Source organism: Micromonospora sp. NBC_00617, assembly GCF_045161355.1.
Lineage (GTDB): Bacteria > Actinomycetota > Actinomycetes > Mycobacteriales > Micromonosporaceae > Micromonospora.
The window spans coordinates 5,897,418-5,952,631 of sequence record NZ_CP107751.1 but is presented as its reverse complement, the minus strand read 5'-3'; the positions used below and the strand labels follow the sequence as shown (position 1 = coordinate 5,952,631).

The following is a 55,214-nucleotide window of genomic DNA, read 5'->3' as shown; positions in this document are numbered from 1 at the left end:
TCAGGCACTCAAGCGGCTCCGTGGCCGCCAGCCCCAGACGGCGCCCGCCGAGTGGGCCGAGGGCGTGCCGAGCACCGATCCGTCGCCGGAGGCGGTCGTGATCGCGCGGGCCGACGCCGCTGCGGTCGCGGGTGCGCTGGTGACGTTGTCGGTCCAGCATCGCGAGGTGCTCGACCTCGCGTTCGGGGCACGCCTGTCGCAGACCGATATCGCCGAGGTGCTCGGTGTGCCACTCGGCACCGTCAAGAGCCGGCTCTTCCACGCCCGTGCCGTGCTGGCCAGGGCGTTGCCGGCAGAGGTCGAGAGGACAGCGGGATGATCCACCCCACCGATTCCCTGTCGGCCTATGTCGCCGGCACCCTCGCCGAGGGTGCGGCCGAACCGGTCCGTGCCCACCTGGACGTCTGTGCGACCTGCCGCGACGACGCCCTGGTGTGGAGCCGGCTCGCCGAGGGCGTCCAGAGCGCGGCGGCGCAGGTCGCGCCGCCGACACCGGCACTGTTCGACCGAATCAGGCGCAGGATCAAACCACCCATTCCACGGTACGAGGGAAGCCTCGGCGCGGCGCCGTTGCGGCGGGCGGCCGGCATCCTCGCCCACCAGTGGCGCCTGGTGACGTGGCAGGTGTGGGCGGTCTCGGCCGTCGCACTGGTCGCCGGGGCCCTACTCGCCGCGTTCGTGCCGGCCGAACAGTCCCGCGGTGTTCTCGGGTCCGTGGTCCCACTCGCCGCCGCGTTCCTCGTCGCGGCGTCCTGCGGCACCGGACCAGCCGACGAGATTCTCCGCGCCACGCTGACCTCCCGCCGGGCGGTCCTCCTCGGCCGACTCACCGTCGTGATGGCCACCGTCACGGCCGGCGGGGTGCTGACCACTCTCGGCCTCGCCGCGCTCGACCGCACCGGTAGCGGCGGCGCCGCCTCCGGTGTGCCTGAGCTGCTGTTCGCGTGGCTCGGCCCGCTGGTCCCCCTGTGCGCGCTGAGTTTCGCCCTGTCGGTGCTGTGGCGGCCGGCGGTTGGGTTCGGCTTCGCCATGGGTCTGTGGGTGCTGCGGAATGTCACCGGAATCGGCCTCGCGGACCGCTGGGTCTCCGCGGTGACCGACCACATGTGGGCACCGGGGACGGCCGTGTTCGCCGGCGCCGTCGCGGTCGTCGCCGTCACCGTCTTCGTCGCGCCCCGCCGAATCCCCGGATCGGTCTGAACCTTTCCGGCCGGCGCGGTACCCAGTGACGTGAAAGTTCAGACGCTCCGACAACGGAGACCTCCGATGAGCCGCCAGGCTCGCAGCGAGTTGTGGCGGCATGACTTCCGCTGGGCCGGGTGGGCGGCGTGGGTTGCCCCGTTGGGCGCGCTGGTGGCGACGCTGGCCATGACGGCGCTGGCCGTCGGGAGCGGCGCCGGCCGGCAGCAGGTGCGGGATCTGCTCCTCACCGGGCTCGAGGCCATCGTGCCGCTTGCCGTGGCGATGGCGGCCGTGACGGCGATCGCCGGTGACCGCAGCCGTGAGCTGCAACTGTCGCTGCCGGCGAACTACGTGGCGACGCTGGGCCGGCGGGTCGGCTCGCTGCTCGGGGCGGGGTTCGCCGTGTGCGTCGTCTTCTCCGTCGGCGTCCTCGCCGCCGGTTGTTGGTCCGGGCCCCGTTTCGTCGCCTCACCGCTGGTCTGGGCGCCACCGACGATCGCGCTGGTCGGCCTCGGCGTGTTCATCGCCGTACTGACCCGCAGCGTCGTGCTCGCCACGAGTGGTCTGGCCGCGCTGTGGCTCGCCCAGCAGATCTACGCCAGCACGATCGGGGCGCTCGAATGGGCCCGGCCGTTCCTGTTGTTCCAGACGACCCGGGTGGGAGTCACCGACGGGTGGGCCCTGGACCGGACGCTGCTCGCCGTCGTCGGCGTGGTGCTGGTGGCCGCCGCCGCGACGCTGCTGCGCCGCCCCGACCGGCTCCTGACCGAGGAGGAAGCATGATCCGCTACGAGTTCCTGATGCAGATCCGCAAACGGTCGCTGTGGATCACCACCGCGATCCTGGCCGTCATCATGCCGCTCCTACAGGGCAACCGGGGCCCGAGCTCGCTTCCGGACGATCTGCCGGCCCGAGCGGTCATGGGCACCTGGGCGTTCCTGTTCTCGATCCTGCTGCCGATCGGGTTCGGGACGGTACTGGCCGACCGACTCGTCCGCGACCGGCGGTTGGGGATCGTGGGGCTGCTCGACAGCCTCCCCGTCGGCCCGGGCGCGCGGGTGCTGCGCCGCTATGTCGGCAGCGTCGCCGCCACCGCCGTACCGGGCCTCACGATCATGATGGCCGCCGCGGTCTTCGAACTCGCGACGGGCCGCCACGACCCGGCCCTGCTGCTCTGGGCGCCGATCGCGTTCGCGCTGGTGATGCTTCCCGGCCTGGCGTTCATCGCCGCGTTCGCACTGGTGGCACCACTGGTGGTGACCGCGCCGCTGTTCCGGGTGCTGTTCGTCGGCTATTGGTTCTGGGGCAACATGCTTCCGACGAACTTCCTTCCGTCGCTGACCGGCTCGTTGATCGCACCGATCGGCGACTACCCGGCAAGTTGGCTGACCGGCGACCGGATGCTCTGGGCCGGCGCCGACGGCTGGCTCGGCTTCCTGCGGCCCGACGTGACCGGTGCGACAGCCGCGCTCAGCATCGCCCTTCTCCTCCTCGTCGCGCTCGTTCCCCTCGCGGCGAGCGGGCCACTGCTGGCCCGCCGCCGGGTCGCCGGCTGACGCCCGTACCCCCTCTGCTTGAAAGGTTTTGACGTGGATCTGAAGATCAGTGACCTGCGGCGCAGGTTCGGCAAGGTCGAGGCGTTGCGCGGGGTGGACCTGGAGATTCCCGGCGGCATGTTCGGGCTGCTTGGCGCGAACGGCGCGGGCAAGACGACGCTCATGCGCATCATCGCCGGTGTCCTGCCACCGACCAGTGGACTGGCCATCGTCGGCGGCAACGATCTGAGCACCCGCGAAGGGCGAATGGCGGTACAGCGGCGGCTGGGTTACCTGCCGCAGGACGTCGGGCTCTACCCGGACCTGACACCGGTGGAGTTCCTGGACTACGTCGGGCTCCTCAAGGGGCTCGACGACAAACCGGCGCGGACCCGCCAGATCGGTGAGCTGCTGGAGATGGTCGGGCTCTCCGATGTGGGCCGACGCAAGCTGAAAGGGTTCTCGGGTGGGATGCGCCGTCGGGTCGGGATCGCGCAGGCGCTGCTCGGTGACCCGTCGATCGTGGTCGTCGACGAGCCGACCGCGGGGCTCGACCCCGAGGAGCGGATCCGTTTCCGCACGGTGCTCGCGTCGCTGGCCGGACATCGCACCGTCATCCTGAGCACGCACGTGGTCGAGGACGTGGCGCAGACCTGCCGGGAAACGGCGGTCATGGCCGGCGGACGGGTGATGTTCACCGGGCCGGTGACCGATCTGGTCCGGCACGCCGAGGGTGCGACGTGGGAGGTCACGACATCGGGGCCGGCACCGACCGGAGGCGTGGTGGTCTCGGCGGTGGGCCGTGCCGACGGCACCCATTACCGGTTGGTGAGCCCGAGCCGCCCCGACCCGGAGGCGACACCGGTCGCGCCGACGTTGGAGGAGGGCTACGTCGCTTTCATGCAGACGGTCTCGGCCGGCGCCGAGAGAGTCGGCTCGTCCTAGCGGCCCGGGACGTGCGCGGCACCGATCAGTCGGTGTGGCCCTCGCCGCCGCTCTGACCGGTGAGGTAGACGTGCTGGTGCCCGAGGCCGGCGTCGACGTTGATCTGGTCCAGTTGGTCCGCCGCCACCGACCACGCGGCCGCGGCGGCGGTCCGGGAGCGCTTCACGATCTCGATCAGGCGAGGGCGCTGCGCCTCCGGGCCGGCCTGCGCGGCGGCGAACAGGTCGACGGTGACCGCGAAGTCGTTGATCGCGCCACGGAATGCGCCGCGGGCCACATTGGTCGCGGTCGTCCCGGACGGCCTCTCGGCGTGCTTGGCGACGAGTTGTGTGATCGTCGTCTGCCAGCCCTGGACCGTGGCGGCGTCGGCGGGCTGGCCCTTCTCCAGTGCCCCGTCGAACGCGGTCAGCAGGGTGTCGAGCGCCTTCTGCGAATCGCCGACGACGGCGGTCAGCTCCTGAATCTGCTGCTTGTCGCGCACGGCCTCCTGTGCCCGCAACTCGTCGACCGCACGGGTGGTGCTGTCGGGCCGGCCGATGAGGAAGCCGCTGAGGCCACCGGCGAGCACGGCCGCGACGACGAGCACGATGACGACGGTCAGCGGTATCCGGCGGGTCTGCTCCGCCTGGGCCTGACGCACGTACGAGGGCTTCCCGGTCTTGCGCGACACCGGCACTCCATGCGAATCCGTCGATAAGGGAGCTGACCTTATTACGGGCGGGCCCACCCCTTCAAGGGCACGCTGCTCTGCCAGGTCCGCCTGCTCCGCCGACCCGGTCCGCTCCAACCCCCGAAGAACCGACGCGGCACTGCACTAGGCTGTGACGCCGTGAGTAAGCGTCGAAAGAGCCAGCGCCCCGCCGTCGACACCGCCCCCCGCCGAGACAAGGTGCGGGACGTCTTCGTGCCGCGTCCGTTCGATGGGCTGGTCGACGAGCCCGAATGGATCGCGCTGCGCGAGTTGGTGCCCGCCGCGTCCGCGCCGCTGCGGCTGGCGCCGGCCCTCGTCGAGGAATTCGGGGACCGGTCGGTCACGCTGGCCACGGTGCTGCCGATGGCCGCGCCGGCAGTGAGCAAGCCGGACGGCCAGGTGCTCATCGGTCTGCAACGTCACCAGCAGTCCGGTGACGTCTCCCGGGACCTCGCCGAGGCGCTGCTCTGCGCGCTGCGGGCCGAGCCGGGCGGCCAGGTGTCCGTACCACCGCTGCCCGGTCCCGGGCCGCGTCTGCAGGACATCCTGGCGGACGGCCCGCTGGAGATCACCATGCACGACGGGTTCGAGTTCTGGCTCGACCCCGGCGCGGCCGACGACCCGAGCGTCCAGGCGTCGCTGGAGCGGGCGAACGCCGCCATCTACCCGACCGTGCGGATGACCGCCGCGAAGGCCGCGTACTGGTGCCAGGTCCCGGAGAAGGCACACGTGCGCTGGGTGCTGCCGGACGACGAGGACGCCGCCCTGGACGCGCTGGCCCGCCTCGGCGCGGCCGGCACGCTGACGCTCGGCGAGCAGACCAAGTTCGCCGGGATGTTCCGCGCGCACGGCCGGCTGGCGCCGGTGTGGGACCTGCCGGAGCAGGCGCCGGCGACCGACTGGGAGGACCCGGTCGCGCAGTTCAGCAAGCGGTACGCGGAGGCGCTCGCCGCCACCGAACCGCTGGACGCCGCCGGCCGCCGTGCCCGCCAGGGGCTGCTCGGCCGCCAGCTCACCCTGCGTTGACTGTTAGGAGGGGCCCCTTGTTATGCATCAGGCGTTAATAAGGGGCCCTTCCTTCAGCGGGTCGCGGACGATCGGGCAGGACATGCAGCGCGGGCCGCCTCGACCGGACCCCAGCTCCGAGCTGGCGATCGGGATGACCTCGATGCCGGCCCGCTCCAACTGCGCGTTGGTCTCGGTGTTGCGCTCATAGCCGACGCAGAGCCGGGGTGCCAGGGCAAGGGTGTTGTTGCCGTCGTCCCACTGCTCGCGTTCCGCGGTGACCGGGTCCAGGCCGGTGTCGATGACCCGGAGCTGGTCCAGGTCCATCGCGTCGGCGGCGGCCCGCAGGAAGGGCGCCGGGCCGTCCACGCGCGGGTCCTCGCCGTCCGCGCCGGCGATCACGGTGTACGCCGAGAGCGTGCTGGCGATGTTCGGATACATCAGCACCGCGTCGGCGTCGACCATCGTGCACACGGTGTCCAGGTGCATGGTGGCGCGCTCCTGCGCGATCGGCACCACCAGGATGGTGTGGGCCAGCCGGGCGGCGAAGACCTGCCGACCGAGGCGTTCGGCGCCGGCCGGTGTGGTCCGCTCGCCCACCCCGACCGCCAGGACGCCGGGTGCGAGCAGCAGGACGTCCCCGCCCTCCAGGTGCTCCAGATTGGGGCGGTAGACGAACTCGGTGCCGGCGAAGCGCGGATGGTGGCGGTAGATGGCGTCGGTCAGGGTGGTCTCCCGGCGGCGGGCCGGCATGGCCAGGCTGGTGACGCCGACCCGGTCGCCGATCCACAGCGACGAGTCCCGGGTGAACAGCAGGTTCGGCAGCGGGTCGATGACGAAGTCGTGCCGGTCCATCAGGGTGTATACCAGACCGCCCGGCCGCTCCGAGCTGATCCGCAGTTCCTCGTGGGCGAGCCCGGCGGTGAGCACGTCGGCCAACGCGACCGGATCCAGATAGGCGAGGTGGTCGGCGACCCGGGCGCGGAGCGTGTCGCCGAGGCGACGGGAGCGCAGCACCTCCTCGGTCAACTCGGCGCGGGCGTCGTCGACGGCCAGCGTCTCGGCCAGCAGGGTGGCCAGGTAGAGCACCTCGACCCCGCGCTCGCGCAGCGCGGCGGCGAACGCGTCGTGCTCCTCCTGGGCGCGGCCGACCCAGGGGATCGCGTCGAACAGGAGCGAGTCGTTGTTGCGAGGGGTGAGCCGGGCCAGTTCTGGGCCGGGCCGGTGCAGCAGCACGGTGCCGAGCCGGCCGACTTCACTGTCGACGTAGTGGGTCACCCCCGCAGCGTAGGGCAGGGTTTGGCGGCATCCGAGAAAAGAACTGTGGATGAATATGGCATTCATCCACAGTCACTCCGGCGCTCCGGCTTGCCGAACACCGGGAGTGGCGACGTAGGGTAGTGAGGACATAACTTCGAGGGACCTTTTGCCGGAGGTCGACGACGATGACTGTCTTTCCCGCACGACGAGCCGTACCGACCGCCAGGGCACTGCCGCCCATCGCGGTGCCCCACCCCCGCGTCGAGTCGCCCGGGGCTCTGGAGCCGGTCCGTCCGACACCGCTCGAATGGGCCCGCCGCCGCCGTGCCGAGCGGGGAGCCCGTCGACTGGAGGCGGCCGGAGCACGAGCTCTCGGCCAGCTCGACCATCTCGGGCCGGCCTGGCACGTCATCGAGTGGCCCCGCACCGACGTGGCGGACGTCCTGCTCGACCGCACCCAGGACGACCGCGCCGGGTTCCTCGCCATCGGGCCGAGCGGCCTGTTCGCGGTGACCATCGCCGACCACGGCCGGGCCCGGGTGCTCGTCGCCGGGGACGTCGTGCAGATCAACGGCAAGCGGCCTCCGTACGTCACCGAGGCCCGGCGGGACGCCAGGCGGGCCAGCAAGGCCCTCTCCGACGCGGTGGGGCTGACCATCCCGGTGACACCGGTGCTGACCTTCGTGGGCTCCGGCGTGATCAGCGTCTACGGCCTTCCGAAGGACTGCCTGATGGCCACCCACCGGGAGCTGGATCGGCTCCTCGTGGCCGGTGGCAGCCGGATCAGCCCGGCCACGGCCGAGAAACTGTCCCGGGTGGCACAGCACCCGAGCACCTGGCTGAACGGCACGTATCGTCCATCGGCCGACTACCGGTGGTACGACGAGGGCCGAACGGCCGCTGACAAGCCGGCCCACCGCCGGTAACGTCACCGGCGACGCCACGCGGCCCCGGTCCCCCACCTACCCCACCGGCTCCCCGCGCCGTCGCCGGCCGCACCGGTTCGAGCTGTGCGGATCGGTGACCTGGTGCGCTCGGTGATTCCGTCGGCGACCGGCTAGCGTGGACAGTCCGTCGGTGGACATAGGAGGCGCGGTGGCCCACGTCGAACTCTCGCTCTCGGAAGTGTTCGTGCCGTCGGCGCGGACCTCGACAGAGCTGGAGTCCGACAACGTCGGTCAGTGGTCGTCGACGGTCGGCCGGGCCGATGAGCCCTGCCTGCTGATCGACGCCGACACCCGGGTCGTGGCCATCTCCACCGCCGGCTGTGAGCTGCTCTGTCTGGGCGACCCGGCCGGCCTGATCGGGCGACCGCTGCTCGACGGCGGGCTGCGCCTGCTGGATTTCACCGCCAACCGGGGCGAGCTGACCGAGGCCGAGATCGACAAGATCCCGCCCCTGCTGGCGCTCTCCTCCGGCCGCCTTGCCCGTGGGCTGCTGCGGGTGCAGGCCACCTCGGCGGACAGCTCCGACGCGACGGTCGACGCGATCTCCACCCCGGTGCTCACCGACGGCGCCGTGGCCGGCTCGCTCACCTTCTTCTCCGAGGTCTGACCTGCAGCGCAATGTGTCCTTCGCCACCTGACCTGCGGCGCAATGTGTCGTTCGCCGCACGCGGCGATGGCGGGATGGGCCCACACCCACGCCGTAAGGTGCCCTCATGCTCGATATCGCTCTGCTGCCGGGGGAGTACGCCGTGTGCCGGTTGCGTGCCGGCACCGCCATGCCGGACGCACTGTCGAGTGAGCTGGGCCGCGCCGACGTGGTCACGGTGAGCTGGACCGCCGACGGGATCTCGGTGATCTGCCCGACCGACCGGGTGCCCGCGAAGGCCGTGGTGGAGACCACCTGGCGTTGCCTGCGCGTCGTCGGTCCGACGGGCGTGGACGGCACAGGCACACTGGCGGCGCTCGTCGACCCGCTCGCCGCGGCCCGGGTCAGCGTCGTCACGTTCTCCACCTTCGACACCGACTACGTGCTGGTGCCAACCGTCCGGTTGATCGAGGCCACGGCCGCCCTGGAGCGCGCCGGGCACCGCGTCCTCGGCTGAGCTTCACCCGGCCGACCGCTCGCCCTACGATGGGCTCGGCCACCCCGGCCGCGACGACGTTTCCCGATGTCCGAGGATCGGCCCGTGCCGTTCGCCCCGCCCCGCCACCCGGCTCCCCCGACCCGGGCGACAACCGCCACCACACCCGTGGCGGTTCGCGCGCTGCCCGTGGCCGGGGCCCTGCTGGCGCTCCTCACCATCGGGGCGCTGGCCGGCTGCGGCGCCCCTCCCGACCTGCGCGACCCGGCCGGGATGCCCACCGGCGCCAGCACCCCGACGGCACCCTCCCCGACCGGCGTCCCGACGGGCACGCCGTCCACCGTGCCGAGCGCCCCACCGGCCCTGACCCCGTCGGCCACCCGGGACCCGGGTCTGGTCGCGACGGCCTGCCGGAACGGTCCGACCGGGCAGCGAGTGGTGCAACTGCTGCAAGGCCGGGCGTCGGTGCTCCCGGACAACGTGCGGGTCCGGGTCCGCACCGGGCCGCTGTGCGCCGCCGACTGGCAGTACACCGTGCTGGAGGTGACCGGGCACGAGGAGCTTCAAGTCGTCACCCGGGGTCGGCCCGCCGCCCCGGAACTGGTCACCGCCGGCACCGACGTGTGCACCATCGAGGTCCGCGCCACCGGGCCGGTCGGGATCCGTACGCTCGCCTGCGATGCTGCTCCGGCGGTTCGGCCGGGTGCGTAGTCTGGTCGACATGCCCGGAACACCGCCCACGCGCTTCGTCTACCTCGGCCCGGAGGGCACCTTCGCCGAGCAGGCCCTGCGCACCGTCCCCGCCGCCGAGCGGGGCACCCGGACGCCGGCCCGCAGCGTCGGTGAGGCACTGGACAGCGTCCGGGCCTCAGATGCCGACGCGGCGCTGGTGCCGCTGGAAAACTCGATCGGCGGGGCGGTCGGCGTCACCCTGGACGAGATGGTCGAGGGCGACCCACTGGTGATCACCCGAGAGGTGATCCTGCCGGTCGAGTTCGTGCTCGCCGCGCGTGCGGGCACCGCGCTGTCGGCGGTCCGCACGGTCGCGGCGCACCCGCAGGCGTCCACCCAGTGCCGGGGCTGGCTGCGTGCCCACGTTCCCGACGCCGTGGTCGTCGACGTGCTCTCCAACGGCGCGGCCGCCGCCGGCGCCGGTTCCGGCGAGTACGACGCGGCGATCTGCGCGCCGATCGGGGCGGTTCGACACCGACTCGCCCTGCTCGCCGACAAGATCGCCGACCACCCTGACGCGGTGACCCGTTTCGTCCTGGTGTCCCGCCCCGGGCCACCCCCACCGCCGACCGGTGACGACCTCACCTCGCTGGCCGTCTACATCGCCCACGACCGGGTCGGCGCGCTGCTGTCGGTGTTGATGGAGCTGGCCGTCCGCGGCGTCAACATGACCCGGATCGAGTCCCGCCCGACCGGCGAAGCCCTGGGCCGGTACGTCTTCTTCCTCGACTGCGCGGGCCACGTGGCCGACGTACGCCTGGGCGAGGCGTTGCAGGGGCTGCGCCGGGTGTGCGCCGACGTCCGCTTCCTGGGGTCGTACCCCCGGCATCGCTGGGTCGCCGCGGCGGGCGAACGGCCCGTGCCCGCGCCGGCCGGCCTCTCCGACGCCGACTACGCCGACGCGGCGGCCTGGCTGGCCCGGCTGCGCACCGGCGAGTTGAGCTGACCGGCCGAGCAGACAGCGCGTACGGACGCTCCGGTGCGACCGGGAGCGCCCCTACCCACGTCGGTGGTCAGCTCAGCAGACCGCCGAGCAGACCGCCCTCCTGCTGCTGCTGGCCGCTGCCCATGACCGGCGGCTCCTCGGACGGCTGCACCACCACGAAGCCCTGACCGGCGAAGCTCATGGTGAACGACTCACCGGTGCGTCGACCCAGCAGCGTGCCGAGGCCGAGCTGCTCGGCCCGGTGGTAGCCGGTCTGCAGGTTGGCCGACCAGCAGACCACGGCCTGCGGGTCGACGTACGTCGGGGCGTCCACATTCAGCACCACCGGGGCGCCCTTGGTGGTGATGGCGATCCGCCCGTAGCCGCTGAACACGCAGTTGAACAGGCCGGACGAGGAGGCCATCCCGGCGCCGCCGACCATCCTGATGTCGTACTGGAGGGTGGAGTCGAAGGCGAGCACGCTGGAGCCGTTGATGGAGAGGGCGTCGCCCGGCTCCAGGTCGATGATGTGCACGTCCTTGGCCAGCTCGGCGAGGAAGACGTCACCCTGGCCGGAGACCTTCATCAGCGGAACGCCCTCGCCGGTGAGCTTCTGCTTGAGGAACTTGCCGAGCCCGCCCGAGCCCAGGGCCTGGAACTGCACGTTTCCCTGGTAGGCGACCATCGACCCGACCCGGGCCATCGCCTCGCCGTTGAGCTCGATCTTCAACATCTTGGAGTTCTGTAGCCGCATGCCGGCCTGCGCGGATTCCTTCTCCAGATTTTCCGCCGAGAACAGCTCGCTGCGCATGAAAGGTGCCTCCTGAAACGGTCGCGGTCGCTGCACCGACGGTAGGCGGCCAGGGCAACCAGGGGCCATCGGCCGAGCGGCGTGCCGCGCTCGGGCGTGGCGGTGAGCAGCGGGCGGCCGCAGGTGAGCAAGCGGGCGGCCGCGGTGAGCAGCCGGAAGTCGCCGTGTCCGGCCGGGGGTCGCGGTGAACGCCGGGGTCAGCCCCAGCCCAGCGCGTGCAGTCGCGCGTCGTCGATGCCGAAGTGGTGGGCGATCTCGTGCACCACGGTCACCGCGACCTCGTCGACGACGTCCTCGTCGCTGTCGCAGATCCGCAGGATCGGACGGCGGTAGATGAAGATCCGGTCCGGCAGCACGCCGGAGTAGTCCCAGCCCCGATCGGTGAGCGCGTGCCCCTCATAGAGGCCGAGCAGGTCGGGGTCGGTGTGCGGTGGGTCGTCCTCGACCAGGATCACCACGTTGCTCATCAGGTCGAGCAGTTCCTCGGGAACTTCGTCGAGGGCGTCAGCCACCAGCTCCTCGAAGCGCTCGCGAGTCATGTCCACCGGCACGACGTCCATTCTGCCCGACGCCGCACCGATCGGCCGGCTCACGCTCGCCACCCAGGCGGGGGCCGCTCGGCCACCCAGGCCGGGGCCGCTCGGCCACCCAGGCCGGGGCCGCTCGGCCACCCAGGCCGGGGCCGCTCGGCCACCCAGGCGGGGGCCGCTCGGCCACCCAGGCCGGGGCCGCGCGTTCACGAAAGAGAGCGGCCGCCCGGGACCGGGCGGAGGCTCCTTCCGTGAACGTGCGGCGTGCGTCGCTGGGTCAGGAAGCCAGGCGAGCGGTGAGGGTGATCTCGGCGCCCGGCGAGAGCAGCCGGGAGATCGGGCAGTTGGCCTTGGCGGCCTCGGCGAGCTTCTGGAACTCCGCCTCGTCGACCCCGGGCACCTGGCCGACGGTCTCCAGGTCGATCCGGGTCACGCTCATCCCGGCTTCGGTCTTGTCCAGGTGGACCTTGGCGGTGGTCTCGACCGAGGTGGGCGTCGAGCCGGCGTCGGCGAGGGCCTTCGAGAACGCCATCGAGAAGCAGCCGGCGTGCGCGGCGGCGATCAGCTCCTCGGGGTTGGTGCCCTCACCCTCCTCGAAGCGCGACTTGAAGGAGTAGTTGCCGGACAGGCCGCCCTTACCGGTGCGGACGGTGCCGGAACCCTCGGTGAGATTGCCCTGCCATTGTGCGGAAGCGGTACGGATAGGCATGAGGAGAACGCTAGCCGAAACGTGTCTCCCGAGCGACCGACCGACACCGACGCCTGGCGTGCGATTCCCGTCACCCTTGGCAAAGGCGCGACGCGGGCGGCTTCGGCAGCGGCACCAGCGCGACCCGCTGTGCCATGATTCGACGCAGGCCCGCGACCGGCGGAAGGATGGCCGATGTCCGAGGAGCTGCCCATCCCACGGCAGGGCGACCCGTCCGACGGGCCTGCCGTGATCGAGTGGGGTGCCGACGAGCCCACTACTGGAAGCCGACGCCTCGGCTGGTCCCTGGCGGGCATCACCCGGGATCCCCGCCTGCCCGTGCTGCTCGCCGGGCTCGGCGCGGTGGCGGGGGTGGCCTCGCTGCTCGGCGAGTGGCTGGTGATGACCCTGCCGAACGGCGACCCGACCGGTTCCACCTCGATCGACATGCCCGCCGGCGTGTCCAACGTCGGCGGCTTCGGCATCGGCTACCTGGTCGGTCTGCTCGGGCTGGTCTGCGCCGTGGCGCTGGCGCTGCAGGGCACGGCGGCCGTCCGGCCGAACGCCCGACTGGTCGGGTTCACTCTGAGCGGGGCACTGCTGGCACTGCTGGTCGCGGCGACGGCGACGCTCGACGACCCCGCTCAGCGCAACTACTTCTACGAGCCGGAGGACAACTTCCGGGTCGAGTACGGTCGCGGCCTGGTGATGGCGTTCGTGGCCTGCGTGCTGCTCGCCGCGGCCCTGCGGCTGACCCCGAACACGCCGACGGAGGACAACCGTTCCGCGTCCACGACGGGGCAGGGCTGGCGCCGTCGGCACCTCGACCCGGTCGACGGCCCGCCCGCGCCGGCCGACCTGACCGTGACCGCAGCGGCCCCGTTCGCCCGCCCCGAACACCCCCCAACCTGACCCACCCACCCCACCCACCCCAATCGCGCCGATCTTGCACTTTCTGCGGCGACAAAAGGCGCATGACGCCGCAAATCGGCGACCGGAAGTGCAAGATCGCGGGGGTGGGGGGACGGGCCTGGAGTTGGTGCCCGATTCGCCTGGAAGACATGGTTCGGACCCGTTTCCCGAGGTACGGTTGCTGCCCGCCGTCACGCCGGGCCTCGGTCTCCTTGGCCAGGGCAGGTGCGACGGCGGCGGGCGAAGGAGGAACGATGACCCGCCCGGGACTGCCCAAGCTGATCGCGACCGACCTCGACGGAACGCTGGTCCGCAGCGATGACACCGTCTCCGCGTACACCCATGGGGTTCTCGACCGGGTGCGGGCCGCCGGAATTCCGGTGGTCGGCGCGACCGGACGCGGCCCCCGACTGACCGAACTGACCCGCAACGACATCCGGGCCGCCGACTTCCTGGTGATGGCCGGCGGCGGACGGGTGGTCGACCAGAGCGACCCGACCGGCCCGGTGGTGCTGCGCGACGAGCGGCTGCCCGCCGAGGTGCTGGCCCGGCTGCTCGCGGACCTGGAGGCAGAGGTCGGCCCGCTGACCGTGATGGTCGAGGCGTCCGACGAGCACGACGCCCCCCTCTGGGGCGACTACCACGAGAGCTGGCCCTACCAGGACCGGTTCGAGGCGCGCAGCCGCGCTGAATGCCTCTCCTGCGACGTGATCAAAGCGTTCGCCCGCACGGCCGACCACCACGTCGACGAACTGCTGGCGGTGGCCCGCCGGATCGTTCCGCCGCAGGTCGCCACGCTCACCCAGGCCGGGCTCGGGTTCATCGAGATCTGCCCGCCCGGCGCCGACAAGGCGACCGGGCTGACCGTTGTGGCGCAGAGCCTGGGGGTCGACCCCGCTGACGTCCTGGTCTTCGGCGACATGCCCAACGACCTGCCGATGTTCGAGTGGGCCGGCTGGTCGCGGGTCGCGGTGGCCAACGCGCACCCGGCGCTGCGGGCCGCCGCCGACGAGGTGACCCTGCGCAACGACGACGATGGGGTGGCGGTGTACCTGGACCGGCTACTGTCCCGGTGATGCGAGACACCCCGGCGCTGGTCGCCACCGACATCGACGGCACGCTGATCCGCGACGACCGCACGCTCAGCCCGCGCACCGCCGACGTGCTCGCGCGGATCACCGCGCGAGGCACGCCGGTCGTCCTGGTCACCGGCCGTCCGGTCCGCTGGCTGAAGATGGTGTACGACCAGCTGGCCGCTCCGCTGCCGGCGGTGTGCGCCAACGGCGCCGTGGTCTACGACCCGGTACGCGACGAGGTGCTGCGCGCCGATCCCCTCGCGCCGCAGCACCTGACCGAGGTGGCCGAGCGGCTACGCGCCGAGGTGCCCGACATCAGCTTCGCGGTGGAGATCCTGGACAGCCGGGAGATGCGGCACGAGGCGCACTACCCGCTGCGGTGGGACGCCGACCACGACCGGATCCGCCCGGTCGAGACGCCGGAGGAGTTGCTCTCGCTTCCTGCCGTGAAGCTGCTCGCCCGAGCCGGGGAGCAGGACCCGGACACGTTCGTCGAGCTGATCGGCGCGGCGGTGGCGGGGCTGGCCGAGGCCACGCACTCGTCGTACTCGGGTCTGGTGGAGATCTCCGCGGCCGGGGTGACCAAGGCGGCCGGGCTCGACTGGTACTGCGACCGGCTCGGCGTGGCCGCGGCGGACGTGCTGGCCTTCGGCGACATGCCGAACGACGTGCCGATGCTGAGCTGGGCGGGGCGCGGTGTGGCGGTGGCCAACGCGCACCCCGCCGTCCTCGCGGTCGCCGACGAGGTGACCGGGGCGAACTCCGAGGACGGCGTGGCGGCGTACCTGGAGAAGATCTTCGGGGTGGACTGACCGGCCAGGTCAGAGGTACTGGCCGGTGTTGTGGCCCTCACCACCGCCCGGCTGGCCGATGCCCGGCATTCCGGGCACCACGCCGCCGGGGCCGCTGGGCAGCGCCTGCCGGCCGCCGCGCATCTGCTCCAGCTGGACCCGCGCGGCCATCTGCTGGGCGACCAGGGCCGCCTGGATGCCGTGGAACAGGCCCTCCAGCCAGCCGACGAGCTGGGCGTGCGCGATGCGCAGCTCGCTCTCGCTCGGGGCCTTGTCCTCCGTGAAGGGCAGCGAGATCCGCTCCAGCTCGTCGCGCAGCTCGGGGGCGAGACCCTCCTTGAGCTCGACGATGGAGCGCTCGTGGATCTCGCGCATGCGGTGCCGGCTGGCGTCGTCCAGCGGGGCCGCCTTGACCTCCTCCAGCAACTGCTTGATCATGCTGCCGATCCGCATCACCTTGGCCGGCTGCTCTACCAGGCGGGTCGGGTCCTCGCCCTGGCCCTCGTCGGTCTGCATGGTGCCGATCGGCCGGCCGTCCGGACCGACCACCACCACGGTGCCGGAGTGGCCGGAGTCGTCGGGGCCGGGCTGGTCGTTCTGCTCAGCGGAGCGCGCTTCGGTCATGGGGTCCATCTTTACCCAGTGGGCGCGACCCATGCCGCCCGGGACCGACTCCCAGGGCCGAACCACCCGAGCGGGGCGCGCTACCGTCGCGCCATGCCTGCCGACCCACGCGCCGTGCTGACCCGGCCCGCGCCGGAGCCGGACCTGACGGTGGCCTACGGCGACCACCCGGATCAGGTGGCCGACCTGCGCCGCCCGGCCGGTGTCGGCCCGGCCCGGCCGCTGGTCGTCGTGGTGCACGGTGGTTTCTGGCGGTCCGCGTACGACCGCCGGCACACCGGCCCGCTGGCCGCCGCGCTCGCCGCCGAGGGCTACCCGGTGGCGCAGGTGGAATACCGGCGTACGGGGCAGCCGGGCGGCGGCTGGCCGGGCACGTTGACCGACGCGCTGGCCGGGATCGCGGCTCTGCCGGAGCTGGCCACCGAGGCGCTGCCCGGTCGGGTGAGCGGGGCCGCGCCGATCCTCGTCGGCCACTCTGCCGGTGGTCACCTGGCGCTGTACGCGGCGGCCACCGCGCCGTCGACGGTGAGCGGGGTGCTGGCCCTGGCCCCGGTGGCCGACCTCGCGGCGGCGTACCGGCTGGATCTGGACTCGGGTGCCGTGGCGGCACTGCTGGGCGGCGGCCCACTCGACTTCCCGGACCGGTACGCGGCGACTGATCCACGATCATTGGTACCGACACGAACACGTACAGTAGTTGTGCACGGCTCGGCGGATCTACAGGTGCCGGTGGCGATGAGCCGCAACTTCGTCGTGGCGGCTCGTGCCGCAGGATCCGATATTTCCCTTGTCGAACTGCCCGGATGTGAGCATTTCGGGCTGATCGACCCGGAGTCTTCGGCGTGGCCGCAGGTGCTCGGTGTGTTGCGGTCCCTGCACGATGATCACTAGCCATTGACGCAGCGTCGCGGAGCAGGTAGAACGCCGGAGGGGCGGTGTTCTGCCCTGCAACGCTCCTGGAAGGAACTCGGTGTCGCAGATGAATCGCAGGCGGGCGCTCCAACTGTTGGCCGCGCTCGGAACGACCGGGTTCGCCGCCGCGTGCGGCTCCGACACCGAGGGCAAGCCGACCACCGCCAAGAGCCCGATCAAGATCGGTCTGATCGCGCCGAAGGCCGGCGGTTTCAAATCCATCGGCGACGACATCACCAACGGTTTCCAGCTCTTCCTCGACCTGCACGGCCAGCAACTGGGCGGGCACCCGGTCGAGCTGCTGACCGCCGACGAGGGTGACACCGCCAAGACCGGCAAGGCCGCCGTCGAACAACTGCTCAAGCAGAACGTGCTGGCGCTCACCGGCGTGGTCAACTCGTCGGTGATGGTCGGCATCCGCGACACCGTGGAGGAGGCCCGGGTCCCGCTCATCGGCTCGAACGCCTCGCCGAGCAGCCTGCAGAGCGTCGTCTACATCTGGCGTACGTCGTACGTGCTGGACGAGGCCGGCCGGGCGCTGGGCCGCTACCTGCGCGAGCAGCTACCAGCGAACGGCCGGATCGCGATCATCGTGCCGGAGAACGTGGGCAGCCCGGACGTGGTGCGGGGCTTCCGGCAGGAGTTCGGCACCTCCGACCCGCGCATCGCCGACCCGGTGACCAACACCAACCCGACCCCGAACCCGGGCAAGACCACCTACGTGGCGGACATCGAGAAGGCGCTGCGCAAGAAGCCGACCGCCGTCTTCTGCTTCTTCGCCGGCTCGGCCGCCGTGGAGTTCATGAAGCAACTGCGCGACCAGTTCACCGGGCCCGTCTACGCGCCCGGCTTCCTCACCGAGGGCACCGTGCTGGAGAGCATGGGCCGGGACGCGCTGGGCATCCAGACCGCGCTGAACTATTCGGCCGACCTCAACAACACGTCGAACCGGGTCTTCGCCTCCGCCTACCGCAAGAAGCACCAGACCACGCCGACGACCTACGCGATGGCGTCGTACGACGCGGCGCAGGTGCTCGACCAGGCGATCCAGCTGACCGGTGGGTCGCCCAGGCCGGAGCAGGTCAACCTGGCGCTGGGCCGGATCGGCCAGATCGACAGCCCGCGGGGCATCTGGCAGTTCAACCAGCCGCGTACCCCGCAGCAGAAGTGGTACCTGCGCGAGGTCCAGCGCGACGGTCAGGTCATGTCGAACGTGCTGATCAACGAGCTGGCCACGCTCGGCTGAACGCCCACCAGAAGCAGCAGCAGGGGCCGACCTCCGACGGGAGGCCGGCCCCTGCCGTACGCGGCAGTGTTCGGGTCAGTGCCGCAGTTCGGCGATGCAGCACTTCACGCTGCCGCCGCCCTTCTTCAGCTCGGCCAGCTCGACCGGCACCGGGTTGTAGCCGGCGGCCTTGAGCTTGCCCGCCAGCCGGGTCGCCTCGCTGTTGAGCACCACGTTCGCGCCGTCGCTGACCAGGTTCAGACCGAAGGCCATCGCGTCCTCGTCGTCGGCGATCACCGCGTCCGGGAAGAGCTGGGTGAGCACCCGCTGACTGGCCGCGGAGAACGCGCCCGGAAAGTAGACGACGTTCGCGTCGTCGAGGGCGGCGAGCGCCACGTCCAGGTGGTAGAAGCGGGGGTCGATCAGGCGCAGCGACACCACCGGGCGGCCCAGCGCCTCCTGCGCCTCGGCGTGCGCCGGGATCTCGGTGCGGAAACCGTGCCCGGCCAGGATGAGCCCGCCGTGCGCCTCCGGCACGTACGCGAAGTCACCCTCACCCTCGTTGGTCTCGCTCGGCGCGACGAACCGCCAGCCCTGCTCCTCGTAGAACGCGTGGTGCGCGGCGGCCTCGCCAGCCCGCTGCTCGTGCTTGAACCGTGCCCCGTAGACGCTGCCGTCGACCACGAAGGCGCCGTTGGCGGCGTACACCATGTCGGGCAGCCCGGGCTCCGGCGTGAGCAGGTGCACCTCGTGGCCGAGGCCGACCAGCGTCTCGCGCAGGCGGTCCCACTGTTTGACGGCCAGTTCCCGGTCCACGGGTGTGGTGACGTCCATCCACGGATTGATCGCGTACTCGACCGCGAAGTGCTCGGGCGAGCACATGAGATATGTCCGCTTTCGCGAGACTCGCTGCTGGTTCACGGTCACCAAGAGTAGGTACCGTTGAACTTTGGTAACAGCCACAACCATTGCTTCCCAGAGGCGGAACGTTGCAGATAGACGCCGTTGACCAGCGGATCATTGCGTTGCTCGTCGCTGACGCCCGCGCGTCGTACGCCGACATCGGCACCCGGGTGTCACTCTCCGCCCCGGCGGTCAAGCGCCGGGTGGACCGACTGCGCGCCACGGGGGTGATCAGGGGATTCACCGCCGTCGTGGACCCGGCGGCCGTCGGCTGGACCACCGAGGCGTTCGTCGAGCTGTTCTGCGCCGGTCGGACCACCCCGGCGCAGATCGGCGTGGCCGTCCGCCGGCACCCGGAGGTGGTCGGCGCGTACACCGTCTCCGGCGAGGCGGACGCGCTGGTGCACCTGCGGGCCGCCGACATCGCCCACCTGGAGGCGGCGCTGGAGCGGCTGCGCGCCGAGTCCTTCGTGACGTCCACCCGCAGCACCATCGTGCTGTCCCGGCTGGTCGAGTCCCCCGGCGTCGGGCCGTCCACCCGGGCTTGACCTCAAGCGCGGTTCAGGTGTTGGACTCGTGGCGGCCTGGCACGACACGAGGGGGACTCCATGCGGGCGATCTGGTTACGTGAATTCGGCGGTCCCGAGGTGCTGACGCCCGGCCCGGCGCCGGATCCGACGCCCGGCCCCGGCCAGGTGTTGATCGACGTCGCGCACGCGAACATCACCTTCGTCGAGACGCAGCAGCGCTCGGGACGTCCCGGCCCGTTCCAGGTCACTCCACCGCTGATCCCCGGCAACGGCGTCGGCGGGGTGATCACCGCCGTCGGGTCGGACGTCGACCCGGCCCGCATCGGGCAACGGGTGGTCACCGCGACCGGCGGCTCCGGCGGGTACGCCGAACGGGCCGTGGTGGACGCCTCCGCGCCCATCGACGTGCCGGCCGGGCTGGCGCTGGACGCGGCCGTGGCCATGATGGCCGACGGGCGTACCGCCACCATGCTCGTCGAGGCGGTCGGCGTCCGCCCCGGTGACCGCGTGCTGGTCGAGGCCGCGGCGGGTGGCGTGGGCAGCCTGCTCGTCCAACTCGCGGCGCGGGCCGGCGCGCGGGTGATCGGCGTGGCCGGCGGGCCGCGCAAGGTGGGCCTGCTGCCGGGGCTGGGCGCCGAGGTGGCGGTCGACTACCTGCAGACCGGCTGGGCCGATCGCGTCCGCGACGCGGTGGGCGGGGTCGACGTGGTGTTCGACGGCGTCGGCGGCTCGGTCGCCCGGACGGCGTTCGAGCTGCTGGCCCCGGGCGGCCGGATGATCAGCTTCGGGTTGGCCAGCGGCGAATGGTCCCCCGTGACACCGGACGCCGCCGCCGAACGCCGGATCACGTTGGTCCGGCCGGACGTGCCGCCCGCGCGGCTGCGGGCGTACACCATCGGGGCCCTGGCCGACGCGGCGGCCGGCCAGCTCCGGCCGCTGATCGGCCAGCGCTTCCCGCTGGAACGCGCCGCCGACGCGCACGCCGCCATCGAGGCGCGCGCGACGGTCGGCAAGACCCTGCTGGACGTTACCTAGAGGTACATGCCGGTGCGGTGCTCCGACTCGTCACGCCGGACCGGCTTGTCGCCCTCACCGAAGAACCGCTTGCCACCGAACTCGCCGTGTAGACGGTCGTCCAGCTCGTCGGCGAGGCCGGTCATCACCTGCACCGCCAGCATCAGGTGGGTGGCCTGGAAGTTGCGCCCGAAGACCGGGATGGACGCCCAGACCGTGTCGTCGGCGCAGTAGAGGCGACCGATCGGCATCCGGTTGGTCAGCTCCGACAGCTTGACGTAGAGCCGTTCGGTCGGCTCGACCTCGGTGAGCACCGGCGAGAAGACGTCCACCAGGGATGGATTGTCCCGCACCCGCACGAAGACCATCGCCGAGCCGGCCCGGATGGTGATGTCGCCGTCCGAGTCGATCTGCAACCGCTCGGCGTCGGACTTCAGCATCGTGGACACGACGGTGCGGACGCGGTCCGCCAGGTCGAGCACGTCGTCCCGCTCGACCTGCGCGGCTGCCGCCTCGGCCAACGCCTCCTGGAGGTCACCCTCGACGTCGGCGTCCGGGCCGAACTCGCTGCGCGCGGTGCCCAGCGGCTCCACCGTCAACGGCTCACCCTCGGCGTCGTGCACCAGGTAGACGAGGAAGGCCGGGTGCGGGGCGCCGTACACGTCGCGCAGCGTGCGGGACAGCAGCGGGGCGATCCGGCCGGCCTCCGCCGTCGTACCGTCCAGCCCGAACGAGCCGCCGGAGCCGGCCACCACCCCGGGCGGGGACCAGCCCAGCGCCACCATGTCCGCCACCGCGGCGCGGTCCAGCCGGTAGCCCTGCGGCAGGGCGGCGTTGCCGACGGCCCGAGCGGAGAGCCCGCCGTCGCCGGTCACGTCGACGCTGATCGAGTAGACGGCATCCCCCGTACCGGAGGCGGTGGGGTCGAGGGTCAGTTCGAGGTGCGCGCCGGCGGGCAGCTCCCGCAGCCGCAGGGCGAGCATCCGGGCGAACTCCCGCCACGCCTCCGTCACCTTGGCGCGCAGGTCGGCGGTGCTGGGCTCGTCGAGCAGGATCGACTCCGCCGGCTCGGATGTGCCGTCGGGCTCACCGTCCGGCGCCGAGGGGTGGTCAGCCGTCATGATCGCCTCCGTCCGTCCCGATCACCCTACCCACGCCGTCCGGAGGTCGAATCAGCCCGGACCGGGATCGGACACCGCCGTCCTCCCGCCGTGCAGACGCCTGGTCGCGGCGGCGGGCGGGTCAGGAGGTGGGGTCGTCGGGATCGGCACCGAGCCGGACCGGCCAGTCGGCCGCGAGGGCGCTGAGCCGGGCCGCGGCGTCCACCGGGTCGGCACCCCTGCCGACAGCCAGCCCGAGCAGGTACGCGGTGACCGGCGCCCCCGGCCGCAGCACCTGGTGGGCGACGTCGCGGGCAAGGTCCAGCACCGCCGACGCGGGCACCTCGGCCGGGTCCAGACCCACCTCGGCACAGGCTGCCGTGACCCAGTCGTCCAGCACCGTCATCGCACCCACTCCTCCGCCCGGCGTACGTCCTCGTCAGTGTCGCAGTCGAACCAGGGCGGCGGACCGTCACCGGCCCACGGCACCTCCCCGACGGCGAGGCCGGCCAACAGCGCCCGTACCGGAGCACCCGCCAGGCTGCCGCCCCGCTCGGCGGCCAGCCGGGCCAGCCCGGCCCGCAGCGCGGCGACGCGCCACACCCCGCAGAGCGACTGCCGCCGGCCGTCCGCGTCGACGAAGCACACCCCGTCGACTTGTCGCTCCCGGTCGAGCTGGGTCAGTAGCGCGCCCATCGCGGCGCGGGTGAGCAGCGGCAGGTCGGCGGCGAGCAACGCGACGAGCGGCGTGTCGGGGTCGAGCAGCACCAGCCCGGCGGCCGTCGCGGCGACCGGTCCGCCGCCGGGCGGATCCTCCCGGGTGACCCGCACGCCATCCGGAACGCCTTCACCCGGACCGACCAGCACCCGCCGCGCGGCATCGCCCACGGCAGCCAGCACGCGGTCACGCATCGACCGGCCACCGACCGGAAGCGCGGGTTTGTCCACCCCGCCCATCCGTCGGGCGGCCCCACCCGCGAGCACCACGGCGGCGTACGTCCCCACCCGGTCACGGTAGCGGGGCAGGGTGCCCGGTGGCGGCGTGCGCTGCCAGGTGCTCGGCGGCGGCATGCGCTGCCGGGTGCCGGATGACCGGCGGCCGTGCGGGTGTGCCGGGCCGGGGTGCAGGATGGCGGGATGGGACGGGCGACTGACCGACGGGGCGTACTGCGGATCGACCTGGACGTGGCGGCCGACGGACGCGTAGCCGTCCGACGGCCGGACACCCTGGCCGTGGAGGAGCCGCTGGAGATCCGGGTCGGCGCGGCGGGCCCGGGCCGGCGAAAGCCGCTCGCCGTCACCATGCGCACCCCCGGCGACGACCTGGACCTGGCGATCGGGTTCCTGCTGACCGAGGGGCTGATCCGGTCGACCGACGACGTGCTGACCGCCCAGCTCTGCGCCGGCGCGGAGACGCCGAACACGTACAACGTGGTGGACGTGGTGCTCGCCCCCGGCGTGCCGGAACCCACCACCGATCCGTCCCGGAACTTCTACACGACCAGTTCCTGCGGTGTGTGCGGCAAGGCGAGCATCGACGCGATCCGGACGCGGTCGCTGTTCGACGTCACGGCGGACCCGCTCACCGTGCCGGCGGCGCTCCTCGCCGAACTGCCCGACCGGTTGCGCGCCGCCCAGCGCGGCTTCGACCGCACCGGCGGCTTGCACGCGGCGGGCCTGTTCAGCCCGGCCGGAGAGCTGGTGATGCTCCGCGAGGACGTGGGCCGGCACAACGCGGTGGACAAGGTGATCGGCTGGGCGGTGCGAGAGCGCCGACTGCCGCTGACCGGGCACCTGCTGCTGGTGTCCGGCCGGGCCAGCTTCGAGCTGACCCAGAAGGCGTGGATGGCCGGCCTGCCGCTGCTGGCTGCGGTGTCCGCGCCGAGCACCCTCGCCGTCGAGCTGGCCGAGGAGGCGGGCATGACGCTTGTCGGCTTCCTGCGCGGCCCGACCATGAACGTCTACGCCGGCCCGCAGAGGATCACGGTCGACCAGCCGGTCTGAGCCTCGGCGGCCGGGTTGACCAGGTCCAGCCGTGGTCGCCGGGCCGACCCCCGAGGCGGCCATGGCCCCCGCGTCGAGGCGCGGGCTACCGGGCCTGGGCCCAGCCGACGAAGCGCTCGGTCAGGCCAGCCGGCGGCGTGCCACCGTGCAGCTCGGTGAGGTGCTCGGTCGCCTCGGCCTGTAGCGCCGTCAGGTGCTCGATCAACTCGTCGCGGCGACCGCGGTACCGACCGAGCAGGCGCAGTTTCGCGGCCGAGCACGGCCAGGCGATCCCGCATGTGCGGCACCGCCACGTCGGCTTGAGCAGAGGGTGTTCGGTCATCTGCCGGGCCGTACCGAGTCGCGTCGCGTCGACCGGCGGGTGGTCGGACCGGACGTCAGCAGGCCGACCCCTTCGCGGAGCACGAACAACTCCCGCTTGGCCCGTGCCTCGCCGTCCGGTCCCAGCTCGTACGCCTCGATCCAGGCCCAACCGTGGTAGGTGTGGCGGTCGGTCAGCTCGCGAATGATCCGGACCGTGATCGGGCGGACGAACTGTGGGCTCGCGGCGCGGGTCAGCCGAACGAGGTCGCCGGCCTTCAGCGGTGGCGGGTTCGCGGGCTTCGGTGGCATGGTCCCTCCTTGTTGGGAGGGGCCGCCCCGGAGTGCTCGCCCTCGGGGCGGCCCCGCTACGAACGCGACCGCCGGGTCTCGGGTGTCCCTGCCGGCCGCGCCGTCTCAACAAGCAGACTTCCAAGGGTTGCGGGCCGAATACACTGCGTAGCAATATCTCCTGTGGACGTTCGGGACGTATGGGAGGGGTTGCGGATGAATCGCGCAGTCGCCGAAGCGATGTCAGCATCGGGCCTGACGGCGGACGGCCTCGCAGCTCAGATCGGCGTGGACCCGAAGACGGCCGCCAAGTGGGCGAACCCGGGACGGATTCCCCAGACTCGTCACCGGTCGAAGGTCGCGGCGGTCCTCGGCCGCGACGAGGGCGACCTGTGGCCCGACCTGTTCAAGCGACGCGAGCCGGCGTGGTTCCGCCCGTGGACCGACATCGAGCGCGAGGCCGTCGGGCTCCGGTATTACGAGTCCGCCGTCGTGCCCGGTCTCCTGCAGACCGAGGCGTACGCGCGCGCCGTCCTGAGCAGCGGGCTCTGGGCCGACGACGACCTCGCGGCACACGTCGAGACCCGGCTGCGCCGGCAGGCCGCCGTGTTCGATCGCCCCCGTCCGCCGCTGAGCGTCTTCGTGATCGACGAGGCCGCGCTGCGCCGGGGAAGGCCCGACATCATGGCCGACCAGCTCGATCATCTGATCGCGCTCGCCGAGCGGCCGGCCGTGATGATCCACGTGCTTCCTCTGACGGCCGGTTTTCATCCCGGCCAGGCCGGGCCGTTCGTCATCGCCAGCACGCCGGACGGCGGCGACGTCGGCTACCTCGACGATCAGGCGGCCGGGCGCATCAGTAATGACGTTGCTCCCCTGTGGGCGGTCTGGGATAGCGTGAGGTCGTTAGCGCTACCGCGAGACCTGACCATCGACCTGATGAGAGCGCGCGCATGGATGACGTGACCGGCGCCCGTTGGCGCAAGAGCACCCGCAGCAGCTCGAACGGGGGCAACTGCGTGGAGGTGGCCGACAACCTGCCGGGTGTCGTGCTCGTTCGCGACACGAAGGACCGGGCCGGCGGCACACTGGCGTTCGGGCCGGTGGCCTGGGCGGGTTTCGTCGAACTGGCGAAGGAGATCGGCCCGCGCGCGCACCTTGGCCACGAACCACCAGCAGGTTAGGTCAGGTCGAGGATGCTCCAGTTGGTTGGCAGCACCTTCGCCGCGACCTTGGGCTGTGCGGTCGCGTGGTGCGCCTCATGCCTGACCGCCGCACGGGCGGCCTGGCCGAATGCGATGTCGCCGTCGACTGCACGGGCCAGCGTGCCCACGGCTCGGGCATCGCCGGGATCGAGCGGCAGCAGGCGGATCATCGGGGCAGTCATCATCAGGCCCAGTAGGGCGGCCTCAACCTCGTCGCCCGCGCCCGCGAATGCGACCGCCAGGCAGGCGGCGGGGACGGCCACCTGCCGCCCCTCATCGGCGACCTCCAGCATCAACTCCCCCACCGAGACATTGCCCTTGAGGTAGGCCGTCAACGCCGACGCGTCGAACACGGCAGCAATCTGATCGCTCATCCGGCGTCTCGCAACATCCGGCGCCCCTCCGCGAGTGCGTCCGGCGGAATGGGTGCCGCCAACCGCTCACGCCACCGCGCCCTGCCCTCCTCGGTCACCTCGATGCCGGCTCGGCGCAGCACCTCATGGAGGTGCCCGACGGCCATCTGGGCCCGCACCGCAGCGGTGATCGCGGCCGAGACGTTGGGCTGCCGATCGAGCCACTCCGCGACGTCGTCGGGGAGGCTCACCGAGCGCTTCGAGGTCATGGCCGCCAGCCTACCAACGCCGGTAGCACCAGCGGTACTACCGAAGTTCCGGGCGGCCCCGTCAGCGGCGGCCACGTCGGCTCCGCTTGCGGGGGCGCACCACGCCGGGCATCCCTACCGACGGCCAGCCATCCAGCTCGGAGGGCGGCACACCGCGCCGGAGCAGGTCGTCCAGGAGCAGGGCCAGCGAGTAGTCGGGGTGCAGGCTCAGCGTGCGCTCCAGCGCGACCGCCGCCAGCGCCCCCTGCCCCGCTCGCCAGGCTGCGAACGCCAACAACGCGCCCGGCGCGGCGGTCAGCTCCGGCTCGGCCCGGCGCAGCACGTCGGTCCAGAGGGCGATGTCCCGGTCACGGCCGTCGGTGCGCTCCCAGGCGTGGTCGCGCACCGGCAGGTGACTCAACAGCAGGCTCAACCAGGCCACCTCGTCGTCGTCGAGGCGCTCACCGCGCCGCTGCCGGCGTTGCGCCTCGCGGACCGCCGCCACCCCGGCGGAGCGCAGCGCCCGCCCGCCGAGCAGGTCGCTGGCGGGCGCCTGCTCGACCAGCTCGACCAGTCGCCGTTCCGCCCGCACGGTGGCCGCGTGCAGCGCGTCGCGGGCCGGGCCGTCCACCGGCGACACCTGCGCCACGAGGGCCGCCCGGTCGGGGAGAGCGACCTGACCGGCGAACACGGCCGACGCGGTCACCGGGTTGGCCGACGGGTCGTAGCGCCGACCCTCGGGTGGGCAACAGTCGGCCTCGGTGCACAGGTACGACCACCACCGGCCATCGGTCACCCGCAGGGCGTCGAGCACGTCCAGGCCGGCGCCGGTCAGGGCGGCGCGTACGGCGTCCACGCTCGGCGTCACCCGCTCGGGTGGTCCGTAGCCCACCACGGTGGCGGCGTCCGCGCCCTGCCGAGAGATCACCCCGGCCAGGTGTCGGGCGCGGTCGACCGGGTCCGTGGACGGTTCGGGCAGGTCGGCGCGGGCGGCGAAGATGATCTGCCGGCCGCGCAGCGCCACCGCGACCACGCTGTCGGCGGGATGAAAGCCGAGCAGGTACGGCACGGCGGCGATCAGGTCGGCGGGCGAGCGGACGGAGAGCTTCGCACGTTCGGTCGAGGTCATGCAGGAAGGCTGCGTCCGACCTGCCTGGGCTTCCAGCCCCTGTGGATGACACGCGGCTTATCCACAGTTACTGAACGTATTGATGCAGGTGGACGTGTTTCGATGTGCTCACACGACACCGCGGTGTCATGGGCAGCGGCTACCGTGCGCTGATGGACCTGGCGTACCTGCGCGCGCATCCGGCACACCTGCCGACGTTTCGGACCCATCAGCGACTCCGCGAGACGCCGGTCGCCGGGGGGAACATCTGCGCCGCCGCCCGGCTCACCCTGGACGACGGTCACTCGGTTTTCGCCAAGTCCTGGCCGGAGCGGGCCGACCGGCCGGTGCCCGAGGGCTTCTTCGCCGCCGAGGCCGCCGGGCTGCGCTGGCTGCGCGAGGCCGACGCGATCGGCGTACCCGAGGTGATCGTGGCGTTGCCCGACCTGCTGGCGCTCGACTGGGTGGAGCCCGGCGAGCCGACGCCGGAGGCGGCCGAACGCCTCGGTCGGGAGCTGGCCGCGCTGCACCGGGCCGGCGCACCGACCTTCGGTGCGGCCTGGGCCGGCTTCATCGGCGCGCTCGGGCAGGACAACACCGCCGACGACGGTCCCTGGTCGACGTGGTTCGCGCGACGCCGGCTCGCCCCCTATCTGCGGCTGTCGGTCGACGGCGGTGCGCTCAGCAGCGCCGACGCCGCGCTGGTCGAGCAGGTGATCGGCCGGGTCGGCGAGTTCGGCGGGGACGAGCCGCCGGCCCGGATCCACGGCGACCTGTGGCCGGGCAACGTGCTGTGGGGTGTCGACGAGCGGGCCTGGCTGATCGACCCGGCGGCGCACGGCGGGCACCGCGAGACCGACCTCGCCCACCTGGCGCTGTTCGGCGGCGTCGCGCACCTGGATCGGGTGCTGGCCGCCTACCGGGAGAGCTGGCCGCTGGTCGACGGTTGGCGCGAGCGGGTGCCGCTGCATCAGCTGCATCTGCTGCTCGTGCACACCGCGCTGTTCGGCGCGGGCTACCGCGATGCGGTCGTCGAAGTCGCCCGAGCCGCCCTGGGCAGCGTCGAGCGCGCTACGGTCGACCGGTGAGTGTCGCCCCACGGACCGACGGCGTCCTCGTCGACCGGTACGGCCGCGTCGCGCGGGATCTGCGCGTGTCTCTCACCGACAAGTGCAACCTGCGGTGCACGTACTGCATGCCGGCCGAGGGGCTGCCCTGGTTGGCCGGTCCGGAGCTGCTCGCCGACGAGGAGATCGTCCGGCTGGTCCGGGTCGCCGTCGAGCGGCTCGGCGTGACCGAGGTGCGGTTCACCGGCGGGGAGCCGCTGATCCGGCCCGGGCTGCTCGGCATCGTGGCCGCGGTCGCCGCGCTCGACCCCCGCCCACGGATCTCGCTCACCACGAACGGCATCGGCCTGGACCGGTTGGCGCCCGCGCTGCGTACGGCCGGCCTGGACCGGGTGAACGTCTCGCTCGACACGCTGGACCCGGCCCGATTCACCCAGCTCACGCGCCGTCCCCGCCTCGACGCGGTGCTGGCGGGGCTGGCCGGGGCGGCAGCCGCCGGGCTCGACCCCGTGAAGATCAACTCTGTGTTGATGCGCGGCGTCAACGAGGACGAGGCGCCGGCCCTGCTCCGCTTCGCGCTCGACCACGGTTACCAGCTACGGATCATCGAGCAGATGCCGCTGGACGCGCAGCACGGCTGGGACCGCCGCACGATGGTCACCGCCGAGGAGATCCTGGCCTCCCTGCGTACCCGTTTCGATCTCAGCCCCGACCCGGCCGAACGCGGCGCGGCGCCGGCAGAGACCTGGTTGGTCGACGGCGGCCCGGCCCGGGTCGGCGTGATCGCCAGCGTGACCCGGCCATTCTGCGGCGACTGCGACCGCACGCGGCTGACCGCTGACGGCCAGATCCGCGCCTGCCTGTTCGCCACCGAGGAGTCCGACCTGCGGGCGACGCTGCGCGGCGGCGCGACCGACGACGAGGTGGCGCAGCGGTGGCGCACCGCGATGTGGGGCAAGCGCGCCGGGCACGGCATCGACGACCCCACCTTCCTCCAGCCGACCCGGCCGATGTCCGCGATCGGGGGTTGACCCGTGCAGCCGAGACCGCTGACCGTCCGCTACTTCGCCGGCGCGCGCGCCGCAGCCGGCCGCGCCGAGGAGGTCACCCCCGCCGGTCGGTCACTGGACGACCTCACCACTGAGCTGGCCCAGCGGCACGGCGACCGACTCGCCGCCGTGCTGCGGGTGGCCAGTTTCCTCGTGGACGGCGTCGCCTGTCATGATCGTCGGGCACCCCTGCCGGGCGGGGCCACGATCGATGTCCTGCCCCCGTTCGCGGGCGGCTAAGGGGGCGCACACATGTTGGCGGTTCTGGGGTTCCTGGGCGTCCTGGCGCTGGTCACCGGGCTCATCCACCTCTACCTGTGGAAGCGTCTCATCCGGGACACCACCACGCCGGGTCGCTGGCGGCGGGTCGGCGGCATCGCCGCCCTGGTGCTGGCGGTGCTCGTGCCGGCCACCCTCGTCGGCACGCAGGCCGGCCTGTACTGGCTCGCCTGGCCCGGCTACCTGTGGCTCGCGGTGATGTTCTACCTGCTGGTCACGCTCGTCGTGCTGGAAGTGCCGATGCTGGTCGTCCGGTTGGTGCTGCGCCGCCGGGTGACCGCCACCGAGCCGACCACCGACGCGCCCGAGCCGGTGCTGGTCGGGGCCGCCGGGCCCGCCGATCCGCCGGCCACCGGCGCCGTGACGGCACCGGGCCACGACCCGGCCCGCCGTCTGCTGCTGGCCCGCGGAGCCGCCATCTTCGCCGGCCTCACCGCCACCGGCGTCACGGGGTACGGCGTCCGCACGGCACTCGGCCCGCCCCAACTCGACCGGGTGCAGATCCCCCTGCGCAAGCTCCCGCGCAGCATGGACGGCCTGCGCATCGCCACCGTCTCGGACATCCACCTCGGCCCCCTGCGCGGGCGGGCGCACACCGAGCGGATCGTCGCCGCGATCAACCGTCTCGACGCGGACCTGGTCGCGGTCGTCGGTGACCTGGTCGACGGCTCGGTCGCCGAGCTGGGCCCGGCCGCCGCGCCGCTGCGTGACCTACGCTCCCGGTACGGCAACTTCTTCGTCACCGGCAACCACGAGTACTACTCCGGGGTGGAGGAATGGGTCCAGGAGGTGGACCGCCTCGGCCTGCGGGTGCTCCAGAACCGTCGTCAGGAGATCCGGGCCCGGGGCGGTGTGCTCGACCTGGCCGGCGTGAACGACCTGGACGCGGACCCGGCGGGCACCGGCCTGGCCGCCGGTCCGGACTTCGCCGCCGCCCTCGGTGACCGCGATCCGAGCCGCCCGGTCGTCCTGCTCGCGCACCAGCCCCTCGCCGCGAAGGAGGCCGCCCGCTACGGCGTCGACCTGCAGCTCTCCGGGCACACCCACGGTGGGCAGGTGGTGCCGTTCAACCTGGTCGTCCGCCTGGCGCAGCCGGTGGTCAGCGGTCTCGGCGAGGTCGACGGCACGAAGGTCTACGTGACCAACGGCGCCGGTTTCTGGGGCCCGCCGGTCCGGGTGGGCGCCAAGCCGCAGATCAGCCTCGTGGAGCTGCGCTCGGCATAGCGGACGTCACGTCCGCGCGTGGCGGGAGGCGGGCCGCGCGGCGGGCGTGACAGGATGCGGCGTGCCCCCGTTCAGCGCCGTACCCCCCGGTGGCCTTTCGCCCTTCGTCGCGGACCTGCACATCCACTCGAAGTACTCGCGCGCGTGCAGCCGTGACCTGACGCTGCCGACCCTCGGGTGGTGGGCGCGGCGCAAGGGCATCGCCCTGCTCGGCACCGGCGACTTCACCCACCCCGCCTGGTACGACCACCTGACCGAGACGCTGCGCCCGGCCGAGCCGGGGCTCTACCGGCTCGCCCCGGAGGCGGAGCGCGACATCGCCCGCCGGCTGCCGCCGCGACTCGCCGGCACGACCGACGCCGACGCGGTCCGGTTCATGTTGAGCGTGGAGATCTCCACCATCTACAAGCGGGACGACCGGACCCGCAAGGTGCACCACCTCATCTACCTGCCCGACCTGGAAGCGGTGGCCCGGTTCAACACCGCGCTCGGCCGGATCGGCAACCTCGGCTCCGACGGCCGACCGATCCTCGGCCTGGACTCGCGGGACCTGCTGGAGATCACCCTGGAGGCGAGCCCGGACGGCTATCTCGTGCCGGCGCACATCTGGACGCCGTGGTTCTCCGCGCTGGGCTCGAAGTCCGGCTTCGACGCGATCGCCGACTGTTACGCCGACCTGGCCGAGCACATCTTCGCCGTGGAGACCGGCCTCTCGTCCGACCCGGCCATGAACTGGCGCGTCGGCAGCCTGGACGGCTACCAGCTCGTCTCCAACTCGGACGCGCACTCGCCGCCGGCCCTGGGCCGGGAGGCCACCGTGCTGACCGCCGAGCGGGACTACTTCGCCGTCCGGGAGGCGCTGCGCACCGGCGACGGCCTGGCCGGCACCATCGAGTTCTTCCCGGAGGAGGGCAAGTACCACGCGGACGGGCACCGGCTCTGCGGGGTCAACTGGTCCCCGGAGCGGACCCGGGCCGCGGGGGGACTCTGCCCCGAGTGCGGCAAGCCGCTCACCGTGGGCGTCCTCAGCCGCGTCGAGGAGCTGGCCGACCGACCGCAGGGGCACCGGCCGGCGCACGCCCGGGAGGTCACCCATCTGGTGCCGCTCGCCGAGATCCTTGGCGAGATCAACAAGGTGGGCGCCCGGTCGAAGAAGGTCGAGGGGCGACTCAACGAGCTGCTCGCCGCGCTCGGCCCCGAGTTGGAGATCCTGACCACGACGCCGTTGTCCGACATCGCGCAGGCCGGCGGCGAACTGCTCGCGGAGGGCATCGGGCGGCTGCGGCGTGGCGACGTACGCCGGGTGCCGGGTTACGACGGCGAGTACGGGGTGATCACCCTGTTCGACCCGGCGGAGCTGGGTACGAGCGCGGGCACGGGACAGGAGACGCTGTTCGACGTACCCGTGCCGGCGCAGCGGCGACCCGCGGAGCCGGCAGCCAAGGCCACGGCCAAGCGCCCGGCGGCGGCCAAGGCGGAGCCGAAGCGCAAGCCGGCCCCGGCGCCCGCGCCGCCGATCGCGTCGCCGCCGTCACCGCACGAACCGTTCGAGCCGATGCTCTCCGGTATGGAGGAGGTCGGCACCGGCCTGCTGGACCGGCTGGACGCCATGCAGCGGGTGGCGGCGTCCGCGCCCGGTGGGCCACTGCTCATCGTGGCCGGCCCGGGCACCGGCAAGACCCGGACGCTGACCCACCGGATCGCGTACCTGTGCGCCGAGCTGAACGTCTTTCCCGAGCACTGCCTCGCGATCACGTTCACCCGACGGGCGGCCGAGGAGCTGCGGCACCGTCTCGACGGTCTGCTCGGCCCGGTCGCCGAGGACGTCACCGTGGGCACGTTCCACGCGCTGGGGTTGACCATCCTGCGGGAGAACGCCGACGCGGCGGGCCTGCCGACCGGGTTCCGGGTCGCCGACGACACCGAGCGGGCGGCGGCGAAGTCGGAGGCCGGCGACGATGCCGCCAGCTACACGGCGCTGCTGCGCAAGCAGGACCTGGTCGACCTGGACGAGCTGGTGAGCCTCCCGGTGGAGCTGCTGCGGGCCGACCGGAAGCTGGTCGAGCGGTACCGGGGCCGCTGGCGGTGGATCTTCGTCGACGAGTACCAGGACGTCGACGCGGTGCAGTACGAGCTGCTGCGGCTGCTCAGCCCCGCCGACGGCAACCTCTGCGCGATCGGTGACCCGGACCAGGCGATCTACTCGTTCCGGGGCGCCGACGTCGGCTACTTCCTGCGCTTCTCCGCGGACTTCACCGACGCTCGACTGGTCCGGCTCAACCGCAACTACCGCTCGTCCGCGCCCATCCTGGCCGCCGCCGTGCAGGCCATCGCACCGTCCTCGCTGGTGCGGGGCCGGCGGCTGGACCCGGCCCGACTCGACCCGGAGGCCCCGCTGGTGGGGCGGTACCCGGCGGCGTCGGTGGCCGAGGAGGCCGACTTCGTGGTGCGTACGGTCGACGAGCTGGTCGGCGGCCTGTCCCACCGTTCGCTGGACTCGGGCCGGATCGACGGCCGGTCCACCTCGCTCTCGTTCTCCGACATCGCCGTGCTGTACCGCACCGACGCGCAGGCCGCCCCGATCGTGGACGCCCTGACCCGGGCCAACATCCCGGTGCAGAAGCGCTCGCACGACCGGCTGCGGGACCGGCCCGGCGTGGCGGCCATCGCCCGCGAGCTGCGGCACGCCGACGGGCTGGCCGGCTCGCTGGCCGCCCGGGTGCGCCTGGCCGGCCAGGTGGTCGCCGAGCGTTTCGCGGTGCCCACCCTGGACGGCGCCGGCAGCACGGTCCGCCCCGACGACGTCCGCTCGGCGGTGGACCTGTTGACCCCGTTGGCCCGCCGCTGCGGCGACGACCTGGAGGCGTTCCTGTCGCAGTTGGCCACCGGCGCGGAGGTGGACGCGCTCGACCCGCGTGCCGAGGCGGTCACCCTGCTCACCCTGCACGCCGCGAAGGGCCTGGAGTTCCCGGTGGTCTTCCTGGTCGGCGTCGAGGACGGGCTGCTGCCGCTGCGCTGGCCGGGCTCGACGCCCGACGAGGACGCGGTCGCCGAGGAACGCCGGCTCTTCTTCGTCGGCCTGACCCGGGCGCAGGACCGGCTGTACGTCAGCCACGCCTCCCGCCGGACCCGGCACGGCGTGGAACGTGACTGCGCACCCTCGCCGTTCCTGGCCACGATCGACCCGGGCCTGTTCGAGCGGTTCGGCGAAACCGAGCCGCGCCGCCCGAAGGACCGCCAACTCCGCCTGATCTGAGCCACCCAGCCCGCGTGCCATCGGCGTGGCGCGCGCCCAGGACCGACTCACGTCGACGAGCGGTATACCTGAGAGTCATATTTATGACGCTCAGGTATACCGCTCGTGCGGACGACCGCTACCGGCGATGTCACCGACGGTGATTGCCCGCCGCTGGGTCCGGCAGCGCTGCGGCGGCCAGCGCGTCGGCCACGCGTTCCGGCCTGGTCAGCTGAGGAGCACGGCGAGCCAGGTGCCCGTCAGCAGGGCCGGTCCGAGGGGCAGCAACGTTTCGCGGCGGATTTTTCGGGCTGTCAGAAGGCCGAGGACCAGGACACCGTGCAGCAGGTGCGGCAGGAGCAGCCCGGCCAGCACGGCGTCGCGGCCCAGCCAGCCGAGCGGCAGCCCGAGGACCGCGGCGAGTTTCACGTCGCCGAACCCCAGCCGGGAGCCGGGCGACAGGGCCAGCAGCACGTGCACCGCGCCGGAGACCGCCGCGCCGACCAGTGCGCCGACCAACCGCCCGGGAGTGCCGGCCAGCAGCGCCACCGTGGTCAGACCACCGAGGGCCAGCACTGCGGCGGCGAGGACCAACGGGTCGGGCAACCGCAGGCACGCCAGGTCGACCACGGCCAGTACCAGCCCCACCGCCGCCACCGCGAGGAGGACCGGCAACGCCGGGTCGTCACCGCGAGCGCCGATGAGCCCGGCGAACACCACGGCCGCCACCACCGGGCTGAGCCAACCGCCACGCCGAGGCTCCGACCGGGCCGGCGCAGTGCCGAAGCGCCGGGCAATCCGGGGTACGGCGACACCGACCACCGCCCCGAGCAGCGCGGCCGGCACCAGCCCAGCGGCCGACATGGGCCGGACGTTACCTCCGGCCCGCCGTCGACGCGGTCCCCGATCGTGATCCCGCGCCTTCCCGGCGAGGGCGTTCGGTGGTCACCACCAGGGCCACCCCGGCGACGATGACCGCCCCGCCGAGCAGCACCCGGGGGGTGATCGGCTCGGCCACGAGCAGCGCCCCGAGCGCCACCGCGCCGGCCACCATCTGGTACACCGTGCCGACGAACGGGTCGGCGGGCATCCGGATCCGCCCCGACAGGAACGACCCGACCGACCACGCGACGGCCCCCGCCACCACCGTCAGCGCGCCGACCAGCGGCACCGCGTCCGCGCTGCCGGCGGGCAGCACCAGCAGGACCAGACCGACGAAGCCGAGCGTGACCCCCGCGAAGTGCCAGACTCCAGGCCGGTCACCGGTGGCGGAGCGCAGCAGGACCACGAGCAGCGGCACGGTCGCCACCAGCAGCGCCGCGATCCCGGACGGCACCGCCACCCCGGGCGGCCCGGACTCGGCGAGCACCACCAGGCCGTTGCCGCCGGCGAGCAGGAGCACACCGACCAGCGCGGCGGAGCCGAGCTGGCGACGCTGCACGCGAAGCGCGCCCGGCCCTCGGCGCAACCGCAGCACCACCGCCAGCACCACGCCGGCGACGGCGAACCGCAGGGCGGCCGACAGCAGCGGCGGCATCGTCTCCACCGCGACCCGGATGGCCAGATAGGTCGAACCCCACAGCAGGTAGACCACGATCAGCGCGGTCCAGACCAGGGTTGGCGCGGTGGCGGCGCGGCGGCCGGGCAGGGCGGCGACGCTCGGTGGAGATGAGCTCATCGGTGGACCACGCTACGGTGACCTCGGAGTCGGCGTCGCGCATTGGTGGCCGGCCTCTCACCACTCGTGCAGGAGGGCGGCATGACGAACTACGGACCACCGGGTGAGGGCTTCCGAGGCCCGTGGCGTGGGCAACGGCCCGACGAGACGCCCGGCCGGCCGCCGCAGCAGCCCTATCCGTCGGGCGCCGAGCCCTACCCGCCGACGGTTCAGTCCTACCCGCCCGCCCCTGCGGAGCGCCCCGGGTCCTACGGCGACGGTCCGTACGGCGGCGAACCGGCGAGGTCCTACGGTGGCGGCCCCTCGTACGGCGGCGAGCGCGGTACACCGTACGGGGCTGAGCCGTCCGGTGCGCCCTATGGCGGCGGACGGTACGGCGGGGAGGCCGGGGCGCCGTACGGTGGCGCGTACCGGCCTGCCGAGGCGCACCCCCCGTACGGCGGGGTGCCGTACCGGCCCGACGACGGCCCGTACGGCGGTGACCCCTCACCCGGCCCGTCCCGACGCGGCAGAGGGCCGCTGATCGCGGTGGTGGCCGTCGTGGTGCTGCTGGCGCTGGCCGGTGGCGGCGCGTACTGGTTTCTCGGCCGGTCCGACGATCCGGCCACCCCGGCGGCCGCGCCGACCGGTTCCGCCGGTGTCGGGGCGCCCAGCGCGGCCGTGACCGAGCCGGCCGAGCCGGTGCCGAGCGCCGCCGCTCCGGAGTCGTCGGCCGACCCGCGGTTCGTCAAGGTCGGCCAGTGTGTGCGTAACGACGGGGCGGCCGGCGGCAAGCCCAAGCTGCTGATCAGCGGCTGCACGGCGAAGTCGTACGAGGTGCTGCGCCGGATCGACGGCGCGACCAGCGGCGAACGCGACGCCGAGGCGAAGTGCGCCAAGGTTGAGGGCTACACCAACTGGTACTTCTTCGACAGCGAGCTGGACACCCTCGATTTCGTCCTCTGCCTGAAGCAGCGCTGACCACCCACCCCTGGGGATGAGATGACGACCAACGGACCATCGGGTTCCGGGCAGCCGGACGACCCGTACCAACGCCCGCCGATCGGCCCCGACGGCCCGTCCCCGGCCGACCCGACCGTCCCCCAGTGGGGCCCGCCACCACCGCAGCCACCGCAGTGGGGTCCGCCGCCGCAGCCGGCGCAGTGGGGTCCGCCGCCGCAGCCCTCGGAATGGGGCCCACCGCCGCAGCCCTCGGAGTGGGACGCACCGCCGGGGCCGTTCCCACCCGCCGGGCCCGCCCCCGGCCAGCCGGCGGCGCCGTGGCCTCCGCAGGCGCCCGGCGGGTACGGGATGCCACCCGCCCCGCCGGCGAAGAGGAACGGTGGAAAGATCGCCCTCATCGTCGCGCTGGTGGTCCTGCTTCTGGTCTGCCCCTGCCTCGGCCTCTTCGGCTGGGCGGCGTGGAAGGTCGCCGACAGCGACAGCGACTCTGCCGCACCAGCTCCGTCGCTGAGTGCCCCCGTGGTCCCGCCGGGCCTGCCCAGCGACGCCCCGAGCCCGGTCCTGCCGTCCCCGGACGAGGAGGAGTTCGCCAAGGGGGACTGCGTGGTCAACGACGGCAGCGAGGACGACGCGGACCTGCGCAAGGTGCCGTGCGCCCCGAACACCTACCAGGTGCTGCTGCGCATCCCGGCGACCACCGACGGGGACCGGTGCAAGACGCTCGCGCCGCAGGCGACCGCGAACTACGTGCACGACAACGCGATCGACGTGTTCGATTACGTGCTCTGCCTGAAGAAGCGGTAATCCTTCCGCAAACTAGGGCTGTCTAGCGTGGACGCTAGACAGCCCTAGTTTTGTCTCGACGGCCGCAACACGCCGGTAGCCTCATCTATCCATATCTAGCTTCGCAGCTAGAGGGCCCGATAATCTGCGATGCGTGGATCCGGTCCGCAATCCGTACGCCCCCGGCGCCGGCCAGCGCCCGCCCGAACTCGCCGGGCGGGGGCGGGAGCTGGACGTCTTCGACATCGTGCTGGAGCGCGTCGCCCGCGGTCGCCCCGAACGCAGCCTCATGCTCACCGGCCTGCGCGGCGTCGGCAAGACGGTGCTGCTCAACACCCTGCGTTCGCAGGCGATCAACCGACTCTGGGGCAGCGGCAAGATCGAGGCCCGGCCAGACCAGTCACTGCGCCGGCCGGTCGCCGCCGCGTTGCACATGGCGGTCCGCGAACTCGCCCCCCGGCACCGCGCCCCGGACCGGATCGACGCCTTCCTCGGGGTGCTCAAGGCGTTCGCTCAGCGGTCCACACCGACCGGCCGCGGGGCCCCGTCGAAGCTGCGCGACCGGTGGCAGCCCGGCATCGACGTGCCCGCCGCCAGTGGCCGGGCCGACTCCGGCGACATCGAGATCGACCTGGTCGAGCTGTTCACCGACGCCGCCGCCGTGGCCAGTGACGTGGGCACCGGCGTCGCGCTCTTCATCGACGAGATGCAGGACCTCGGGCCGGAGGACGTCTCCGCGCTCTGCGCCGCCTGCCACGAACTGTCCCAGATCGGCGCCCCGCTGATCGTCGTCGGCGCCGGGCTGCCGCACCTACCGGCCGTGCTCAGCGCCGCCAAGTCGTACTCGGAACGGCTCTTCCGCTACCAGCGCATCGACCGGCTCGATCGGATCGCCGCCGACCAGGCGCTCTGCGCGCCGGCCGAGCGCGAGGAGGTGGAGTACGAGCAGAAGGCCCTCGACCTGCTCTATGAGAAGTCCGGTGGCTACCCGTACTTCGTCCAGGCGTACGGGAAGGCGACCTGGGATCATGCGCCACGGTCGCCGGTCACCTCCGCCGACGTCCGGGTCGCCGCCCCCGAGGCAGAGGCCGAGCTGGCGGTCGGCTTCTTCGGCTCCCGGTTCGAGCGGGCCACCCCGGCCGAGCGCGAGTACATGCGGGCGATGGCCACGCTGTCCCTGGTGGAGGGCGAGTCTGGCGGCGTGGCCCGCGACGACATGGACGCCGCGGTGCCCACCGCCGAGATCGCCCGCGCTCTCGGCCGGAAGCCGGCCAGCCTCTCCCCGGCCCGCGACGCGCTGATCAAAAAGGGGCTCATCTACTCGGGTGAACGGGGCACGGTGGCCTTCACCGTTCCGCACTTCGGCCGGTACCTGCGCACCCAGCCAACCTGACCGCCGCGCCCGCCGACGCCTTCAGACCCTGGACCAGGGCGCCGGAAAGACCACCTCGCCACACGGCGGCGGACCCTCCTCGCTGGTGGACGGCGGCAGCACCAGCGCCTGCCAGGGCTCCCCGAGCCCGGCCCACGGGCTGGTGAAGCCCAGCTCCGCGGCCGGCCCGAAGCCGAAGCGGCGATAGAAGGCCGGGTCACCGAGGACCACGACCAGCCGCTCGCCCAACTCGGTGGCAGCGTCCAGAGCGGCCTGCACCACCGCGCTGCCGTGCCCGGCCCGCTGCCGATGCGGCGCGACCGCCACCGGCCCGAGCGCCAGGGCCGGCGCGACGGCACCGCGATCGGGTCGCACCCGAACCCGGGTGAGCAGCGCGTATCCGACGACCTCGCCGCCGTACTCGGCGACCATGGCCAGTTCGGGCAGCCAGGCGTCGGTGCCGCGCAGGTCGTCGACCAGCCCCACCTCCGGCGGCGTCTGCACCTCCGGGCGGGCGAACGCCGAGGCCAGCACCCGACGCACCGGGCCGACGTCGGCCGGGCCTTCGGGGCGGAGCCGCAGCGTCGTCACCCGCGCGACGTTACCCGTGACGGCCCGTCCATCAGCGATGGTCGCTCGAATCGGCGTGGCGCACGTGCACACCGACCGATCCGGATCCGGCGGTTGCCGGGGTAGCAAACGCCCCGACGGGGTATGACTGATCCATGACGCCCGTACGCTCCCTCGCCCGCGCCATGTTGAGCGGCATCTTCGTGGTCAGCGGGTACCGCAACTTCCGCAACCCGCACCGGCTCGCGGAGACCGCCAAGCCGGTCACCGACCGGGTCGCGCCGCTCCTGCAGAAGGCGCACCCGAACTTCCCCACCGAGACCGAGACGTTGATCCGACTCAACGCGGCGGTGCAGGTCGGCGCCGGGCTGATGCTGGCCACCGGGCGGTTCAGCCGGCCCGCCGCGCTGGTCCTCGCCGGCACGCTGGTGCCGACGACCGTCGCCGGGCATCCGTTCTGGAAGAACGACGACCCGATCGCCAGGAACAACAACGAGATCCACACCCTGAAGAACCTCGGTCTCTTCGGCGGCCTCCTGCTCGCCGCCGCCGACACCGGTGGCAAGCCGGGTATCCGCTGGCGTACCGGTCACCGCATCGGCCACTCTCGACGTTCCATGCAGCGCGCCGTCCGCACCGCCCGCCGCGAGGCCCGGATCGCCGTCCGGTCGGCGGCCACCGCGCGTCGACTCCCCGGCTGACCTGCCTCGATCTGCCTCGATCTGCCTCGGTGCCACCCCACCCCCCGCTAAGGCCACGAATCACCTGAACCACCCGGTAGGCGTTAACGCGGTGGAAATGTCAAAAACATGTGTGGGATCGGACACGGTCGCATAACGCGGGAGGCACTGACGTGAGGCGCCGTTCTAGGCTCCGTGCAGGACCTGGACGGGTAGGACGACCTTGGTACGGGGGTGGCCACGCCATGCCGACGACTGTCGGTAGACGGGCGGACCGCCTCGCCCCAGTTCAACGCGTGACGCGGGGGATCGATCGCAGGAACGTCGTACGGGGCGCCATCGTGGCCGCCGTCGCCTATGCCGCATGGCTCGCCATCGGTGAGTTCGGGCGACCGTACAACTTCTTCGACATGAAGATCTACCACGGCGCGGTGGTGTGGTGGGCGAGCGGTCACGAGCTCTACGAGTTCATCGCGCCCGGCACCACCCTCGGTTTCACCTACCCGCCGTTCGCCGGGCTCGTCATGCTGCCGATGGCGCAGCTGCCGATCGGCGCGGCGGGAATGGTCAACGCCCTCGCCAGCATCGCCGCGCTGACGCTGGTGCTGGCCGGGCTGCTCCGCCCCATCGTGGACCGGTTGGCCTGGCCACTGTGGTTCACCGTGGCGCTGGCGGTGCCGCTCGCGCTCGCCATCGAGCCCAGCCGGGAGACGCTGGGCTACGGCCAGGTCAACCTCCTGCTGTTCGCACTGATCATGGCGGACCTGATCGGGCTGCGGTGGCGCTCGCGCCGGGGCACCCACTACGCCGCGACCGACGGCCCGCTGCTGCGCTTCCTCTACGGTGGCGCCTGGGCGGGCGCCGGCATCGGCCTGGCCACGGCGGTGAAGCTCACCCCGGCGCTGTTCATCGCCTACCTGCTGATCACCCGCCAGTGGCGGGTGGCGGCCACCGCGATCGGCACCACGATCGGCGTGACGATCGGGACCTTCGCGATCGTCGGCGACGAGTCGCGGACGTACTTCGGCAGCGTGCTCTGGCAGACCGAGCGGGTCGGCGCGGCCGACATGACGCCGAACCAGTCGCTCGCCGGCCTGCTGGCCCGGCTGTACGACTCGATCGAGACTCCCGGGCTGCTCTGGCTCGCCTTCTCGGTGCTGATCCTGGCGGTGGGGTTGTCCCGGGCGGCCAGCTCACGCGCCGACGGTGACGAGCTGACCGCGTTCACGCTGGTCGGTCTGACCGCCAACGTGATCAGCCCGATCTCCTGGACACACCACCTCGTCTGGGTGATCCCGGCGATCATCGTGCTGGCCGACGCCGCCGTACGCCGACGCGAGGCGAGCAGGGGTCTGGGGCAGCGCACCGGTCAGGGCGCGGCATTCGGTGGCCTGAGCGGGCTCAACGGTCTTCGCCCGCCGATCTGGTACCCCACGCTGACCGGGTTCCGGCACGGCGTCGCCGCCGTCGGGCTCTACCTGCTCTTCCTGATCTCCCCCATCTGGCCGTACGAGCACCAACTGCCGGAGGTGTCGCACTACCAGGACGGTCTGTTCGGGGCGCTGATGGAGAACTCGCTGGCCCTCGCGCTGATCGTGCTGGTCGCGGCGCTGCCCTGGCGGCCCGGTGCCGAGCCGGCGTTCTACGGCGAACGGCTCACCCGGGCCGTGCTGGTCAACGGCCGCCGCTGAGCGGTCAGGGACAGTTGACCCATTCCTCGGTGCCGTCGGCGAAGACCTGGCGTTTCCAGATCGGCAACCGGGCCTTGGCCTCGTCGACCAGCCGGGCGCAGGCGGCGAAGGCAGCGGCGCGGTGGGCCGTGCTCACCGCGGCGACCAGCGCCACGTCACCGATGGCCAGCGGCCCGACCCGGTGCGAGACCGCCACCGCGTAGACGTCGGGATCGGCGGCGATCTCGGCGGCCACCTCGCGCAGCACCCGCGCGGCGCTCGGGTGCCCCTCGTACTCCAGGCTCACCACCGGACGCCCGTGGTCGTGATCGCGTACCACGCCCTGGAAGGAGACGACGGCGCCGGCCCGCCGGTCGGCGACCGCCGCCTCGTGCGCGACGAGGTCGAGGGGCCGGTCGGTGACCTCGACGACGGTGATCGCCGGCGCGGTCACGATGCCCGCTCCCCGGGCAGCAGCGGCAACGGCACGATCGGGACCCGATCACCCTGCGCACCGTTGGTGCCCGGTCGGATGACGGCGAACCCGTCAGCGCCCGCGAGACCGCGCAGCATCGCCGACCCGACGTGCCGCACCGGGTACGCCGTGCCGGCCGCCCGGTCCAGACGGACCAGCGCCAGATGGGTGTGATCGCCGCGCCCGGGCACCGCCTCGGCCAGTGTGGCCTGGGGCAACACCGGCATCGAGCGACCCTGGAGCCCGGCGAGCAGCGGCGCGACCAGTGACACCAGCGCGACGATGGCGGACTGCGGATTGCCCGGCAGGCCGGCGACGAACCGGACCCGCCCGTCGTGATCGGCCAGCCGGGCCAGCAGCATCGGGAAGCCGGGCCGGACCGCCACCGTGTTGACCACATAGTCGGCGCCCAACGCCTCCAGGGTCGGATGCAGGTGGTCGACCGGGCCGTGCATCGTGCCACCGGTGGTGCAGACCAGGTCGGCGTTGGTCAGCGCCGCGCGCACCGCCGCCACGTGCGCGGGCAGCGTGTCGGCCACCGGGCCCACCACGTCCGACGGACGGACGTGGCAGCCGTAGCGGCGTAGCCACGCGGGCACCGCCGGGCCCAGCGCGTCGCGCACCCGGCCCGCACCGGGCGGACCGGCCGTCAGCAGCTCGTCACCGAAGACCAGCAGCGCGGCGCGCGGCGCCCGCCGGACCCGCATCGTGTCGTGCCCGCAGGAGGCGGCCAGGCCGATCACCGCCGGGTCGACCGGCGTGCCGACCGGCAGAAGCTCCTCATCGGCGTACGCCTCCTCGCCCGGCTGCCGCCACTCCGGCGTCGGCCGGGGAGTGCCGCTGACCAGGCCACCCGTGACGGTGGACTCCTCGATGCGCAGCACCGTGGTGACACCCTCGGGGACCATGGCCCCGGTCGCTATCTCGACGGTCGTGCCGTCCTCGGTGAGTGGCGTGGGGGTGTTGCCGGCCAGCACACGCCCGACGACGCGCCACGGCCCGGCACCGCGCACCGCCCAGCCGTCCACGCTGGAGGTGGGGAACGCGGGCAGGTCGGTGCGGGTGGTCAGCGGTTCAGCCAGGGTCAGCCCGTCGGTGTCGACCAACGGCCGGGCGACGGCGGGCAGCGCGGCGGCCAGACCCACCGCGTACACCCGGGACCGCGCCTCCTCCCACCCGGCCGGCGGGGGCGCGGCGACCCGGTCCGCGGTTGGTGCGGCTTTCGTGCTCACCGACCGAGCCTATCGGGGCGGACCGACGTCCGCCGGGCCTGGGCGCGGACGGCCGGTGATCGTCGGCGCGGACCGATCAGTGGTCGCCGCCGCGAAGCTGGTCGACGGCGTGGCCGAGGATCGGCCCGAGCACGGCCAACCCGTCCCGGGCGCCGCCGGTCGAGCCGGGCAGGTTGACCACCAGCATCCGGCCGGTCACCCCGGCCAGGCCCCGGGACAAGACCGAGGTGGGCACCCGCTCGCGACTGTGCGACCGGATCGCCTCGGCGATGCCGGGGATCTCGTAGTCCAGCAGAGCGCGGGTCACGTCCGGCGTCCGGTCGGACGGGGTGACCCCGGTGCCGCCGCTGGTCAGCACCACGTCGACGCCGTCGCTGAGGGCGGCCCGCAGGGCGGCACCGACCGGCTCGCCGTCGGGCACCACCACCGGCTCGTCGACCTGACAGCCCAACTCGCGCAGGCCGGCGACGAGCAGTGGGCCGCTGGTGTCGGCGTAGACGCCGGCCGCGGCCCGGTTGGACGCGACGATCACCCGGGCCCGGATCACGGCCGGTCCTCCGGCCGGACCCACTCGCCGGTCTTGCCGCCCTCCTTGCGCAGCACCCGGACCGCCTCCACCGAGGCCGCCGGATCAACCGCCTTGACCATGTCGATCAGAGCCAGGCCGGCGACAGCGACAGCGGTGAGCGCCTCCATCTCGACTCCCGTCCGGTCCGCCGTGCGAGCGGTGGCGGTGATCTCCACGGTGTCCGCGGTCAACCGAAGGTCGACGGTGACACCGTGCAGGGCGATCGGGTGGCAGAGCGGGATCAGCTCCGGAGTGCGCTTGGCCCCCATGATGCCGGCGAGCCGACCGACCGCCAGCGCGTCACCCTTGGGCAACCCGTCGCGGTGCAGCAGGTCGACGACCTCGGGCGTGGTGCGCAGACGGCCCGCCGCGACGGCCACCCGGCCGGTCACCGCCTTGGCGGAGACATCGACCATGCGGGCCGCGCCGGCACGGTCGACGTGGCTGAGCTGCGCGGGTTCGGTCACGGCCCTGAGCCTATCGGTGCGGTACGACGCACCGGCGCTCGGAAGGGGCGGCGGCCCGGAACTCGCCGGGTGCGACAGCGCTCACCGGGCCGCGCGCCCCTTCCCTTACCGGACCCGCCGCCGAGGTCGCTGGGGGGACCTGGCGGCGGGCGCGTGTCGACGACCCGGTTCTGCCCACGGGCAGAACCTCCCCCGTTCGCCGATACGCTCCAGAAGCTACCGGGCCCGACGATAAGAAATCGATAAGCGACGTTCGCCCAGGTCAACACGCCGTATCAACGACACCGGCAGCCAGTTGCGCGAGGCGGCGCTCGACATCGAGGCGTTCCGGTACGCCCATCCGACGGAAGATCGCCAACGCCCGCTCCCAGTACCGCCGTGCCTCCACGGGGTCGACGGCGGCAAAGTGCTCCGCGAGGCCGGCCAGCGCACGCCCCTGCTCGTGGGGGTGTGCGATCCGGGTCGCCAGTCGCAGCGCTTCTTCGTGCATCTCGACCGCCTCGCCGTCCCGCCCCTGCGCCCGCAGCGTGCGGCCGAGTTCGTTCAACGCCGCCGCCTCGACGTGCCGCTCTCCCGAACCGATCGCCAGGTTCCGGGCCATCTCATGCTGCTGCTGTGCCTCAGCCAGCCGACCGAGACCCCGGTAGGCGATCCCGAGGTCGTTGCGTACCTCCGCCTCGGCGTAGCGGTGGCCGGTGCGGTCACGCAGCGCCAACGATGCCCTGAGAATCCGGATCGCCTGGGGAAGGTCGCCCATGCGGGTGCGCACGGAGCCGATGTGGCTCAGGGCGTTGAGCACATGGAAGTCGTCGGAGTTCGTCCGGGCCCACGCCAGGTGATGGCGATGCAACCGCAACGCCTCCTCGTAGCGACCCAACGCCGTTAGGGCTATGCCGAGGTTGGTCAGCGCCACCGGCACCCCCACATTGCCGTACCCCTTGTGGTCACGCAGACCTTCCATCCCGAGCGCCACCGCCTCGGTCAGATGGCCGCTCCACCAGTAGACGGGAGCGAGGTTGGCCTGGTAACGCGCGGTGTTCAGCACGTCCTGCGAGCCCTTTGAGAGGGTGACCGCGCGGTTCAGGTGGTCGAGCGCTTCTCGGTTGTCACCGGTTCGAACGTACGCGGAGGCCAGGTAGTTGTTCATCAGCGCCATCGCATCGGTGTTCCCGGTAACCTCTGCCGCTGCCAACCCATGCCGGTGGGTCACGATGATGTCCTCGAAGTATCCGCGGATGTAACAGAATCGCCAGAGGGAGCGGGCCAGCCGCCAGGCGTGTTCGTCGAAGCCCGACTCGTGGGCTGACGACACCATCGTCACCAGGTCTGCCCGCTCCGCTTCCAGCCACTCGGCGCTTGGTTCCCCGATGGCCTCGACCAGCTCGGGCCGGTTGAACGGGAGGTGCGTGACCTGCGATCCGATGACGATGGGCTCAATCGTCTCGGCGACCCGCAGTGCCACCTCCAGCGTGAAGTCGAACAACTGAGCCAGTGCCAGCCGGCGGTCGCTCGGGGAATCGATGCGAGTACACAGCTCGACGGAGTACTGCCGCATCAGGTCGTGCAACCGGTATTGCCGGGAGTCCAGATCCTCCACCAGGTTCCGATCGACAAGGTCATCGATCGCCGCATGGGCCTCCGCCACCGTCAGCCCGGTCAGTGCGGCGACGGCCAGTGGACTGAACCTGTTACCGGGATACAGACCCAGGAACCGGAAGACCCTCCTGGTCGACTCCGAGAGGGGCTCATAGGACGCGGCGAAGGCACCGGCGACCGTGCTCCTCTCCCCGGCCAGATGCAGCGGTGCTGGCGTGGCTCCGGCCATCTGTTCGGCGAGGTCGGCAAACCGCCAACCGCGCCGATGGGCCAGCCTCGCGCCGGCCAGCCGAATCGCCAGGGGTAGGTAACCGCACAGCCGGACCACGTCGGCAGCCGCGTCCGGCTCGGCTTCCACCCGAGCCCGACCAACACTGAGCGCGAGAAGCTCCAGACCTTCTCCGCGATTCATGACCGGCAGCGTCTGCGAAGGCGTGACGTCCGGATGCGAGAGACGCCGCCGCGATGTCACCAGCACGACCGCGGTCGGCTCCGTCGGCAGCAGGGGCAGGATCTGTTCGCTGCTCGCGGCGTTGTCGAGGACGATCACGGACCTCCGGCGACCTAGCTCCCGCCGCCACAACTCCACCCTGGCGTCGAATTCGACCGGGATCCGCTCCGCCGGTACGTCAAGCTGACGAAGCAGGGTGACCAGGGCGCTCGCCGGCTCGACCCTGGTCTTCGCACCGTGGCCGCACAGGTCGATGAACAACGTCGCGTCCGGATAACGCACCGAGAGCTGGCGGGCTAGGTGCACGGCGAGCGTTGTCTTACCGCTGCCCGCCATGCCGTCGATGATGTGCACGGCGGGCACGCGCTCCTCGACCCGCCGCGTTTCCGCCAGCAGCCGCGCCAGCACGTCTTCCCGCCCGACGAAGTCGGCGACCGCCCGGGGAAGATGATCCACCGGCTTGACCTGGACCGGCTCGTCGGTTGTCCCGTCATCCGCCACGCCAGGCGCGGCCGGCGCGAAGCGTCCTGGCCGGATTCCGGGTCGCGAGGCGACGGCTGGCACGGGGCTCGAACTCGCGGTGGCGATCCTGTGCCGCAACTCTTCGATGTTGACCCCGGGCCCCACCCCCAACTCGGTGATCAACCGGGTCTGGATCTCGTCGTACGCGGCGAGCGCCTCCGCGTTGTCCCCGCGCTCGTGCAGGCCCCGCATGAGAAGGACGTACGCCGACTCACGGAGCGGGTGACGAGCGACCACCTCCCGTAACAACGGAATCGCCAGGTGGTCCAGGCCCGAGCGCAGTTGGGCGTCGACGAGGAGTTCCGTGGCCAACAGGCGTTCTTCTTCGGCGGCCACCGCTCGGCCGGTCAGGACAGGCCCGAGTGGGATGCCGGCGAGCATCGGGCCGCGCCACCGCGCCACCGCGCGACCCAGCAGATCCCGAGCCTGGTCCAGACAGCCGGCCGCCAGGGCCTCCCGACCGGCGCTCCGGTCCGACTCGAAGCGAAAGAGGTCGATCAGCTCAGGCGGCACGTCGAGCCGATAGCCGTTCCGCTGTCGCACGATGACGCCTCGGCCGGACGGGAGAGCCTCGAAGGTCCGACGCAGGTTGGCGGCATAGCTCAGCACATTCGCAACCGCTGATCGTGGTGGGCAATCAATCCACAACTCGTCGATGAGATCGTCCACCGGCACCAGTTGACCCGGCTGAAGTAGGAGCATGGCGAAGACCGCCCGCTGCTTTGGCGTCCCCAGGTGCAAAGTGCGCGTGGGCAGTTGCACCGAGAGACCGCCGAGAACTCGAATGTCCACGCGCCCCCCAACGTCAACCGCGACGCTGTATCCAGTCGATCACGCAACGAAGCTAGCTTACGGGGCCAACTCCGACCTCCGCCTACGTCGCGAACCTCGGCATCAGCTGAAATGATGCGTGCGGCACCTGCGCACAAACGACCCGGTTCGCCTTCGCCAGTAACCCGAAGTGCGGATGAGGCTGCAGTCGAGCATCGCCACACTGAATGCAGCCTGCAACTCGCGAGCCAATGTCCATGCTGTCCCGACCAGCCACGGCAGGTTTGAGCGCTCCGCTCAGGAGCGCGGACAGAAAGTGACATATCCACGCCAGCTTGGCTAATGTTGCGCATACCGACATTAATTGTTCCCTTCTGCGCGTTGGCACTCCTAGTCTCGGCCCTACGAAAGAGCGGCGCCCGCGAAGGCTCCGCGTAGCGGCAAAGGGGGGTCGAACGATGCGCAAGAGCACCGAGTGGACCTGATCCGGCTTCGCCCAACGCAGATCCTCACAGTTGAAGGGGTGTCAAATGCGTAGCACCGAGTGGACCTGACTCCTTATCACCTCGCCAGCAGCGGGGTACGCTGCCCGTCAGCGGACATCAACGGTGGGTTACGGGTGAGGCTGAGTGGGCCGGACGACGAGTCGTCGCAGGGATCTCGATCTCCGTCTGCTGACGCTCGTCGGGGTGCTGGTGGTGCTGGCAACCGCCGTCGCTGCGATCGCTGCGATCGCGACAAGCCGCAACCCGCCAAACAGCGCACGGGACCTCTCGACAATTGCGGCGCTCGTCCTGATGATCGCCTCCGGGGCAGTCGTCCGGGCAGGCTTTCGGATCAGGTCAACGACCTTCTCGTTCGCCTGGGTGGAGACTGCCATCGTTCTCGGGCTTGCGCTGGCACCGCAGCCCTGGGTAATCCTGTCCACCGGCGTCGGTATCGCCTGCGCCTCGATCCTTACCCGGCTGACCGCCATCAAGACGGCGTTCGGCATCGCAAAGCACACCCTCGTGGCCGGCGGCACGACGCTGATGGTCGTTCTCCTCGGCGAGCGCTGGCCACCCGACGGCTTATGGGACCTCTTCCTCCTCCTCGGGGCGGTCTACCTCACCGCCGCGGTCCTCGACGACCTGTTGGCCATTCCGGTCATTGCCCTGGCATCGGGCACCCGTGTCCTCCGGCAGTTTCGTAACCACTTCGACCTCCGGCTGGCCGGCTTCGCCGTCCGGTTCGTGGTGGCCGCCTTCACCCTGCTCATCCTCCGGGAGGATCCTCGACTGCTCCTGGCCGTCCCGCCCCTGGTCCTGAGCCTGCACCTGGCCTACTCCGCGCGCATCCGAGGTCGCACCGAGCAGCAGGCGTGGCAGCGGCTCGCCCGCACCACCGACGCGCTCAACGTGGTCGACCTGGACAACGTGCTCACCACCGCCGTCACCCAGGCCGCCGAGTTGTTCTCCGCCGACGAGGTCGAGATCGAGCTGCGCGACCGCGGCCGCGCCGTTCGGGGCGGCACCGGCGGCATCACCTTCGACGGACCAACCGGCACGCCCACCGAGGTGGACGGCACCGTCGTGCCTACCCCGCTGGAAGGCCACGACCGCTCCGTCGACGTCGGCATCCTGCGCCTGCGCTTCCGTGGGCCGGTGCAGCTCTCCGAGCGGGAGCAGTACACGCTGCGTACCTTCGCCTCGGCCCTCTGCACGGCGGTTCGCAACGCCCAGGCGTACGCCGAGCTGGCCCGCGTCGCCGACGAGCACGCGTACGCCGCCACCCACGACGCGCTCACCGACCTCGCGAACCGACGGCACCTGCTCGACCAGGGCACCGAGCATCTCAGCGCCCGGCACGCAGACGGGGTGACCGCACTGGTGTTGATCGACCTCAACCACTTCAAGGAGGTCAACGACACCCTCGGCCACGCCGCCGGCGATCAGGTGCTGATCCAGGTCGCCGATCGGCTGCGCGGGGTCGCCGAGGCCAGCGATCTGGTGGCACGCCTCGGCGGTGACGAGTTCGCCGTACTCCTGCGTGGGCTGCCGGCCCCCGCGGTGGCCGCGCACCGGGCCGAGACGCTGCTCGCCGCCCTGCACGAGCCGTTCGAGCTGGACGGCATGCGCATCAGCGTCGAGGCCAGCGGCGGGATCTCCGTCGCCCCGGCCAGCGGCGGCATGGCCGAGCTGCTGCGCCGCGCGGACGTCGCGATGTACCAGGCGAAACGAGCCGGGCAGCGGATCTCCACGTACGCCCCGACCCGGGACACCGCCGACCTGAGCCGCCTCACCCTCGGCGGTGACCTGCCCCGTGCCGTCGCCCACCACGAGTTCATCGTCAACTTCCAGCCGATCGTGGACCTGGGTACCGGCGAGGTGACCAGCGCGGAGGCCCTGGCCCGCTGGCACCACCCCACGCACGGGCTGATCGATCCGCTGCGCTTCCTGGAGGCGGTGGAACGTTCGGGAATACTGCCGGCCTTCGCCGAGGCGATCCTCGACCAGGCACTGATCGCCGCGGCCAACTGGCGCGACGCCGGCTTCGACGTACCGGTCGCGGTCAACGTGTCGCCGCGCAGCCTGCTCGACGCCCGCTTCCCGGGCTCGGTGCTGGCCCGGCTGCGGGCCCACGACCTTCCCCCGGACCGACTGGTGCTGGAGCTGACCGAGACGTTGACACTCAGCCAGCTCGACGTGGTCGACCGGGTGCTCAGCCGGCTACGCGACGAGGGCGTGCGGTTGGCGCTGGACGACTTCGGCACCGGCTACTCGTCGCTCTCCCTGCTCTCCCGGATCCCGGTGCACGAGCTGAAGATCGACCGCAGCTTCGTGACGACCATGGAGAGCTCGGCCGAGGCCGCAGCCGTCATCCGCTCCACCCTCGACCTGGGCCGCAGCCTCGACCTGGCAGTGGTGGCCGAGGGCGTGGAGAGCGAGCCGCAGCGACGCGCTCTCTGGGAGTTGGGCTGCGTGGCCGGCCAGGGCCACCTGTTCGCCCGGCCGATGCCCGCCGGCACCATGCTCGCCGCGTTGCAGCGCGGGTCGGGCGGCCAACCCGGCACTCTGGCGCCTCCGCTGCACGACACCGGCGCGGTGATCCGGCTGAGCCAGACCCGCCGCCAGGCCGGGCGTTCCCGGCCCGACCGCCTTCCCCACCTGCCCGCCTGAACGGGGCACGAGCACGACCTGCCGCCGCCGGTGTGATCGGGACCGGCCGGAGCCGCGCGGGCAACGAGGTGAGCAGCGAGCTCTGCCAGACTGGCGCTCGTGATCGCAGACGCCCCGACCGCCCGCCGCCACCGCTGGTGGTGGACGCTCGACACCGCCGCCGGCGGGCTCGCCCTCGACCTGGGCCTCTACGCCGTGTCGGCCGTCTTCGCGGCGATCACCGCGGTCACGTCGACCCTGCTGCCGCACCGCGCCTGGGGTGCGGTCGCCGCCGTCGGCTACCTGGTCGCGGCGCTGGCGGCGACCGTTCAACTCCTCCTGCGCCGGCGCAACCCGGCGACGCGACCGGCCGGCCTTCGGGCCCGCTGGGCGGTGACCGGTCTCGCGTGGGCGAGCACCGCGCTGCTACCCGCGCTCTGGCAGAGCGTCGAGCGGGCCACCGGACGCGCCGACCGCGCCCAGGAGGAGGTGCTGGTCGTCGAGCAGGCCGGCACCCGCCTGCTGGAGCACGGCACGCCGTACCTCGGCCGAGACGCGATCGCCGCCCTGCCGGCCGGTGAACAACTGCTCGGATACACGCCGTACCAACCGGGCATGGCGCTGTTCGGCCTGCCCCGGGCACTCGCCGACACCTGGTGGACCGACGCCCGGGTGTGGTTCGCGGTGGGCACGGCACTGGCGCTCGCCCTGGCCGTGGCCGCCCTACGCGGCACCGTTGGCGGCCCTGGCGTCAAGACACACCGGTCCGATGCCGCGCTGCTGCGCGGCGTGCAGGCCGCCACCGTCCTGCCGATCTGCGCGCTCACCCTCGCCACCGGTGGCGACGACATGCCCGTACTCGCGCTCTGCCTGCTGGCCCTCGCACTCGCCGCCGCCGGTCGGCCCGGCCGGGCCGGCCTCGCGGTCGGATTGGCGGGCGTGCTGAAGCTGTTCGCCTGGCCGATCGCCCTGGTCCTGATCGTCTGGGGTCTGACCCGGCGAGCCGGCGCCCGCGTCGCGGCCGGCGCGATCGGGTTGCCCGTCGCCGCGCTGCTCCCGGCCCTGCTGGTCGACCGCGACGCGCTGACCGAGAACGTGCTGCGCTTCCCGCTCGGGCACGGCCTGGTCACCAGCCCGGCGCAGTCTCCGTTCCCCGGTCAGCTGATCGCCGCCACGCTGCCCGGTGGCCGGCTGATCGCCGCCGCACTGCTGGTCGCGGCCGGCGTGGCCATCGCCGTCCGACTCGCGCGCCGCCCGCCGGCCACGGCCGCCGCCACCGCGCTGATCTGCGGGTACGGACTCCTCGCCGCGATCGCTCTGATGCCCTCCACCCGATTCGGGTACCTGCTGTACCCGCTGGCTCTGCTCACCTGGGCACCCGCCCTGCACAACCCGGACACCTTACCGACCACTCCGACGCCCGACCGCGTGCCCGGTCGGGCCACATCGGTCTAACCGGCGGGCGAAACGCCGCCGCACGGCGTACACCTGAAGACATGACCACGTACCGCGACCGCGCCGAGGCGGGCCAGGTGCTCGCCGAGCGGCTCACCGCCCTCATCGGCGAACCGGACACGGTCGTCCTCGGCCTCGTCCGCGGCGGCGTACCGGTGGCCCGGGTCGTCGCCGAACGGCTCGGCGCTCCCCTCGACGTGCTGGTCGTCCGCAAGCTCGGCATGCCCTGGGCCCGGGAGGTCGCCTTCGGCGCGCTCGGCCCGGGCGGGGTGCAGGTGCTCAACGACGCGATGGCCAGCCGCCTCAGCAGCGATGACATCGCCGAGGTCAGCCACCGCGAACAGGTCGAGTTGGAGCGCCGCGAGCGGCTCTATCGGGGCGACCGTCCACCGCTGGACCTCACCGGCCGCGTCGCCGTGATCATCGATGACGGTCTGGCCACCGGCGCGACCGCCCGCGCGGCCGTCGAGGTCGTCCGCCGGCTCGGCGCCCGCCGGGTGGTGGTGGCCGTACCGGTCGGCGCGCAGGAGGCGTACGAGCTTCTGGCGGCCGAGGCCGACCAGGTCGTCTGCGTGCAGCGCCCATCGGATTTCGGCGCGGTGAGCGTCTACTACGACGACTTCCACGAGGTCTCCGACGACGAGGTCACCGAGGCGCTCGCAGCAACCGCTTAGCTCGACCAGGTACCGTCGGGTGATGAATAGCCTCACCTGTCCCAAGTGTCACGGCGAGATGCGTCAATACGAGCGCAGCGGTGTCGTCATCGACCAGTGCGGGGAGTGCCGGGGCATCTTCCTCGACCGCGGCGAGTTGGAGAAGCTGTTCGAGGCAGAGGCCAACTGGAGCCGCCAGCAGGCCGGCGGTCCGCCGCCGCAGCCGATGCAGCAGCCGGGCGGCTACCCGCCGCCGCACGCCCCGGCGCAGCACCAGCCCGGCTACGGCGCGGTCCCCCCGCCGCCGCCCCCGCCGCCCGTCCACGGCTACCCGCCGGCACCTGCCTACGGTCAGCAGTACCAGGGCTACCACGGGCACTACCGGCACAAGAAGCGCAAGGGCTTCCTCGACGAGATGTTCGGCTGAGCCCGACCGCGGAGTCATCCCCGGTGACGTGCCTCTGAGCTACGGTCGTGAGTCAGGGACACGTCACCCGTGGCCCATCACCCACGCCGTCGATGGTTGGCGGCCGGGGTGCGTCATGCGAGGCTGCATCGCATGACCGGGATCCGGCCGGACGAGGCTCTCGCCCAGGCGTACGACGGCATCACGGCAGTGGTCGACGGCCTGGACGACGCGCACCTGCAACGAGCGACCCGCTGCCGGGGCTGGCTCGTCGCGGACCTGCTGCTGCACGTGCTCGGCGACGCCCAGCGGGCACTCGTGGCCCTGGCCAGCCCCGTCGATGGTCCCGCCGACGTGGACGACGTCTCCTACTGGCGCGGCTTCCCGGCCGGCGATGACCAGGCCGCCCGGCACGCCTGGTGGGTACGCCGCTCGGCATCCGCCTTCGACCGGCCGAACGGCATCGTCCGGCGGTGGCAGGAGACCGCCCCGGCGGCGGTCCGCGCCGCCGGGGCGGCGGACCCCGAGGGGTACGTCACCACGCAGGGGCACGTGCTGCGCGTACCGGATCTCCTGGCCACCCTGACCACCGAGGCCGTGGTGCACCACCTGGACCTGACGCCGGAGCTGCCGGACGCGCCGCCACCCGGCCCACTGGCGGTACGGGCCGCGGTGGCGACGATGGATGGTCTGCTGAGCGACGACGCGGTCCGCCCCGCCGGGTGGGACGACAACGAGTTCCTGCTGAAGGCCACCGGCCGGGTCCCCCTCACCGACCGGGACCGGCTGGCGTTGGGTGAGGCGGCGGGCTGGTTCCCCCTGTTGGGGTGACCCGATCCGGCACGCCTCAGCCGATGGCCATGTCGACGAAGCGGGACAGGTGCAGCTGAGCCGCCACCGTCACCGTGTCGGTCGGCCCATTCCGATGCTTAGCGACAATGAAATCCGCTTCGCCCGCCCGCGGCGACTCCTTGTCGTAGTAGTCGTCGCGGTGCAGCAGGATGACAACGTCGGCATCCTGCTCAATTGAGTTGTGCGTGGCGATGCCATTGGCAATGAAATTATGCTTTCCGAGCACGGTCGCGTCGAACACTTCGTGCTCACCGATCGACTCGATGGACACAATCGAGTCCCAGAAGATGTCGTTGGTCGCGTGCAGGTCCAGGTCGGCAGCGTCAAGGACACCGGCAATCGCCGCCAACCGAGAGCGGCTGGGCGCATGCTTCCAGAGGGTGCTGCCGCAGAACTGGGTGCCGATGGCCTTCGCGAACTCACGGTGGGACATCCCCTGCTCGACCAAGATCTCCTTGACTCTGGTCCACACCTCGCGGGGCACCGTGTCGACGTTGGTGTTGCTCTCTGTCGAACCCAACACGGCAAGCAGAGCGGCGCAGCCCTCCGAACGCTGTCCGTGGACGCCGATCTCGCGCAGGAACCTCAACTGGTCGTCCCGGCCGGAGATGTCGAGCGTGTATTGCGGGCGGTGGCCGACAACGGGTACGGCCTTGAGACGAGCCGTGATGCCGTACCTCAGGAGCAGTCTGGAGATGTCCTCGAGCATTCGCCTGCTCGTGGACGAGAAGTAGACACGGCCACCCCGACCTGAGCTATTGACGGTCACCGAGCCGTCAGTGGCCCACAGATGCCGCAGGAAAGCGGTGATCTGCTCCTTGGGAAGGTTAAAGACCGAGGGCGGAACAAACTTCTCGTGCGACCGCAGGCCGAAGAGGCCCAGGCCGTCCAGCCACTCTGCGATCGGGTTACGCCGACCTCGGGCCAACCGGAAGGGCGCAGGCAACCGCAGGGTGGTCACCCTCGCGGACGCGTACTCGTCACGAACGGCGGTGATTCCGAAATGTTTCGCCGCCTCCGTCACCGCCTGCAGATTCAGCTCGTCCCGACTCGCGTAGCGGATCGGCTGACGTCGCACGAAGGAGCCGTCGCCCAGCAGGTGCGCCAGCATCACGACTTCCGCGTCAGCCCAGGGGCGGATTGTCATCGGG

Annotated in this window: 60 protein-coding genes (2 of these 60 cut by a window edge); 36 read left to right on the top strand and 24 right to left on the bottom strand. The window is 72.2% G+C overall.

The genetic code is table 11. The features are described 5' to 3' along the window. From OG505_RS27455 to OG505_RS27435, 5 genes are all read left to right on the top strand, one after another. Positions 1–319: the 3' portion of an RNA polymerase sigma factor gene (locus OG505_RS27455; protein WP_405434748.1), read on the top strand. It extends 233 nt beyond the left edge of the window; 319 of the gene's 552 nt are visible here — the last part of the coding sequence; the start codon falls outside the window, past its left edge; it ends in the stop codon at positions 317–319. Then, positions 316–1,200, top strand: coding sequence for a zf-HC2 domain-containing protein (locus OG505_RS27450; RefSeq protein ID WP_405428882.1), 885 nt, complete (start codon positions 316–318; stop codon positions 1,198–1,200). Before OG505_RS27455 ends, OG505_RS27450 begins: the two co-directional genes overlap by 4 nt. Positions 1,201–1,266: 66 nt before the next feature. Then, entirely contained in the window at positions 1,267–1,965 is a 699-nt protein-coding gene (locus OG505_RS27445) for a hypothetical protein (RefSeq protein ID WP_405428881.1), read from the top strand. Continuing rightward, positions 1,962–2,738 (top strand): hypothetical protein, encoded by a 777-nt coding sequence (locus OG505_RS27440; protein ID WP_405428879.1) that lies wholly within the window; start codon positions 1,962–1,964, stop codon positions 2,736–2,738. The genes OG505_RS27445 and OG505_RS27440 overlap by 4 nt, the downstream gene beginning before the upstream one ends. Positions 2,739–2,771: 33 nt before the next feature. After that, positions 2,772–3,662 (top strand): ABC transporter ATP-binding protein, encoded by an 891-nt coding sequence (locus tag OG505_RS27435; protein ID WP_405428878.1) that lies wholly within the window; start codon positions 2,772–2,774, stop codon positions 3,660–3,662. 25 nt (positions 3,663–3,687) lie between these two features. Here the strand turns inward: OG505_RS27435 and OG505_RS27430 are convergent, their stop codons facing one another. Next, entirely contained in the window at positions 3,688–4,332 is a 645-nt protein-coding gene (locus OG505_RS27430; protein ID WP_405428876.1) for a hypothetical protein, read from the bottom strand. A 159-nt stretch (positions 4,333–4,491) separates the two neighbouring features. Between OG505_RS27430 and OG505_RS27425 the strand changes: the two genes are divergently transcribed. Next, positions 4,492–5,379, top strand: a complete 888-nt coding sequence (locus OG505_RS27425; RefSeq protein ID WP_405428874.1) for a DUF5926 family protein — start codon at positions 4,492–4,494, stop codon at positions 5,377–5,379. 27 nt (positions 5,380–5,406) lie between these two features. Here the strand turns inward: OG505_RS27425 and OG505_RS27420 are convergent, their stop codons facing one another. Next, positions 5,407–6,636: an arginine deiminase gene (locus OG505_RS27420; protein WP_405428872.1), complete on the bottom strand. Its 1,230-nt coding sequence runs from the start codon at positions 6,634–6,636 to the stop codon at positions 5,407–5,409. Between the two features lie 167 nt (positions 6,637–6,803). On the opposite strand from OG505_RS27420, the gene OG505_RS27415 reads away from it, so the two are divergent. The 5 genes from OG505_RS27415 to pheA all read left to right on the top strand — a co-directional run bounded on the left by OG505_RS27415 (position 6,804) and on the right by pheA (position 10,325). Next, positions 6,804–7,544, top strand: coding sequence for a hypothetical protein (locus OG505_RS27415; protein ID WP_234582638.1), 741 nt, complete (start codon positions 6,804–6,806; stop codon positions 7,542–7,544). A gap of 169 nt (positions 7,545–7,713) precedes the next feature. After that, positions 7,714–8,172, top strand: a complete 459-nt coding sequence (locus tag OG505_RS27410) for a hypothetical protein (RefSeq protein ID WP_405428870.1) — start codon at positions 7,714–7,716, stop codon at positions 8,170–8,172. A gap of 106 nt (positions 8,173–8,278) precedes the next feature. Then, positions 8,279–8,668 (top strand): ACT domain-containing protein, encoded by a 390-nt coding sequence (locus tag OG505_RS27405; RefSeq protein ID WP_405428869.1) that lies wholly within the window; start codon positions 8,279–8,281, stop codon positions 8,666–8,668. 66 nt (positions 8,669–8,734) lie between these two features. Further along, entirely contained in the window at positions 8,735–9,358 is a 624-nt protein-coding gene (locus OG505_RS27400) for a hypothetical protein (protein ID WP_405428867.1), read from the top strand. Between the two features lie 10 nt (positions 9,359–9,368). Then, entirely contained in the window at positions 9,369–10,325 is a 957-nt protein-coding gene (gene pheA, locus OG505_RS27395; protein ID WP_405428866.1) for a prephenate dehydratase, read from the top strand. Between the two features lie 67 nt (positions 10,326–10,392). Here pheA and OG505_RS27390 read toward each other — a convergent pair whose 3' ends face one another. From OG505_RS27390 to OG505_RS27380, 3 genes are all read right to left on the bottom strand, one after another. Beyond that, positions 10,393–11,115, bottom strand: coding sequence for an AIM24 family protein (locus OG505_RS27390; protein ID WP_405428864.1), 723 nt, complete (start codon positions 11,113–11,115; stop codon positions 10,393–10,395). 197 nt (positions 11,116–11,312) lie between these two features. Next, positions 11,313–11,660: a metallopeptidase family protein gene (locus OG505_RS27385; RefSeq protein ID WP_405434746.1), complete on the bottom strand. Its 348-nt coding sequence runs from the start codon at positions 11,658–11,660 to the stop codon at positions 11,313–11,315. Between the two features lie 262 nt (positions 11,661–11,922). Continuing rightward, positions 11,923–12,354, bottom strand: a complete 432-nt coding sequence (locus OG505_RS27380; RefSeq protein WP_405428863.1) for an OsmC family protein — start codon at positions 12,352–12,354, stop codon at positions 11,923–11,925. Positions 12,355–12,528: 174 nt separating this feature from the next. Here OG505_RS27380 and OG505_RS27375 point away from each other — a divergent pair, with 174 nt between their 5' ends. The 3 genes from OG505_RS27375 to OG505_RS27365 all read left to right on the top strand — a co-directional run bounded on the left by OG505_RS27375 (position 12,529) and on the right by OG505_RS27365 (position 15,133). Next, complete coding sequence (locus OG505_RS27375; RefSeq protein WP_405428861.1) at positions 12,529–13,245, top strand: hypothetical protein; 717 nt, start codon at positions 12,529–12,531, stop codon at positions 13,243–13,245. Between the two features lie 254 nt (positions 13,246–13,499). After that, entirely contained in the window at positions 13,500–14,321 is an 822-nt protein-coding gene (locus tag OG505_RS27370; RefSeq protein ID WP_405428859.1) for an HAD family hydrolase, read from the top strand. After that, positions 14,321–15,133, top strand: a complete 813-nt coding sequence (locus OG505_RS27365; RefSeq protein WP_405428858.1) for an HAD family hydrolase — start codon at positions 14,321–14,323, stop codon at positions 15,131–15,133. Before OG505_RS27370 ends, OG505_RS27365 begins: the two co-directional genes overlap by 1 nt. Positions 15,134–15,142: 9 nt before the next feature. On the opposite strand, the gene OG505_RS27360 is transcribed toward OG505_RS27365, so the two are convergent. Beyond that, the gene (locus tag OG505_RS27360; protein WP_234582647.1) at positions 15,143–15,745 is read right to left on the bottom strand and encodes a bacterial proteasome activator family protein; all 603 of its coding nucleotides are present in this window, start codon (positions 15,743–15,745) and stop codon (positions 15,143–15,145) included. A gap of 84 nt (positions 15,746–15,829) precedes the next feature. Between OG505_RS27360 and OG505_RS27355 the strand changes: the two genes are divergently transcribed. Continuing rightward, entirely contained in the window at positions 15,830–16,627 is a 798-nt protein-coding gene (locus OG505_RS27355) for an alpha/beta hydrolase family protein (protein ID WP_405428856.1), read from the top strand. A 79-nt stretch (positions 16,628–16,706) separates the two neighbouring features. Continuing rightward, positions 16,707–17,894, top strand: a complete 1,188-nt coding sequence (locus tag OG505_RS27350; protein ID WP_405428854.1) for an ABC transporter substrate-binding protein — start codon at positions 16,707–16,709, stop codon at positions 17,892–17,894. A 75-nt stretch (positions 17,895–17,969) separates the two neighbouring features. On the opposite strand, the gene ddaH is transcribed toward OG505_RS27350, so the two are convergent. Continuing rightward, positions 17,970–18,803: a dimethylargininase gene (gene ddaH / locus OG505_RS27345; protein ID WP_405428852.1), complete on the bottom strand. Its 834-nt coding sequence runs from the start codon at positions 18,801–18,803 to the stop codon at positions 17,970–17,972. A 59-nt stretch (positions 18,804–18,862) separates the two neighbouring features. Between ddaH and OG505_RS27340 the strand changes: the two genes are divergently transcribed. Further along, positions 18,863–19,324 (top strand): Lrp/AsnC family transcriptional regulator, encoded by a 462-nt coding sequence (locus OG505_RS27340; RefSeq protein WP_405428851.1) that lies wholly within the window; start codon positions 18,863–18,865, stop codon positions 19,322–19,324. 60 nt (positions 19,325–19,384) lie between these two features. After that, positions 19,385–20,341, top strand: a complete 957-nt coding sequence (locus tag OG505_RS27335; protein ID WP_405428849.1) for a zinc-binding dehydrogenase — start codon at positions 19,385–19,387, stop codon at positions 20,339–20,341. On the opposite strand, the gene OG505_RS27330 is transcribed toward OG505_RS27335, so the two are convergent. From OG505_RS27330 to OG505_RS27320, 3 genes are all read right to left on the bottom strand, one after another. Next, positions 20,338–21,441, bottom strand: a complete 1,104-nt coding sequence (locus OG505_RS27330) for a T3SS (YopN, CesT) and YbjN peptide-binding chaperone 1 (protein WP_405428848.1) — start codon at positions 21,439–21,441, stop codon at positions 20,338–20,340. The two genes, OG505_RS27335 and OG505_RS27330, sit on opposite strands and share 4 nt — an antisense overlap. Positions 21,442–21,562: 121 nt before the next feature. Further along, positions 21,563–21,826: a DUF6457 domain-containing protein gene (locus tag OG505_RS27325; protein ID WP_405428847.1), complete on the bottom strand. Its 264-nt coding sequence runs from the start codon at positions 21,824–21,826 to the stop codon at positions 21,563–21,565. Then, the gene (locus tag OG505_RS27320; protein ID WP_405428845.1) at positions 21,823–22,491 is read right to left on the bottom strand and encodes a molybdenum cofactor guanylyltransferase; all 669 of its coding nucleotides are present in this window, start codon (positions 22,489–22,491) and stop codon (positions 21,823–21,825) included. Before OG505_RS27320 ends, OG505_RS27325 begins: the two co-directional genes overlap by 4 nt. A gap of 66 nt (positions 22,492–22,557) precedes the next feature. Between OG505_RS27320 and fdhD the strand changes: the two genes are divergently transcribed. Continuing rightward, a complete protein-coding gene (gene fdhD, locus OG505_RS27315) occupies positions 22,558–23,424 on the top strand; it encodes a formate dehydrogenase accessory sulfurtransferase FdhD (protein WP_405428843.1) in 867 nt (288 codons plus the stop codon). Between the two features lie 85 nt (positions 23,425–23,509). Here fdhD and OG505_RS27310 read toward each other — a convergent pair whose 3' ends face one another. Together OG505_RS27310 and OG505_RS27305 are read right to left on the bottom strand one after the other, a co-directional pair. Next, positions 23,510–23,746, bottom strand: a complete 237-nt coding sequence (locus OG505_RS27310) for a flavin reductase (protein ID WP_405428842.1) — start codon at positions 23,744–23,746, stop codon at positions 23,510–23,512. Further along, complete coding sequence (locus tag OG505_RS27305) at positions 23,743–24,036, bottom strand: hypothetical protein (protein ID WP_405428840.1); 294 nt, start codon at positions 24,034–24,036, stop codon at positions 23,743–23,745. The genes OG505_RS27310 and OG505_RS27305 overlap by 4 nt, the downstream gene beginning before the upstream one ends. A 195-nt stretch (positions 24,037–24,231) precedes the next feature. On the opposite strand from OG505_RS27305, the gene OG505_RS27300 reads away from it, so the two are divergent. Then, a complete protein-coding gene (locus tag OG505_RS27300) occupies positions 24,232–24,981 on the top strand; it encodes a DUF5753 domain-containing protein (protein ID WP_405428838.1) in 750 nt (249 codons plus the stop codon). Beyond that, positions 24,978–25,199 (top strand): DUF397 domain-containing protein, encoded by a 222-nt coding sequence (locus OG505_RS27295; protein WP_405434744.1) that lies wholly within the window; start codon positions 24,978–24,980, stop codon positions 25,197–25,199. The genes OG505_RS27300 and OG505_RS27295 overlap by 4 nt, the downstream gene beginning before the upstream one ends. Here OG505_RS27295 and OG505_RS27290 read toward each other — a convergent pair. The 3 genes from OG505_RS27290 to OG505_RS27280 form a co-directional block, all read right to left on the bottom strand. Then, positions 25,196–25,594, bottom strand: coding sequence for a hypothetical protein (locus OG505_RS27290; protein ID WP_405428836.1), 399 nt, complete (start codon positions 25,592–25,594; stop codon positions 25,196–25,198). The genes OG505_RS27295 and OG505_RS27290 overlap by 4 nt on opposite strands. Further along, positions 25,591–25,842: a hypothetical protein gene (locus OG505_RS27285; protein WP_405428835.1), complete on the bottom strand. Its 252-nt coding sequence runs from the start codon at positions 25,840–25,842 to the stop codon at positions 25,591–25,593. The genes OG505_RS27290 and OG505_RS27285 overlap by 4 nt, the downstream gene beginning before the upstream one ends. A gap of 61 nt (positions 25,843–25,903) precedes the next feature. Beyond that, complete coding sequence (locus tag OG505_RS27280) at positions 25,904–26,950, bottom strand: DUF4192 domain-containing protein (RefSeq protein ID WP_405428834.1); 1,047 nt, start codon at positions 26,948–26,950, stop codon at positions 25,904–25,906. Between the two features lie 152 nt (positions 26,951–27,102). Here OG505_RS27280 and OG505_RS27275 point away from each other — a divergent pair, with 152 nt between their 5' ends. The 5 genes from OG505_RS27275 (at position 27,103) to OG505_RS27255 (ending at position 33,804) form a co-directional block, all read left to right on the top strand. Further along, positions 27,103–28,017: a fructosamine kinase family protein gene (locus tag OG505_RS27275; RefSeq protein ID WP_405428833.1), complete on the top strand. Its 915-nt coding sequence runs from the start codon at positions 27,103–27,105 to the stop codon at positions 28,015–28,017. Continuing rightward, positions 28,014–29,027: a GTP 3',8-cyclase MoaA gene (gene moaA, locus OG505_RS27270; RefSeq protein WP_405428831.1), complete on the top strand. Its 1,014-nt coding sequence runs from the start codon at positions 28,014–28,016 to the stop codon at positions 29,025–29,027. Before OG505_RS27275 ends, moaA begins: the two co-directional genes overlap by 4 nt. A 3-nt stretch (positions 29,028–29,030) precedes the next feature. Further along, positions 29,031–29,285, top strand: a complete 255-nt coding sequence (locus tag OG505_RS27265; RefSeq protein WP_355063406.1) for a MoaD/ThiS family protein — start codon at positions 29,031–29,033, stop codon at positions 29,283–29,285. Between the two features lie 12 nt (positions 29,286–29,297). After that, complete coding sequence (locus tag OG505_RS27260) at positions 29,298–30,548, top strand: metallophosphoesterase (protein WP_405428829.1); 1,251 nt, start codon at positions 29,298–29,300, stop codon at positions 30,546–30,548. Positions 30,549–30,609: 61 nt separating this feature from the next. Then, on the top strand, positions 30,610–33,804 hold the full coding sequence (locus tag OG505_RS27255; protein ID WP_405428827.1) for a UvrD-helicase domain-containing protein: 3,195 nt from the start codon (positions 30,610–30,612) through the stop codon (positions 33,802–33,804). 207 nt (positions 33,805–34,011) lie between these two features. Here OG505_RS27255 and OG505_RS27250 read toward each other — a convergent pair whose 3' ends face one another. Together OG505_RS27250 and OG505_RS27245 are read right to left on the bottom strand one after the other, a co-directional pair. Then, on the bottom strand, positions 34,012–34,647 hold the full coding sequence (locus tag OG505_RS27250; protein WP_405428825.1) for a prepilin peptidase: 636 nt from the start codon (positions 34,645–34,647) through the stop codon (positions 34,012–34,014). 10 nt (positions 34,648–34,657) lie between these two features. Next, positions 34,658–35,461: an EamA family transporter gene (locus OG505_RS27245; RefSeq protein ID WP_405428824.1), complete on the bottom strand. Its 804-nt coding sequence runs from the start codon at positions 35,459–35,461 to the stop codon at positions 34,658–34,660. A gap of 81 nt (positions 35,462–35,542) precedes the next feature. Between OG505_RS27245 and OG505_RS27240 the strand changes: the two genes are divergently transcribed. From OG505_RS27240 to OG505_RS27230, 3 genes are all read left to right on the top strand, one after another. Then, positions 35,543–36,421 (top strand): flagellar basal body protein FliL, encoded by an 879-nt coding sequence (locus tag OG505_RS27240; protein WP_405428822.1) that lies wholly within the window; start codon positions 35,543–35,545, stop codon positions 36,419–36,421. 330 nt (positions 36,422–36,751) lie between these two features. Beyond that, positions 36,752–37,207, top strand: a complete 456-nt coding sequence (locus OG505_RS27235) for a hypothetical protein (RefSeq protein ID WP_405434742.1) — start codon at positions 36,752–36,754, stop codon at positions 37,205–37,207. A 133-nt stretch (positions 37,208–37,340) separates the two neighbouring features. After that, positions 37,341–38,579, top strand: coding sequence for an AAA family ATPase (locus OG505_RS27230; protein WP_405428820.1), 1,239 nt, complete (start codon positions 37,341–37,343; stop codon positions 38,577–38,579). 21 nt (positions 38,580–38,600) lie between these two features. On the opposite strand, the gene OG505_RS27225 is transcribed toward OG505_RS27230, so the two are convergent. Continuing rightward, positions 38,601–39,149 (bottom strand): GNAT family N-acetyltransferase, encoded by a 549-nt coding sequence (locus OG505_RS27225; protein WP_405428818.1) that lies wholly within the window; start codon positions 39,147–39,149, stop codon positions 38,601–38,603. Between the two features lie 134 nt (positions 39,150–39,283). On the opposite strand from OG505_RS27225, the gene OG505_RS27220 reads away from it, so the two are divergent. Continuing rightward, positions 39,284–39,829, top strand: a complete 546-nt coding sequence (locus OG505_RS27220; RefSeq protein ID WP_405428817.1) for a DoxX family protein — start codon at positions 39,284–39,286, stop codon at positions 39,827–39,829. Between the two features lie 224 nt (positions 39,830–40,053). Next, entirely contained in the window at positions 40,054–41,499 is a 1,446-nt protein-coding gene (locus OG505_RS27215; RefSeq protein ID WP_405428815.1) for a glycosyltransferase 87 family protein, read from the top strand. A 4-nt stretch (positions 41,500–41,503) separates the two neighbouring features. On the opposite strand, the gene OG505_RS27210 is transcribed toward OG505_RS27215, so the two are convergent. The 5 genes from OG505_RS27210 to OG505_RS27190 all read right to left on the bottom strand — a co-directional run bounded on the left by OG505_RS27210 (position 41,504) and on the right by OG505_RS27190 (position 47,491). After that, entirely contained in the window at positions 41,504–41,932 is a 429-nt protein-coding gene (locus OG505_RS27210; RefSeq protein ID WP_405428814.1) for a molybdenum cofactor biosynthesis protein MoaE, read from the bottom strand. Then, on the bottom strand, positions 41,929–43,185 hold the full coding sequence (locus tag OG505_RS27205) for a molybdopterin molybdotransferase MoeA (protein ID WP_405428812.1): 1,257 nt from the start codon (positions 43,183–43,185) through the stop codon (positions 41,929–41,931). The genes OG505_RS27210 and OG505_RS27205 overlap by 4 nt, the downstream gene beginning before the upstream one ends. A gap of 76 nt (positions 43,186–43,261) precedes the next feature. Further along, the gene (locus tag OG505_RS27200; RefSeq protein ID WP_405428810.1) at positions 43,262–43,732 is read right to left on the bottom strand and encodes a molybdenum cofactor biosynthesis protein B; all 471 of its coding nucleotides are present in this window, start codon (positions 43,730–43,732) and stop codon (positions 43,262–43,264) included. Further along, positions 43,729–44,220 carry a cyclic pyranopterin monophosphate synthase MoaC gene (gene moaC / locus OG505_RS27195; RefSeq protein WP_405428808.1) on the bottom strand — a complete coding sequence of 164 codons (492 nt, stop codon included), beginning with the start codon at positions 44,218–44,220 and terminating at the stop codon, positions 43,729–43,731. The genes OG505_RS27200 and moaC overlap by 4 nt, the downstream gene beginning before the upstream one ends. Before the next feature lie 262 nt (positions 44,221–44,482). After that, positions 44,483–47,491 (bottom strand): AfsR/SARP family transcriptional regulator, encoded by a 3,009-nt coding sequence (locus OG505_RS27190; RefSeq protein ID WP_405434740.1) that lies wholly within the window; start codon positions 47,489–47,491, stop codon positions 44,483–44,485. A gap of 761 nt (positions 47,492–48,252) precedes the next feature. Here OG505_RS27190 and OG505_RS27185 point away from each other — a divergent pair. From OG505_RS27185 to OG505_RS27165, 5 genes are all read left to right on the top strand, one after another. Beyond that, positions 48,253–50,718: a putative bifunctional diguanylate cyclase/phosphodiesterase gene (locus tag OG505_RS27185; protein ID WP_405434738.1), complete on the top strand. Its 2,466-nt coding sequence runs from the start codon at positions 48,253–48,255 to the stop codon at positions 50,716–50,718. A 99-nt stretch (positions 50,719–50,817) separates the two neighbouring features. After that, a complete protein-coding gene (locus OG505_RS27180; protein WP_405428807.1) occupies positions 50,818–52,152 on the top strand; it encodes a glycosyltransferase 87 family protein in 1,335 nt (444 codons plus the stop codon). 41 nt (positions 52,153–52,193) lie between these two features. Beyond that, complete coding sequence (locus OG505_RS27175) at positions 52,194–52,826, top strand: phosphoribosyltransferase (RefSeq protein ID WP_405428805.1); 633 nt, start codon at positions 52,194–52,196, stop codon at positions 52,824–52,826. Between the two features lie 22 nt (positions 52,827–52,848). Next, a complete protein-coding gene (locus tag OG505_RS27170) occupies positions 52,849–53,232 on the top strand; it encodes a zf-TFIIB domain-containing protein (RefSeq protein WP_405428803.1) in 384 nt (127 codons plus the stop codon). A 132-nt stretch (positions 53,233–53,364) separates the two neighbouring features. Beyond that, complete coding sequence (locus OG505_RS27165; protein ID WP_405428801.1) at positions 53,365–54,042, top strand: maleylpyruvate isomerase N-terminal domain-containing protein; 678 nt, start codon at positions 53,365–53,367, stop codon at positions 54,040–54,042. 16 nt (positions 54,043–54,058) lie between these two features. On the opposite strand, the gene OG505_RS27160 is transcribed toward OG505_RS27165, so the two are convergent. Beyond that, positions 54,059–55,214 carry the final stretch of a replicative DNA helicase gene (locus tag OG505_RS27160; protein WP_405434736.1) on the bottom strand. It continues 2,750 nt past the right edge of the window, so only the last 1,156 of its 3,906 coding nucleotides appear in the window; the start codon falls outside the window, past its right edge — the gene reads right to left on this strand; it ends in the stop codon at positions 54,059–54,061.

Excerpts from the sequence above, each read along its gene's own strand:
- OG505_RS27450 (WP_405428882.1), top strand. The coding sequence starts at position 316 with ATGATCCACCCCACCGATTCCCTGTCGGCCTATGTCGCCGGCACCCTC.
- OG505_RS27445 (WP_405428881.1), top strand. The coding sequence starts at position 1,267 with ATGAGCCGCCAGGCTCGCAGCGAGTTGTGGCGGCATGACTTCCGCTGG.
- OG505_RS27440 (WP_405428879.1), top strand. The coding sequence starts at position 1,962 with ATGATCCGCTACGAGTTCCTGATGCAGATCCGCAAACGGTCGCTGTGG.
- OG505_RS27415 (WP_234582638.1), top strand. The coding sequence starts at position 6,804 with ATGACTGTCTTTCCCGCACGACGAGCCGTACCGACCGCCAGGGCACTG.
- OG505_RS27405 (WP_405428869.1), top strand. The coding sequence starts at position 8,279 with ATGCTCGATATCGCTCTGCTGCCGGGGGAGTACGCCGTGTGCCGGTTG.
- OG505_RS27400 (WP_405428867.1), top strand. The coding sequence starts at position 8,735 with ATGTCCGAGGATCGGCCCGTGCCGTTCGCCCCGCCCCGCCACCCGGCT.
- pheA (WP_405428866.1), top strand. The coding sequence starts at position 9,369 with ATGCCCGGAACACCGCCCACGCGCTTCGTCTACCTCGGCCCGGAGGGC.
- OG505_RS27390 (WP_405428864.1), bottom strand. The coding sequence starts at position 11,115 with ATGCGCAGCGAGCTGTTCTCGGCGGAAAATCTGGAGAAGGAATCCGCG.
- OG505_RS27380 (WP_405428863.1), bottom strand. The coding sequence starts at position 12,354 with ATGCCTATCCGTACCGCTTCCGCACAATGGCAGGGCAATCTCACCGAG.
- OG505_RS27375 (WP_405428861.1), top strand. The coding sequence starts at position 12,529 with ATGTCCGAGGAGCTGCCCATCCCACGGCAGGGCGACCCGTCCGACGGG.
- OG505_RS27370 (WP_405428859.1), top strand. The coding sequence starts at position 13,500 with ATGACCCGCCCGGGACTGCCCAAGCTGATCGCGACCGACCTCGACGGA.
- OG505_RS27365 (WP_405428858.1), top strand. The coding sequence starts at position 14,321 with ATGCGAGACACCCCGGCGCTGGTCGCCACCGACATCGACGGCACGCTG.
- OG505_RS27360 (WP_234582647.1), bottom strand. The coding sequence starts at position 15,745 with ATGGACCCCATGACCGAAGCGCGCTCCGCTGAGCAGAACGACCAGCCC.
- OG505_RS27355 (WP_405428856.1), top strand. The coding sequence starts at position 15,830 with ATGCCTGCCGACCCACGCGCCGTGCTGACCCGGCCCGCGCCGGAGCCG.
- OG505_RS27335 (WP_405428849.1), top strand. The coding sequence starts at position 19,385 with ATGCGGGCGATCTGGTTACGTGAATTCGGCGGTCCCGAGGTGCTGACG.
- OG505_RS27330 (WP_405428848.1), bottom strand. The coding sequence starts at position 21,441 with ATGACGGCTGACCACCCCTCGGCGCCGGACGGTGAGCCCGACGGCACA.
- OG505_RS27325 (WP_405428847.1), bottom strand. The coding sequence starts at position 21,826 with ATGACGGTGCTGGACGACTGGGTCACGGCAGCCTGTGCCGAGGTGGGT.
- OG505_RS27320 (WP_405428845.1), bottom strand. The coding sequence starts at position 22,491 with ATGCCGCCGCCGAGCACCTGGCAGCGCACGCCGCCACCGGGCACCCTG.
- fdhD (WP_405428843.1), top strand. The coding sequence starts at position 22,558 with ATGGGACGGGCGACTGACCGACGGGGCGTACTGCGGATCGACCTGGAC.
- OG505_RS27310 (WP_405428842.1), bottom strand. The coding sequence starts at position 23,746 with ATGACCGAACACCCTCTGCTCAAGCCGACGTGGCGGTGCCGCACATGC.
- OG505_RS27305 (WP_405428840.1), bottom strand. The coding sequence starts at position 24,036 with ATGCCACCGAAGCCCGCGAACCCGCCACCGCTGAAGGCCGGCGACCTC.
- OG505_RS27300 (WP_405428838.1), top strand. The coding sequence starts at position 24,232 with ATGAATCGCGCAGTCGCCGAAGCGATGTCAGCATCGGGCCTGACGGCG.
- OG505_RS27290 (WP_405428836.1), bottom strand. The coding sequence starts at position 25,594 with ATGAGCGATCAGATTGCTGCCGTGTTCGACGCGTCGGCGTTGACGGCC.
- OG505_RS27285 (WP_405428835.1), bottom strand. The coding sequence starts at position 25,842 with ATGACCTCGAAGCGCTCGGTGAGCCTCCCCGACGACGTCGCGGAGTGG.
- OG505_RS27280 (WP_405428834.1), bottom strand. The coding sequence starts at position 26,950 with ATGACCTCGACCGAACGTGCGAAGCTCTCCGTCCGCTCGCCCGCCGAC.
- OG505_RS27275 (WP_405428833.1), top strand. The coding sequence starts at position 27,103 with ATGGACCTGGCGTACCTGCGCGCGCATCCGGCACACCTGCCGACGTTT.
- OG505_RS27260 (WP_405428829.1), top strand. The coding sequence starts at position 29,298 with ATGTTGGCGGTTCTGGGGTTCCTGGGCGTCCTGGCGCTGGTCACCGGG.
- OG505_RS27250 (WP_405428825.1), bottom strand. The coding sequence starts at position 34,647 with ATGTCGGCCGCTGGGCTGGTGCCGGCCGCGCTGCTCGGGGCGGTGGTC.
- OG505_RS27245 (WP_405428824.1), bottom strand. The coding sequence starts at position 35,461 with ATGAGCTCATCTCCACCGAGCGTCGCCGCCCTGCCCGGCCGCCGCGCC.
- OG505_RS27240 (WP_405428822.1), top strand. The coding sequence starts at position 35,543 with ATGACGAACTACGGACCACCGGGTGAGGGCTTCCGAGGCCCGTGGCGT.
- OG505_RS27235 (WP_405434742.1), top strand. The coding sequence starts at position 36,752 with ATGCCACCCGCCCCGCCGGCGAAGAGGAACGGTGGAAAGATCGCCCTC.
- OG505_RS27220 (WP_405428817.1), top strand. The coding sequence starts at position 39,284 with ATGACGCCCGTACGCTCCCTCGCCCGCGCCATGTTGAGCGGCATCTTC.
- OG505_RS27215 (WP_405428815.1), top strand. The coding sequence starts at position 40,054 with ATGCCGACGACTGTCGGTAGACGGGCGGACCGCCTCGCCCCAGTTCAA.
- OG505_RS27190 (WP_405434740.1), bottom strand. The coding sequence starts at position 47,491 with ATGCTCCTACTTCAGCCGGGTCAACTGGTGCCGGTGGACGATCTCATC.
- OG505_RS27175 (WP_405428805.1), top strand. The coding sequence starts at position 52,194 with ATGACCACGTACCGCGACCGCGCCGAGGCGGGCCAGGTGCTCGCCGAG.
- OG505_RS27170 (WP_405428803.1), top strand. The coding sequence starts at position 52,849 with ATGAATAGCCTCACCTGTCCCAAGTGTCACGGCGAGATGCGTCAATAC.
- OG505_RS27165 (WP_405428801.1), top strand. The coding sequence starts at position 53,365 with ATGACCGGGATCCGGCCGGACGAGGCTCTCGCCCAGGCGTACGACGGC.